The following is a 40,855-nucleotide window of genomic DNA, read 5'->3' as shown; positions in this document are numbered from 1 at the left end:
AACTACGCTCGTAAGGACGACCTTAAGAGCGCAGCCTCGCTACCATGCCATGCTCCCGCAAGGCGGCCTTCGCCGGAGGCGTACGTTCGAAACGCGGTTCGTTGTGGGCCTATTACACCCCATCGCAATTCAGACTCACCAGCCCGCCGGAGAATGTTTCGTTCTACCTGTGGGGATCGAAAACCATAAAACACGGTTTTTGCGCCACCTGCGGCTGTGGCACCTTCACCGAGACGCCGGACTGGTCGACAGGCGAGCCGAATTTCGACAATCCGAAGATCAGCGTGAACTCGCGGCTGTTCGACGATTTCGATCTCGACACGGTCGAAGTGGTGGTCATCGACGGCAAGAATCTCTGGTAGCCGGTCGAATTGCGGTGGTCGCGCGAGCCACCGCAGGCGTGTGGAATTGAGCCGGGGAAAGCCGCGGCAACGGCTTTTGCTGGTCCGCTTTTCGCCGCATTTCATGTTACAAGTCGCTGGAAGGGCTGATGCGGTGCGCCGTTGCGCGGCCGTGGAATGGAGAGGGACCACCATATGAAAAAGATTGTGCTCGCCGTCGTGGCGACGGCTGTGCTCGTGAGCGCATGCACCACCGATCCCTACACCGGGGAACAGAAGGTTTCCAACACCGCTGCCGGCGCCGGTCTCGGTGCTTTGGCGGGTGCCGGGCTCGGCATGCTAGCCGGCGGTAACGACCGCCGCAACGCGCTGATCGGCGCGGGCATCGGCGCGCTTGCCGGCGGTGCCATCGGTGCCACCATGGACCAGAACGAGGCCGAACTGCGCCGACAGCTTCAGGGCACCGGCGTCAGCGTCACCCGCACCGGCGACCAGATCATCCTCAATATGCCGTCCGACATTACCTTCAACGTCGACCAGGACGCGGTGAAGGCCGGTTTCTATCCGGTGCTGAATTCAGTGGCCCTTGTGCTGAAAAAGTTCCGCCAGACCACGGTCGACGTGTTCGGCCACACCGACTCGACCGGTAGCGACGAGCACAATTTCGACCTGTCGCAGCGCCGTGCTTTGGCGGTCGCCAACTATCTGTCCGGACAGGGCGTCGATTCCCGCCGCTTCGCCGTCACCGGCTTCGGCAAGACGCGTCCGATCGCCTCCAACGCGACCGCTGCCGGCCGGGCTCAGAACCGCCGCGTCGAGATCCAGCTGTCGCCGCTTACCTGAGGCAAGCGCACGAACCGGCAGCGGCCCCGCACGGGGCCGCTCTAATCGCTAGGCCGGCCCTATGGCCGCCGGCACCCTTCGTTCGTGATGTCAGGACCGGGCCGGTTGATCGACAATCGCGGCAACGATCCGGCGCACGATCGGAAGCACAATCAGCAGACTGGGAAACGCGACAAGCCATGAAGCGCCCCATGCATAGCTCCAGGCCGCTATGAACCCCTTCGTCCAGCCTGCGCCGATTGCCGTCGAAACCGCCGAGACAATCGACGACATCAGAATCGAAAGAACCAACGGCATCACCACCGCGCCGTAGGAGGGCGGCAGCTTTCTCAACTTGAAGGCTTGGTCCGGTGATGCTTGCATCGAAGTCTCCTAATCAGAAAATATGCGTAGGCGTTATTGTGAGGACGATCAGGCGGCATATACGTCTGCAGCGCCAATTCCCGAATGAAGCTTCGCAGCGAACGCGGCTCGCGGCCAAGCACGGCACGCAACGTCAGGCTGTTCCCGCCGAGGCCGTATTTGGCGTAGTGGCTGTGTACTTTGGCCAGCATCTGCAACTGCCGGTCGGTATAGGGAAGGCGGGCCTTCGCCGCCCAGTCCTGAAATGTCGGCTCGCCCGCCGAAACCGGCCGGCCAAGCGCTTCGCTCATCATGGCGACGACCTCTTCGCGGCTGTGCATACCGTCGGCGCACAGCTCGAGGGTCGCATAGGACAAACGCGATTCGGTCAGTGCGATCGCTGCCACTTCAGCGATATCGCGGTAGTCGACGCGGGCGAGCTTCGCCGTCTTTGGAAACGGCTCGGCGAAAACGCCATGCTCGACGACAGAGGGCCAGGCCGCCGCGATATTTTGCATGAAATTGGCCGGGTGCAGAATGGTGTATTCCATGTTCGTCGAATAGAGGGCAGCTTCGACAGGTACCTTGCTTGCATGGTTTTCCAGCCTCGTATTGGTCGGCTGGATCACCGACGAAAAAACGAACTTTCGAACGCCTGCTCGCGCCGCCGCCTCAACCATGGCAACCCCCATGGCGGCTTCGTCGGCAGCAAAGGCCGGTCCGATGTGAAAGACACCGTCGATACCTTTCACGGCCTGCTCAAGGCTCTGATGGTTGCGCAGATCTCCGATCGCGATCTCGGATGCACCGGCTTTCCGGGCTTTTTCGGCACTCGCGGCGTCACGAACAAGCGCCCGAATCCTGGCATTGCGGCCGACGAGTTCAGGCACCACCAAACCGGCAACGCGGCCTGCGGCGCCTACGACCAGGACGGTTGGACTGGGTGTTCGCATGACGATCTCCTTCCCTCGAGTCTGCCTTTCGGCCTGTGCAGGGAAGATAAAATCCGGCGAACTGCGTTACAATTCATCGATTTTGCGATAGTTTATCCCGATTTTCGGGAGAAATAGGCGATGAGCCGGATAGACGATTTCGAAGCCTTCATTGCCATTGTCGAGCATGGCAGCCTGACGGCTGCCGCACGCCGGCTGAACCGCTCGCTGCAGTCGGTCAGTCGGTCCCTGGCCACATTGGAGGAATCAATCGGGGTCGAGCTTCTGCACAGGACGACACGCCGCTCGACGCCGAGCGAAGCCGGAGCGGCCTTTTTCCAGCGCATCAAACCCGCCGTCGAGCAAATCAACGAAGCCAGGCTTCAGGCGGCCAATCGACGGTCGGAGCCATCGGGCATCCTGCGTGTGGGTGCCCCTGTTCTGTTCGGCCCGGACTTCCTCGTGCCGGTTATCGCCGACTATATGCGGACATATCCTCGGGTCGAGGTTGACCTCAAGCTTTCCGATGAATTTGTCGATCTTGATGCCGAGGGTCTCGATCTGGCGGTAAGAATCGGCAATTTGCCGGATTCCAATTTACGTGCGAAGCGCCTGGGCGCGCTGCGACGCGTGGTGTTCGGCGCACCTGCCTACTTCCAGCAACACGGCCGACCGGCCCATCCGCTCGAATTGCGTGAGCATGAATGCATCGTACGAACCGTCGACGGCCGCCCAGGCGAATGGATGTTTCAGATTGAAGGCAAGCCCCGGCCGGTGAAGGTCGCGGGCACCTTCCGGTCAAATTTGATGATATCGATCTATGCAGCCGCGGTTCACGGATTGGGTTTGGGCTACTCGCCGCTTTGGCAGGTAAAACACCTGGTGGACGACGGCCGCCTGGAACTGGCTTTGACCGAATTCGAGCCAGTGCCGGTGCCGATACACGCCGTGTGGCCGGAAGGCAGATCATCCTCGGCCAAAGTCCGCGCTTTTCTGGACCTGTTGGCATCCCGCCTGGAACTCAAGAACCTTTAGGGCGCAGACCAAACTCAACGCCGATCTTACCTCATCGACATCAAGTTCGTGATTAGAACAGCCGTGGCGGCATCGAGCGCGGGTTGATGAACCTCCGAATGACCGATGTCCTTCAGCTGTTCGGCCGTCAGATCTGCCAGTGCTCTGCGTCTCGCGACGGTCCGCCGCCATCCCGAGAAGGCAGCGATCATCATTGCTGCGCCTTTCAGGCTGGACCCAAGCAAGCGTTTGGACATGCTGCGGGCGGCGCGAGTTTCCGAGTGAGCCATTGTTTTGGTCTCCCATTTCGAGTTTGCGGATGGGAGCGTGCCACGCAGACGTTTTCGGCCTGTTCGGCTGGGCGTGAACAACTGGGAGAAGTCCGACGAGCCGCCGTTAAATCGGTGTTAAATCGATCCACCGAGATGCTATTCTGTCGCCGCGGTCAAAGTCTGGAGACGATTTGTGCGCATCCGGTTGCTTGGTGGCCTGGAGGTTACTTCCCCGGGACGATCACTAGTAGATCGGCCATCGACGATGCCTTGCGCCTCTTCATGAAAGCGATCGACCGTGACCCGGAGTTTGCCGCAGCCTATGCGCGGGCGGCGCGGTGCTACGCCACCCGAAAAAGCAACGGCTGGATGACAGACCGCGCGAAAGAGAATGCCGAGGCTACTCGACTGGCCAGGAGAGCGGTCGAACTCGGAAGGGACGATGCGATTGCGCTTTCCTTCGGTGGATACGTCCTCGGCTACGTAGGTGGCGACCTTGACGACAGTGCGGCTTGCATCGATCGCGCGCTCGTTCTCAACCCGAATCTAGCGGCCGCCTGGGGCCTAAGCAGCTGGGTCAAGGCTTGCTTTGGCGAGCCAGGCAAGGCCGTCGAACACGCTGCGGGCGCCATGCGTCTGAGCCCGCTGGATCCACGTCTGTTCGCTTGGCAGTTCTGCACCGGGCTCGCTCATTTTTGCGCTGGCCGCTACGACGATGCTGTCGAATGGGCAGAAGGCTCGTTGCGGTCCCAGCCGAACTACGCGAGCGCTATGCGTGTTGCTGCCGCAGGTCATGCTCTTGCGGGACGGCTTTCGGAAGCGCAGCAAATGATGGCCCGGCTCTGCGCGTTCGATCCCTCGCTGCGGCTTTCGAATCTGGCCGAAGTGCTGCCGCCGTTTTATCGACCGGACGATCGCAGCAGATATATCGAAGGTCTTCGCAAGGCTGGCCTGCCGGACTGACGCCGTGGAAATGCCTGGCGCGGCCGTGGGACGTGCGATTGTCTAGTATCAGACCTTGGCGACGATCCGCATGAAGGCCGGCATGTCATCGCCGAAGCCGACGGTCGCGTCGTTGTCTTCCTGGCGCTGGCGGGCAGGGCGCTCGCGCTGCGGCCTTGTGTCGCCGCGTTCGGGCGCGCGCCGTTCGTTGCGATCGGGCGAAGCCTTCCGTTCAGGTGAAGCCTGGCGCTCGCTGTTTTCCGAGCGGATCGCCTCCTTGCGGGTACGCCGCTCGCCGATGTCGGCGACTGCGGCTTCGGCCACGACCGGCTGTTCCTCGCTAACCGCTCCCGGCTCTGCTTCTTCGCTGCGCTTGGCGTGGCGTTCACGCGGCTTGCGCTCGCCCCTGTCCTTGGCGTCGTCCTTACGCCCGGCGCGGCGTGGAGCACCACGGCCACGGCGCGGGGCCTCGTCCTCGCCGCCCTCGCTGGCGACGACTGTCGACAGGTCGCCGTCATGCCACTCGATCTTGGTGCCGATCAGCCGTTCGATGGCGTCGATGTATTTGGTGTCCGATTTGGTCGCGATGGTGAAGGATTTGCCGGAGCGACCGGCGCGGCCGGTGCGGCCGATGCGGTGGACATAATCCTCGGCGTGGATCGGCACGTCGTAGTTGAAGACATGGCTGACGTCGGGAATGTCGAGGCCGCGCGCCGCGACGTCCGAAGCGACGAGGTAGCGCAGCTTGCCGTCACGGAAATTGGCCAGCATCTGCATGCGCGCGCGCTGGTCCATGTCGCCGTGCAGAGCGCCGGCGTCGAAATCATATTTCAGCAGCGAACGGAACAGCTCCGACACCTCGACCTTGCGGTTGCAGAAGATGATGGCGTTCTTCAGCTCGGCATCCTCGGCCTTCATCAGATTGCGCAGCGTCTCGCGCTTGTCCCAGGGTTTCGGGCCGGATTTCACCAGCCGCTGGGTGATGTTGGTGGCGGCCGATGCTGCCTTCGACACTTCGACGCGCACCGGCGCGTGCAGGAATTTCTCGGTGAGCTTGGTGATTTCCGGCGGCATCGTCGCCGAGAAGAACAGCGTCTGCCTGGTGAACGGAATCATTTCGCAGATGCGCTCGATATCGGGGATGAAGCCCATGTCGAGCATGCGGTCGGCCTCGTCGATGACGAGGATCTCGACGCCGTTGAGCAGGAGCTTGCCGCGTTCGCGATGGTCGAGCAGGCGGCCTGGCGTCGCGATCAGCACGTCGGCGCCGCGCTCGAGCTTCTTGTCCTGCTCGTCGAAGGACACGCCGCCGATCAGCAGCGCGATGTTGAGCTTGTGGTTCTTGCCGTATTTGACGAAGTTTTCCTCGACCTGCGCGGCGAGCTCGCGCGTCGGCTCGAGGATCAGCGTGCGCGGCATGCGGGCGCGGGCGCGGCCCTTTTCCAGCCGGGTGAGCATCGGCAGGACAAAGGACGCCGTCTTGCCGGTGCCGGTCTGGGCAATGCCCAGCACGTCCTTGCCGAGCAAGGCGTGCGGGATAGCACCAGCCTGGATCGGCGTCGGCTCGGTGTAGCCGGCATCGGTAACTGCGGAAAGGACCTTCGGCGACAGGCCGAGGTCTGCGAAGGTCAACGCTTCTTGAGCGATCTGGGTGTCTGAGGACAAGTTTGGCGGTCTTTGGCTGGTTCGGGGGCGCAACGTAAGCAGTCGCGGCAAGCGCCGCGCGCCTGCAAGATTGGTATTGCAGGTAGGCGCAAGCCCACGATTTGTCAACACAAACGGGCGGCATTGGCACGATTGTGAAGTCGTAACCTTAATCGCGATGGTTACCGCATCGCCGATGCCGACTTTCCAGGAAGGCAACAGTTTTTTCCGCACCAGCGCAAGTGTTGCGGATCAGCAACGCCTTGCTGCATTCATCCCGATTGCACGGCAAAATTGCATTTAGGATTTGAGTTGGAGCAGAAACCTTGACACGAATGATTCATCCATTTTTCTTAGTCGAGGGGCCACATCATGAAAAAAATTCTTCTCTCTGCCGCATTTGTGGCACTTGCCTTGATGCCGGCGATGGCGGCCGACGTCGTGGAGTTGCCGGTTGCGTCAACATACAACTGGACGGGCTTTTATTTAGGCGCGCATGTCGGCGGCGGCAAAAGCAAGGTGGACTGGGAATATAGCCTTAACGGGGCGACGGCTGATCACGATGGCAGCGGTGCTCTAGGCGGCGTTCAGGCCGGCTACAATTTCCAGAGCGGAAATATAGTCTATGGTATCGAGGCGGATATCGCGGCCGCCAAGATCGATGGGGACACATCTTGCCCAAACCCAGCCTACACTTGCGAGTCCGATGTAAAGATGCTCGGTTCGTTGCGGGGTCGAATTGGCTACACGATGGACAGGCTGCTGATTTACGGTACCGGTGGTCTCGGCTATGGAACCATAGAGATTGGCACCAGTGGTCCCGTCGGGACGAACGATACCACGAAGACCAAAGCAGGCTGGACGCTGGGTGCGGGCCTGGAATATGCCTTTAATGATCACTGGTCGCTCAAGGGCGAATACAAGTATTTCGATCTAGGCAAGGGCGATTATACGGTCGACGGCGGCGAGAATGTCGAGGCAAAGGTCCGGATACACACCGGAGTTGTCGGCCTGAACTACAAGTTCTAATCGTAAGGATCGGTTGCGGCGAGACTTTGTGTTGCACTGGACCCGGCCTCGTGCCGGGTTTTACTTTTGTCGTTTAATACCTGAACTGTTCGGCGAGAATGCGCTCGTTCCACGAATGGTTGGGATCAAACAGCAGCGTCGCCGTTGCCGTCGGCGATTCCCTTACCGTGACCGTCGTCACCGCCTTGACCTCGGTGTGGTCGGCGGCGGCGTTCACCGGCCGCTTTTCCGGCTCCAGAATGTCGAAACGCACGCTCGCCTTGTTGGAGAGCAGCGCGCCGCGCCAGCGGCGCGGGCGAAACGGGCTGACCGGGGTCAGCGCCAGCAGCGGAGCGTCGAGCGGCAGGATCGGCCCGTGCGCGGACAGATTGTACGCGGTCGAGCCGGCCGGCGTCGCAATCATCACGCCGTCGCAGTGCAATTCCTCCAGCCGCTCTTGCCCATCCACGGTGATGCGGATCTTGGCGGTCTGGTAGGACTGGCGCCAAAGCGCGACCTCGTTGATCGCCAGCGCCGAAATCGTCTCGCCCTCCGCCGTAACTGCCTGCATCTCCAGCGGGCGGATCGTTTCGGCAACGGCCGCCGCGATGCGCCCGGTCAAGCCGCTGGCGCGGTATTCGTTCATCAGGAAACCGATGGTGCCACGGTTCATGCCGTAGACCTTCTTTCCCGTGCTCATCGTCTCACGCAGGGTCTGCAGCAGAAAGCCGTCGCCGCCGAGCGCCACGACGATCCCGGCTTCTTCGACGGATGCCTGGCCGTAACGCGCAGAAAGGCTTTCCAGCGCCGCATTGGCGTCGGCTGTACCGGATGAGACGAAGGCGAAACGGTTGGCGGTTTTGCTCATGGCTCTCAACGACAACCGATTGGCGACGACCGTTTGGCGACCGATTGGCGGCGACCGGTTGCTGGGCCGCGCCAGCGCCGGGTTAGCATGGGTGGGCATTTCTGCAAAGGGCGGGAGGTGTCTTGATATGGCGGCCGAACAGGGCGCACTCGCGCATCGTGTCGGAGGACAAAATGATGTGATGGTTAAGGCCCGCCTTAAGCCCTCGTAAAGCCGGATCGATCATGTTAGCCGGCAGTGAATGGGCGGCGTGGGGGCTAACCAGTCGAGGCCGATCTATTGCCGCTGGCACGCTTGATTATCGTCTTCCTGATGCTGGCAAGTTTTGCCCTGGCTTTCGCGGAACTGGTGCGCCAGTCGGAGGAAAAGAGTTTCAGACCCGAGCCCACGGCCTCACGCTGCGGCGACGCGGCGGGGACACCCTGTCCGCAAAGGGCGCTTTGACGTTACTACGCTGGTCCTTAACGGGCGAGCAGATGACAGCCGGCCTGGCGCTTTTGCGCGAGATACTCGTCGACAAGCTGGCGATAGCGGACTCTCCCGAAGCTCGGGAAATGGCCGCCATGCACGACCGAGACATCGAGATCGCGCAGGCGCAGCAGCGTTTCGACATAATCGTCGATATCGGAGTGATAGACGTCGTCGATCAGCGGGCCGTCATAGATGATGTCGCCGGAAAACAGGATGCCCGTCCTGTTTTCGTAGAGCGCAATGCCGCCGGGTGAATGGCCGGGCGTGTGGATGACCTCGAAGGCACGGTCGCCGAGATCGAGGATATCGCCTTGCTCGAGCAACCGGCCGGCTGGTGCGGGCAGGATCCGGTAGCGCTTCGTGTCCCAGCCGTGCGGCATGCCGTCGAACATCTCGTCGGTGGCATAGCGGTCGGCAACCGTCCATTCGTTGCGCGGGTCGGCGAGGATCCCGGCCTCGGCCGGGTGCACGCAGCGGTCGGGGAATTCGTGATGGCAGCCGATATGGTCGAAATGCGTGTGGCTGGCCACGCAGGTGAGCTTGCGCTCCGTCAGCAGCGGCACGTGGCGGCGCAGGCTGAAATGGCCAAGGCCGGTGTCGAACAGAAGATCGCGGTCGCGGCCGCGCACATGCCAGATGTTGCAGCGGAAGAACGGCTTGATCCACGGCTCGTGGATCAGCGTCACGCCATCGCCCATGCGGATGGTTTCGTACCAGTGGCCGGCGTCGATGGTTGGAGGCGTGCTCATGTTCAGTCCGCAAGCAGGATGATGTCGCCAGCATCGCACGATACCGCGACCACGTCGCCCGGCTGGACTGCCGATACGGCGGGGACCTTGGCGATGAAGTGCAGCGCCGGGTCGGCCGCGGAGGTTCCCAGAACACGCTTGAAGCTGCCCTGAAAGACGACATCGCTCACCTTGACCGTGCCAAGCGCCACGCCGCCACTGGTTGCGCCGAGGACAAGATGCTCAGGCCGGATGGCCAGCGCAACGGTCGAGCCGGCCGGCAATGTGCCAGGCAGCGAGAGCGCCCCAAGCTTCGTTGCGACGGTGATCTTGCCACTCTTCGCCTCCGTCACCGTTCCCGATATCAGCGTGCTTTCGCCCATGAAGGTCGCGGAAAAGCGCGTCGCCGGCCGTGCATAGACACGCTCGGGCGATCCTTCGTCCTCGATGCGCCCGTCATTCATCACCACGCAATGATCGGCCAGCGCCATCGCCTCTTCCTGGTCGTGGGTGACGTGGATGAAGGCGGTGCCGACGCGTTTCTGGATCGCCTTCAATTCATCCTGCATTTGCCGGCGCAATTTCAGGTCGAGCGCGCCGAGCGGCTCGTCGAGCAGGAGCACCGCCGGCTCGACCACCAGGGCGCGCGCCAGCGCCACGCGCTGCCGCTGGCCGCCGGAAAGCTGATGCGGCTTCTTGTCGAAGGCGGTGGCGAGGCCAACCAGCGCCAGCGCCTCGCGTGCCCTTGCTGCCCGGGTTGCGCCATCGACACCCTGCATGCGCAGACCGAAGCCGACGTTGCTGCCGACGCTCATGTGCGGGAACAGCGCATAATCCTGGAACACGGTCGTCGTCGGCCGCTTCGCCGGTGGCACTGCGGTGCAGTCCTCGCCGCGGATCAGCACCTTGCCCTCGCTCGGCGTGACGAAGCCGCCGAGGATGGACAGAAGCGTCGTCTTGCCGGAGCCGGAAGGCCCGAGCAGGATCGTGTAGCTGCCAGGCTCGATCGTCAGCGAGACGTTCTTCAGCACCGTGTGCTGGCCGAAGCGATGCGAGACGGAGCTTATGTCGACCAGTGGCGCACTCATGCCGGCTTCCTCCGCAACAGCATCAGCTCGAACAATATCACCAGTACGATGGAGACGGCGAAGACCAGCGAGCCGACGGCGTTGGTCTTCGGATTGAGGCCGGAGCGCAGCAGGTTCCAGATCTCGACCGGCAGCGTCGTGTCGAAGCGCGTCAACAGGAACGAGATGACGAATTCGTCCCAGGAGAAGGTCATCGACAGGAAGAAGCCGGCGAAGATCGCCGGCGCCATAACGGGTACGGTAATCAAAAGCAGCACCTTCCATTCGGGTGCGCCGAGATCGCGCGCGGCGCGCTCGATGTTGATCTGGTGATCGCCCATCTGGCTGTAGATGATGGCAAAGCAGAGCGGCAGGTTGATCACCACATGGCCGATGCCGGCGGCAAGTAGAGACTTCGGCACGCCGGCCCAGTCGAACAGCACCAGCAGCCCCATGCCGATGATGAGATAGCTGACGGTCAAGGGCAAGGTGATCAGCCCGCGCATCAGGCCCGAGCCCGGCAAGGCGAAGCGCGCAAAACCCCAGGCGGAGAGAAAGCCGAGCGTGACGGCGACAGCCGAGGAGACGACCGCCACCAGCAGCGAATTGACCAGCGCCGAAGTCAGCCGCGTGTCGGCGAGCACGGCCTCGTACCAGCGCAGCGACGGCCCGGTGAAGGGCGGGATCGGAAACGAGGTTGCCTGCAGCGAAAACAGCACAAGAACGACGACCGGCAGAAAGATGAAGCCGTAGATTGCGATGGCGTAAAGGCCGGAGACGAGGCGGATGAAAGCGCGCATGGTCAGGCCCGCTCGATCTTCAGCCAGCGGGCGCAGGCGAGGTAGGCGATGGTGACCACCGCCATCAGGATGATCGACAGCGCCGAGGCGAGCGGAAAGTCGCCGCGCCGGCCGATCTGCATCATGACGAGCTGTGGCATCAAAAGCTCGTTGTTGCCGCCGAGGATCTGCGGCGTGATGTAGTCGCCGATGCACAGCACAAAGGTGAGGAAGGCGCCGACCATGATGCCAGGCAAGGTCAGCGGCAGAACGACATGCAGGAAAGTCCGCAGCGGCCCGGCACCGAGATCGGCGGCGGCCTTCCGGTAGCTGGGGCTGAGCTGCTTCAGATTGGCGAAGATCGTCAGCGTCAACAGCATGACGAAGAAATGCACGAAGCCGGTGATGGTGGCCAAACGCGTATTGGCGAGTTGCAGCGGTTCGCCGAACAGGCCGGAGCCGGTCAACGCGCGGTTGACGACGCCGTTCTGTGCCAGCACCAGCAGCCACGAATAGGAGCGCACGACATAGGAGGTCCAGAAGGGCAGCACCGCCAGCATCAGCGCCAGCCGCTGCCAGCGCTCCGGCACCTGTTCGGCCAGAATCCAGGCAAAGGGATAGGCAAGCAGCACCGAGATAATGGTGACGATCGCTGTGACCTGTAGCGAGTTCACCATCGCCTGCCAGTAGGACTGATTGGCAAAGAATTGGCTGTAGTTGGACAGCGTGAAGCCGCCGCCTTCGTGCGCCGTCAGGCTGGATACCGCCATGGCGACGAAGGGCAGCACGAAAAACAGCAACGTCCAGCCGAGCGCCGGCGTGACCAGCGCCCAGGGCAGGGCACGCCCGCTGTTGACGGCGTTCACGACTGGCAGCCGGTCATTGCGCCTGCAGCATTTCGGTCCAGACGTCCTGCATCTTCTTGTCGAGATCGGCATTCGGCGCCGGATAGGCCTGGGCGCGGGCGAGGAATTCCGGCTGCTCGTCGAAGCGCAGGATCTTCTTCTGCTCGTCGCTCAGGGCCGCCTTGCTGTTGGCCGGCATGCCCCAATAGCAGGATGAGGTGGCGAGCCGCGCCTGCCCTTCGGGGCTCATAATGTACTGGATGAATTTAAGCGCCAGCTCCTTGTTCTTGGAATCCTTGAACATTGCCAGCGACTGCGACCACAGCACCGCGCCTTCTTTGGGAATAGAGAAGTCGAGGGCAGGGTTTTCCTTGGCCAGCCCAGCCGTCACCCATTCACCGCCGCCGACCAGTATGTCGACTTCGCCGGTCGCCAGTGCCGTCTGGCTGGCGGTCACTTCGCCGACCAGCTTGGCGTTGGCCTTCATTTTGAGCAGCTCTTCCTTGATGGCGGGAAGGTCGGCTTCCGTCAGTTCCGCCGTCTTCTTGCCGATCGCCAGTGCGGCCATGCCGATGACCGGCAAGTAATAATCGTAGATGGCGATCTTGCCCTTGTATTTGTCGCCGGTCAGCGCGGCAAGCGACTGCATGTCGGCCGGGTCGACCTTGGTCTTGTTGTAGCCGATCGTGTTGTAGCCGAACTTTTCGGTGATGCCGTAGCGCTTGCCGTCGACGACGGTCGAACTATCCATCTTCACTTGCGGGAACAGGTCGGCCAGCGGCAGCTTGTCTTCCGGCAACGGTTCGAACAGGCCCTTTTCGACACCGCGCGGCACGTCGATGCTGTCTATCACCATCACGTCCCAGTCGCCGGGCTGCGACTGTTCGACGATGGCCAGGCCGGCGCCGGTGCCTTCGAACTCCTTGACATTGACCTTGACGCCGTTCGCCTCCTCGAACGGCTGCAACAGCGCCGGATCGGCGTGATCGCACCAGATCAGCGCGTTGAGATCCTGCGCCTGAGCGAGGCTGCCAGCCGCCAGCAACAGTGCTGCGGCGGCGCACGCGCCTTGGAGATGGCCCTTCAGAACGGAAAGCGGGTTCCTGGTAATTGGATTGGGGGTCTTCTTCAGCTTGATGGACATCGAGTGTTCTCCCTTGCCTTTTTGGCTTGTGGCAAAAAATTGAACCAATTCTAAAATTGAGTCAATTCTGTTTTTGTGGCAAACAGCGGCTATGAGCGGATTGCGGGCAAGGCAGAAGGCGGATCGGCACCGCCGCATCATCGAGGCGGCGGCGGCGCTTTTCCGCGATGCCGGCTATGAAGGCGCCAAGATCGAAACGATCGCCGCGCAGGCCGAAGTCTCGGTCGGCACCATCTACAACTACTACCAGAACAAGGGCGACATCCTCGGCGCTATCGTCTCGATGGAGGTCAACGAGGTGCTCAATGCCGGGCGCGGCGTCGTCGCCAACCCGCCGGCCAATGTCGGCGATGCTCTCGATACGCTGCTCGGCATCTATATCGAGCATTCGCTGCATTATCTCAGCAAGGAGATGTGGCGGCAGGCGATGGCGATCTCGACGCAGCTGCCCGACAGCCCGTTCGGCCAGGCCTATACGACGCTCGACCGGGCACTGACCGAGCAGATCCGCGCGCTGATCGCCCGCCTGCAGGCGCTCGGCCTGGTGCGCCGCGACATCGACGGTCCGGCGCTCGGCGAACTCATCTTCAACAACATGAACATGATGTTCATCGAGTTCGTGAAGCGCGAGGAGGCGAGGATTGCAGAGTTGCGCACGGCGATACGCAGGCAGAACCGGATATTGGTGGCGGCGATCGGAGTGTAAGAAGATCAAGGGCGAGAAGGGCCAGCAACACAAATCGCCGTTGCCGGAGCACCGCCTAACGGTTGATCAGCCATAGAATGGCCGAGAGCACGATGCTGACCAGTATCCCCGTGGTGATAGGGACATAAAGCCTGAAGTTCTCACGCTCGATTACGATATCGCCGGGTAGCCTGCCAAGGCCGGACCGGGCCAACCAAGGCCACAGCAGGCCTATGGCGACTATGCTGAGACCAACGACGATCAGAGTTCGCGACATGACATCCTGCCGGAAATAGCATCGTGCCAGAAATATAGTGTTGACGGATCTTGCAGGCAGCGCTTCCTCTCGATGTTGCCTCTTGAGTTGAGATTGAAATCTGCTACAACCTGAACGGGCATCAAAGGAGGGATTGGATGCGGATTTCCATCTGGCATTGGGCTATACTGCTGCTGCTGATCGGCGTGCCTGTTTTCTTTGCCGTTCGGTCAGCCGCAAAGCCATTACAGGATCCTTCGGCTCTCGTAGGTTTTGGAGGCTGGCTTATGCTGCTGGCGATCCTTCAGGCTTTCTCCCCGCTACGCACGCTCGTCTCATTGGGCTCATCGAGTGAAGGCTACCGACAGCTCATGACGCTCCCGAATGGCACTTTGGCGGTCTACGGAGAGATTGCCCTCTTGCTGGCGTTTGTGGTGATCCAGGTGGTTGTGCTCTTTGCGATGCTGCTGCGGAGTTACCGCTTCAAGCAGCTGTTCATGTATCAGTGGTTTGCAATACCAATCGTGTTTTTTCTGGACGCGGTATGGATCTCAGCGGTTATGAGCGCTCCTGTGAGCTTGGTGCTTGCAGGGGATGCGTTGGTAATGCCCGCAGTTTCTTTTGTCCTGACCGGCGTCTGGGTCGCCTACGTTTACAAGTCGGTCAGGGTGAGAAACACGTTCGACAGGGCCGCGATATCCGGTCAGGTCACGAGTGCTTCATAGAGCTTGCCGCGAGCCCTATGTATGGCAGCCGACAAAAAATGCCGGGCGCGCTGCATCGACCCAGATCACCCGGCCTGTAGGCCTGCTCGAGCGAGGATTTCAGGAGCCGGCGTGACACGCCCGTGCGGCTTGCAGTAGCCGGGGTCGATCGCGCGATAGCCAAACAGATGGCCGAGTGGCGCCAGGATCCCCAGCGCCACTCGCTGAATCGCAGGTGGCGGGTACGTGAAGACGATTACATCGGCAAATTCTCTGGCGATAACTGCCGCCTGAAGCGGCGAAGGCCTGCCTTTTTTGTCCACCTTGCCGGCATTGGCCAGGCCGAAGAGCATGCCAATCAGCAGCTCGAAACGGTTCGGGTCGATATCGTTCGCGCCTGGCGCCCGGTCGACTTCGACCAGCACATGCGCTTCTTCGGTTTTGCTGCTGTTCCACCAATCATGTGCGACGCCTGCTTCGACCGTGGCGGATTGGCCTGGCCCCAGGGACAAAGTCTTCCCGGCGATGCGAGCGTCGAGCCGGCCGCCGAGGACGGCAAACCGCTCCGTCAGGTTCGGGTGGTAGTGCTCGCCCACCACTGCGGCTCCCGGTCGGGCGGTCAGATGAGCGATGCCAGGTCCCTGGCCGCGGTCTTCGGTGCCACGCAGGATGACCGCATATTCGCCGGTCACCTTGTTCTCGTAGACATCTCCACAGCGTGACATGGATCAGCTCGGGTTTCAGAGCACCGCTGCCGGCAAGCTTACGGTTAAAGGGTTGGCGGTTCAACGGCCGCTCGAACGAGCGGTTGTGAAACTCCTGCGCCGGCTCCGTTGACACGGGCGCGACCGGTGCTCTCTACCGGACATGCTTAGGCGGGCGCGCTCGTGGAAACGGCACGACCGTCAGTGGCGCCTTGCGGAATTCCGCGATGGCTATTTCTTCAATCAGCGCGTCGAGGGCCTCGTTGACGCGTTGGCTCGTTTCATCCACGCCGCAGAGGCGGTTTTGTGCGCACTCCAAAAGCTCGCGCGCCGCGGCGAAATCACTACGCATGACAACACCTTTGGTTTTTGGCCCGCCGCACGGGCATTGTCGGCGCGCTTAATTGAGCGAGTGCTAATATACATTGGAGCAATTTAATCGAATGCTGTTAAGTGGCCGTCGGGAGGCGGGACGAACCTATGGCCCAGCAAAAAGCAAGACAGGAAAGAGCTCGGCGTCTCCTGGTAGGAGATGCTTGAGCCCGATCTGGTTCAGGCTAAGCCGGCAATTTCACGGGAACTTTCTGGCGATCCCGACGCTCCCGGTCCGTACCGTCCTAATCTTTCGTATAGTCAGGCCCAAAACGGGTCGGCAGGTTGTCGGCGAGTTTCAGCCAAGGGAGCTTCTCCTCAAAAGCGACATGCAGCGTAGGTGCAAATTTTTTTGGCTCCTCCATCGCCGCCGCAAAAAAATGCATGACATCAGACATGTTCTTTGAGCGGAAGGACAGCGGCGTACCACAGTGATCGCAAAATGTTCTTTCCACACCGGGAGAAGAGTTGAATACCTTCGGTAGCTTGCCCAACCATCGCCATTGGCCGTTCAAGACGCCAATATAGGTGGTCATCGGCGCAGAACATTGCCGCCGACAACTTTCACAATGACAGACCACGCAGGCCTGTGCCGGGCCATCGACTTCAAAGGCAATAGCGCCGCATAAGCAATGACCACGCATGCAAATACTCCTCGAGTCAACAAGGACAGCTTCATGCCTGGGCGTGAGGGAGGCGCCATGAAATGCGCCGAGCTGGCGCCCAATTCCGACATTCGGCGCTGGCGATTGTCCTCGCCCGCGCGAGGCGTTGCCTCCAAGCTGCCTTCACTATCGCCTTTGCGGCATATTGAAATGTTCGTAGAGTTTCTCCGCCAGGCCGCTGGCGCCAAAGCCCGTCAATACCGATGAAAGTGCCAGCGGCGCCTTCTTGTCGAGCATGGCCTTGGCGATCATCAGATCGTCGCTTCGCTTATGAGTCCTCAGCCTAATACGATCTTGGGCGGCTTAAGAATTCTCTGGCGGCGGCAATCTGGCGTCGATGCTCGCGAAGGAATGCCGCGCCGAAGCAAATGGCGAATGCCAGTACCGAAAGGCTTGTCGTTGCTCTTGATGCAGGATCGGGATCGGGACTTACCAGGAAACGAAAGCCGAACGCGAAGGCGAAGACAACAACGCCACCAAACATGCCGCTGATGAAGGGGGCGGTCGTGCGTTTCTGCTCCAACGAAGACTCCTAGGTTTTCCGCTAGGGAACTATGGTTTCCGCAAGGGAATATATGCGTTGAAGCTGATGTGCTACCGATCCTGACGGCCCCGGCCTGTGGATATCGGGGATGAGCAGATATCAAGCGCGTTTGAGACGGACCTTGTGGAGGGTCGCTGGCTCTGGATGACCGAAACGGTTCAAAGCCACGGCTGCTTCGCTAATCGGTCCACATCCGGTGGGTTGGCACTGTCCATCCCTCGCTCTCGTCCCCCTTAAGAACGCCTCCTGTAGTTCTCCACAGGAAAAGTGAGGAGCGATGCCAAACAGCGGCAGCCGTATTTTTTGCTAAATTGGCACGAAAAAGGGCATAGAGGCCGGGCGAGCGCATCATTAGAGTTCAAATCGGGCAGCGACTGAACCTCTCGGTACATTGGGAGGTCCCGTTCAGGCAAAATATGCACAAGGCTCTCGGGCGTCTTGGCCTCATGATTAGTTGAATATTAAGGAGAGGCATGCAAAGGGTTTGTTGACGGTTTTCGCGCTGGGCGAGCACCCGGAGACAAAGGAGCACTCCAATGCGCGTCAAGCTGGCAGCCGTTTTGGCTTTTCTTTCGACAGCGTCCCTGATGACCAATTCTGCCTTTGCGGTGACGGCGAACGGCAGCATGACGGTTCGCCTGACGATCACCAATGAGTGCAAGGTGCAGACAGCCAATGACCTGAATTTTGCTTCGCACGGCGTCCTCGATGCAAACGTCGACCAGACCAGCACCATCGGCGTGCAGTGCACCTCCGGCCAGACTTACAATGTCGGCCTAGGCGCGGGCTCTGGCTCCGGCGCAACTGTTGCGGTTCGCAAAATGACCTCGCCTGCCGCTGGCACGGTAAACTACACGATTTATCGCGACAGCGGGCACAGCCTCGTTTGGGGCAACACTGTTGGGACGGACACTGCCACCGGAACCGGTAACGGCAACGTTCAAAACCTGACCGTCTATGGGCGGGTGCCCGCTCAGCTGACGCCGGCAGCAGGCGACTACACTGACACGGTTGCGATCACCATAGAGTATTGATCTCTCCCAAGCGCGAGGGAATTGTATGCGACGTCTGCTGACACGTATCAGTGCCGCCGCGATCTTCATGCTGAGCGCAGGTCTCGTTGAGGCTGCTTCACTGAGGGTCGCTCCAACTAGCCTGGAGTTGATCGCGCCCGACAGCGCGGCGGTATTGAACCTGCACAATGACGCCAAGCGCCCGATAAACGTACAGATTCGCGTGTTCAGGTGGCGGCAGGCCGGCGGCGTGGAGCAACTGGAGCCGACTTCGGATGTCGTCGCCAGCCCGCCATCGACTAAGATCGGGCCTAATGCAGACTACGTCGTTCGCGTCGTCCGCGTCAGCAAGGCCCCTGTGGCTACGGAAGAAAGCTATCGCCTGTTGGTAGACGAGTTGCCCGACCCATCGCGGAAAAAGGCCGGAACGGTCGCTCTGGTACTTCGCTATTCCGTACCTGTCTTCTTTCGCAATCCCGATGCGAAACCCTCTGACGTCTCGTTCAGCCTATCGCGGGCCGGAGGCAGGCTCGTCCTGACCGCGCGCAACAACGGTGAAAGCCGCCTGAGACTGTCGAATCTCAATTTGGTCCAAGGCAGAAAGAAACTCGGAGCCCGCAGTGGGCTGGTCGGCTATGTTTTGGGCGGCGCTACAATGCAATGGCCGCTCGGCAACGCCAAGTCGCTGGCCGCAAGCCCTGTTGCGCTCAAAGGGCAAAGCGACCTTGGACCGTTCGATGCCCCAGTTGCGATCAAATGACCGTAAGGTTGTCATCGTCATTGTAGGCACCGTCCTCTCGTCTCTGTCGGTGAATGCGCAGGATTTACAATCCGAACCGCAGATTATGGATTCCGCTTCCCCTCAGACGGAACGCCGCGATCTGTACCTTGAAGTGTTCATCAACGACGTTTCGACGGACCTGATCGGGACTTTCACGGAATTTGCGGACGGCAGCCTGGCTACAACGCCGGACGAACTCACCCAACTTGGCCTGAAACCTGTGGATAGCGCGATCGATGCCGACGGTCTGGTCAGGCTGGATCGGCTGCCGGACGTTGCCTTTCGCGTCGACGAAGCAACCCAGCGCCTTTACGCAACGACAACCAACGATGGTCGATCCGCGCACGTCGTGGACATTCGCGGCAGCGATAAGGAAGATCGCCTGAAACCGCAGTCCGGCTACGGTGGTGTGCTGAACTATTCGCTTTTTGCAAGCTCTAATAGCTGGTTCGAAGATGATCTGGACTTGTTCCAAGGCATTTCCGGTGGCTTCGACGCGCGCGTTTTCAGCCCCTTCGGCACGCTCGGGCAGTCATTCACCGCCGGCTATTCGGACGGCGAGTTCGGCGGGCTTGTGCGGCTCAACACGACCTGGAGCTATTCGGACCCAGAACGCCTGGTGACCTATCGGGCAGGTGATTTCATTTCCGGCGGTCTGTCGTGGACGCGGCCCGTCTACCTCGGCGGCGTCCAGGCGCAACGCAATTTCCGGCTTCGATCCGATCTAGTTACGCTGCCGCTGCCGTCGTTCGGAGGAACCGCAGCCGTCCCTTCCACGCTTGAAGTCTATACCCAGAACGTCCGTACCTTCAGCGGCAACGTTCCCGCTGGGCCGTTCCAGATAACCAATCTGCCCGTGTTTGCGGGCGCCGGCGAAGCGCAGGTTGTCCTGCGAGACAGTCTTGGTCGCGAGACTAGCGCCACGCTGCCGTTCTACACGTCCTCCTCCATGCTGGGACAGGGTCTACTCGATTTCTCGGCGGAAGTCGGATTTCCACGGCGCAATTTCGGCATCGACTCTGCCGACTATGACCAGCGCCTGTTTGGCGTCGCCAGCGCCCGCTACGGTCTCACCAACTGGCTGACACTCGAGGGGCATGCCGAGGGCGGCGAGAATTTGGTCAACGGCGGCGTGGGCGCGGCCTTTCCGCTCGGACACTACGGCGCTGCCTCGGTGGCGGTCGCCGGCAGCCAACATGAGGGGCGCACGGGGGCGATTGTGAACGCATCGCTGGAGACGACCTATAAGGGATGGTCAATCTATGGTCGCATCCAGCGTGCGTTCGGCGATTACCAGGATGTCGCCTCGGTGACTGCAGAACCTTCGTTTCCTAAGCCTGGCGATTTGCCGATCTTTAGCGGCAACGTCCCGCGATCGATTGATCAGGTAACTTTAAGTGTTCCGGCACCGCTTGAGTTTTCAAGCCTCAATCTCTCCTACACCCATCTCGAAAGCGCCGAAGGCGAGAAGAGCCAGATTGTCGGCCTTTCTTATAGTCAGCAAATATTCAAACGAAGCAGCTTCTACGCCACGGCCTTTGCCGACCTCGAAGACCGCGACAGCTTCGGGGTGTTTGCCGGGATTTCCATCCCGTTCGGGGACGACATCACGGCCTCGACTGGCGTAGAGAGCGGTCCAGACGGGCTCAATGTGGCTGCCGACGTAGCCAAAACCGAGCGTCTGGAGGACGGCAGCATCGGTTGGCGGGCGCGGACAGCGGAAGGAGAAACGACTAGCCGTTCGGCTGGCGTCAGCTACAGGGCTCCCTTCGCTCGCTTCGAGGCCGATGTTCAACAATACGATAAGGAGTTCAGAGCGACTGCGCAGATGGATGGCGCGATTGCCGTCGCCGGAGGCGGCATCTTCGTGACCAATCGTATCGACGATGCTTTCGCGGTCGTTGAGGTCGGTGCGCCTGATGTCGACGTGCAATTCCAGAATCGGCCGGTTGGCAAGACCGACAGTCAGGGGCGCATTCTGATCACAGGCCTCAATTCCTACGAGCCGAACACCGTTTCGATCAATCCCAAGAACCTGCCAGTCGATGCGAACATTCCGGCCACCAAGGAAGTCGTGGTGCCGGCCGACCGCAGCGGCGTCGTGGTGAATTTCGGGGTTTCGGAAGCGCCGAAGGCGGCGCTCGTCACCTTGGTCGACAGTAGCGGCGTACCGCTTGAGGCTGGCCTGAACGGCCGTATTGATGGTGGCTCGGAAGACTTTGTCATCGGCTACGATGGCCAAGCCTACATCCAAGGCCTGGATGCCAAAAACGCGCTGGTGGTGGATCGTTCGGATGGGAGTTCCTGCAGAGCCGAATTTGCCTACCAGCCCACGCCCGGCCAGCAAGTGGTGATCAAGGACGTGACGTGCCGCTGAGACTGGGAAACAAGATGCTCCGTTTTGCCATACTGTTGGGCGCTACTCTATTCTCGTCGCACGCTTTCGCGCTAAGCTGCAGCTTTGGCGTCTCCAACATGAACTTTGGCTCGGTGGATACGCTGTCGAGCAGCCAAACCAACTCGACCGCAACGCTAAGCCTGAATTGCACCGGCGGCCTGGTTGGCCAGCAAATCCTGCTTTGTGCGCATCTTGCAGCCGGCAGTGGCGGCGCATCAACGGAAACTGCGCGGCAGATGCTGAGCGGAGCCAACAGCCTCAACTATCAGCTCTATTCGGACTCGGCGCGCAGCATCATCTGGGGGTCCTATGCGTGGGCCTATGCGTCGCGCCCGCCGGCTCTACGGCTGACGCTCGGGGTCTTGGGTACGGCCACCGGCACCGCCACCATCTATGGCTCGGTCTTTGGTGGCCAGGGCACTGTTCCACCCGGGACTTATCTCTCGACCTTTTCCGGCGCGTACGTCGAATATCGTTACCGCGTCACCAACGCCAATAACTGCAGTACAGCTAACAGCACCACCCTCGCGCCGGCTTCGACCTTCACGATAAATGCAACGGTCGCTGCGAATTGCCTCGTATCGACCGGCAACATCGATTTCGGGTCGTCGGGAGTTCTCGCGGCGAATCTTGATGCCACCGGCCAGGTCTCGATTACCTGCACCCCTGCGACGGCTTACACACTCTCCTTGAACGGCGGGACCACAGGTTCACCCCCAGCAGCCCGCAAAATGTCAAAGGGGGCGGAAACCGTGACTTACGGGCTCTACAAGGACAACGCCCGAACTCAGCCTTGGGGTGATGCATCGACGACCGGCAGCATGGTGACGGGAACCGGCACGGGGGCGCTGCAGTCCTTAACTGTTTATGGCCGGGTGCCGCCACAGGCCATGCCGTCGGCCGGCGTCTACACCGACACGGTGATCGTCACAGTCACCTACTGAGTGGGACACGACGCGGCCACCGCTTGATCACGTATTGACTGTCGCTTCTAAGGAAGATTGGGTTATCGCTCTTGATCACATGCCGCTGATGAAGGGGGCGGTCGTGCGTTTCTGCTCCAACGGAGACTCCTGGGTTTTCCGCTAAGGAACTATGGTTTCCGCCAGGGAATATATGCGTTGAAGCTGATGTGCTACCGATCCTGACGGCCCCGGCCTGTGGATATCGGGGATGAGCAGATATCACGCGCCCCGGAGGTCTCAAGAAGCCCGTGCTGGTGCCCCCGGACGGCGCTAAGGGCCAAATCCAACTGGAGCACTCCACCCGAATTTACCCCGGAAAATCAAGGGAATACGAGAGTATCTTCCCCCGAAGAGGTTAAGCTCAGTGTACCTCTTTGTGCCCGAGCGGTGTACCTTCTGTCAACCCTTGTTAGGCGAGGACGTTGACTATTACCCGCTGCCGTTCGTAGTCGCATAGTGCGCAGTGCAGCTCAGGAACACCTTCCCACCGTCCAACCCTCTGGGATCAAAACCCAATCACTCAGAACGACCGAGTTCGACCCCATTGCGGACGCTCGTCGAAGTGTAGATGCTGCAGATGTCAGGAGGGTATCGCTTGATGTGGACCTTTGCGAAAAAGCTACTCGCGAAATCAAAAACAATGAATGCATTGCTCGGAGATGTCGTCTTCAAGACACCCCCGGTCGTCGGAAGTGCTAGCGATTCTTTCCTCGAATGGCGCGTTAAGAGGTCAATAGACCAGCGAGACGTCTACATAGGTCTTTCGATGAGGCCCGATGGTTACGCTGGTGCGGAAGGTTCCCCTACAAATTACATGAACTTTAGCCTTGAAGCGGCTACTCGGCTTCGGGACAATCTTAACGAGTGTATTGCTGTCGCTCGGCATCAAATGGATGATGATACCTCACCAGATACAAAACGAATGGCGTAAGTGTATGAACGACCTTGGGCACCTTCCTTCGGTAGACCTTCCGATTGCCGCGCGGTTGGACATGCTCCAGTGTCATTTTCATCCTTGGTGGACCCTCGGTGTACCTTTTGGTGTACCTCGGGGGACGTTGAAACCCTTGAGTTCCTTGATTTCTGGGGTTTGTCGGGTGGAAACTGGTGCCCCCGGACGGGATCGAACCGCCGACCTTCGGTTTACAAAACCGCTGCTCTACCAGCTGAGCTACAAGGGCACGGCGCTCCGGTTAGCATATTTGCTGCGCCAGTAAAGACAAAACTCCGTTTTTCGGTTCCCGGCGGACGCGCCGGTTCTGCCGCCAGGGCGTCCTGAAAACGGCCAATTCGCTTCCTATATTGATCGAAGGTGCAATCGCATCAGCGAGGCAGTCGCATGATCAGGCTTGTCATCATTCTCCCGCTCGTCTTCGTGGCCTGGGTTCTCTTGGTGAAGCTCGTCAAGGATCTGAAGCGCGCCAATATCGACTGGACCGGCGTCACCACCATCATCGGCTTCATCGCGCTCGCGTTCTGGCTTCGCCATATCACCGGCATGGGCTGAGGCCTGCCGATTGTTCCGGTGGATTGTCGACCAGCGCGACCGTTTGTGGTCGCGGCTGACAGTATCAGACTGGCACCCCACTGCCCCCTTTTTCTGCGTGTCTGAGTGGCAGGGCAGAGGGGTTGTTCCTGCGACCTCTTAGGACCTGGGTTCCTCGCCCGCCGCGAAGCAGGGGAGAGGTGGCCGCGCAGCGGCCGGAAAGGGGCCTTCGTAGGGCGCGGTCCCCTCTTCGTCGCGGCTTCGCCGCGCCACCTCTCCCCACTTCCGTGGGCGAGGAACCCAAGCTGGAATAAAGTCGCGCTCCGTCAGCCTCTCTGTCCTGTCGAACATCGCTTAAGGCGAGATCGGATGCCGCTTCAGCATTCGCCAACACTCTTGCCGATGTACAGGGATTTCCCGACAGCCTAATCTACTGCCGAGCCGAAATAGGGAGAGAGGGCGCTTGGGCGAGCACGATCCGAACGAAGAGCCGATCGAGACGGTTTTCCGCAACGGCACAATCACCACCGTCGGCATCCTGCTGGCGTTCTCGCTGGGCTTCATCACGCATTGGGCCGCCAACCCGATACCATGGGAAATCTATCACCTGGCCGCCGTCGTGCCGATTTTGATCGGCATTGCCCTGCAGATACGAGCGCTGCGGTTGCTGCTCGACATAACGTCTCTACAACGGCGCGTTTATGAACGCGCCAATCGGATCTTCATTGCCGGCCTCATCTTCACCGCCTGCGGAGTTGGGCTGGCGATGCTGCTTGATTTCTACGACCTGTCGACCAAGAGCGCGGTGCCCGGGGGCTAGCTCTGGCCATCCTGGCAGATGTCGCACCATTCGGCGCTGGTCAGCGCTGCCACGCGCTCGGTTCGCTACCAAGGCCGGGAGGGGTCGGCAGGCCGCCGATCATCCTCGTCACCTGCGCTGCTGCATCGCGCACCAGCGGGCCGATTTCGGCCAGCCGCTCCGGTGTGACCCGTACCGTCGGCCCGGAGACCGAGACGCCGCCGATCGGTTCGCCGAATTCGTTGAAGATGGCGGCGGCGACACAGCGCATACCTGGATGCCGCTCCTCGTCATCGACCGACCAGCCGCGCAGCTTGATCGTCACCAGATCGCGGGCGAGCGCCGAGATGTCGGACAACGTGTTTTCGGTGAAGCGCTCCAGCCCGGCCCGGCGCAGTATGGTGGCGACGCGCTCCGGCTCGAGATGCGCCAGCACCGCCTTGCCGATGCCCGAGGCATGGAAGGAACTGCGCGTGCCCGGCCGGAAGAAGGCGCGAATCGCCTGGTGCGTCTCGACCTGGCTGACGAAGACCACGCAATCGTCCTCGGCGACGCCGAGATTGGCGGTCTCGCCGGTCTTCTCCATCAATTCCTGCATGACGATACGGGCGCGGTCGACCAGCTTGCGGCGGCGCAGGAACGCTGCGCCCATGCGATAGGTCTCGACGCCGATCAACCACAGCTGGTCGGTGCCTTCGAACTCGACCATGCCATGGTTCTCCAGCGTCGTCAGCATGCGGTAGGCGGTGGATGCCGGCAGGCCGGAACTGGCGGCGATCTCGCTCAACGACAGGCCGCTGCCATCGGCGACGATTGCCAGGATGCGCAGCGCCCGGTCCAGCGACTGCACCGAGGCGGCCTCGGATGGCCCGTTGAAAGCGCGCGGCCGGCCGCGCTGGCGTTTTTCGGTGGTTTCCATGGATCCATCCTCCCCTGTTTTGCTCAAGCAAGCAATGAAAAAGTTTTTCACAACCCTGCGAAGCGAATTTATGGAAAACAGAAAGGCCAATCAATTCAAGCAGCAAGAGCCGTTCCCTAGAAATGAAAAAATATTCTGAAAAAATTGAAAAATAATCGACGCACTGGCATCATCAGGCGTCAACAATTCCGTGGAGGCTGACATGGCCAAGATGCGCGCGGTCGACGCAGCGGTTCTCGTTCTAGAAAGGGAAGGCATCTCGTGTGCCTTCGGCGTGCCGGGTGCTGCGATCAACCCGCTCTATTCGGCGCTGAAGGCGAGGGGCAGCATCCGCCACATCCTTGCGCGGCACGTCGAGGCGGCCTCGCATATGGCCGAAGGGTTTACCCGCGCCAGATCGGGCAATATCGGTCTGTGCATCGGCACTTCGGGTCCGGCCGGCACCGACATGATCACCGGCCTCTATTCCGCCGCCGCCGATTCTATCCCCATCCTCTGCATCACCGGGCAGGCGCCGCGGGCGCGTCTCAACAAGGAGGATTTTCAGGCCGTCGACATCGCCGCGATCGCCGCACCCGTCGCCAAATGGGCGGTCACCGTCATGGAACCCTATCTGGTGCCGATGGCGCTGCAGAAGGCGTTCCATCTGATGCGCTCGTCGCGGCCGGGGCCGGTGCTGGTCGACCTGCCGGTCGATGTGCAACTGGCGGAGATCGAGTTCGACATCGATGCCTACGAGCCGCTGGTGCCGTTCAAGCCGGCAATGTCGCGCGCTCAGGCGGAGAAGGCGCTGACGATGCTCGACGCGGCGGAAAAGCCTGTGATCGTCGCCGGCGGCGGGATCATCAACGCCGATGCGTCGGACCTGTTGATAGAATTCGCCGAAGTTACCGGCGTGCCTGTCATTCCGACGCTGATGGGCTGGGGCGCGATCCCCGACGACCACCGCCTGATGGCCGGCATGTGCGGACTGCAGACCTCGCATCGCTACGGCAATGCGACGATGCTCGAGGCCGATTTCGTTTTCGGCATCGGCAACCGCTGGGCCAACCGCCACACCGGTTCGGTCGACGTCTACACCAAGGGCAAGAAGTTCGTCCACGTCGATATCGAGCCGACGCAGATCGGCCGCGTCTTCGCACCGGACCTTGGCGTCGTCTCGGATGCCGGTGCGGCGCTTAAGATGCTGCTCGACGTCGCCACCGAATGGAGGACCGCCGGGAAATTGCGCGACTGGTCGGGCTGGGCCGGCGAATGCCGGCAGCGCAAGAAGACGATGAAGCGCAAGACCCATTTCGACCAGGTGCCGCTGAAGCCGCAGCGCGTCTACGAGGAGATGAACAAGGCGTTCGGCCGCGAGACCACCTATGTCACCACGATCGGCCTGTCGCAGATCGCCGGGGCGCAATTCCTGCATGTCTACAAACCACGCAACTGGATCAATTGCGGCCAGGCTGGACCGCTCGGCTGGACATTGCCGGCAGCACTTGGCGTTCGCGCCGCCGATCCGGACCGCACAATTGTGGCATTGTCCGGCGACTATGATTTCCAGTTCATGATCGAGGAACTGGCGGCCGGCGCACAGCACAAATTGCCCTACATCCATGTCGTGGTGAACAACGCCTATCTCGGGCTGATCCGCCAGGCGCAGCGCGGGTTTTCGATGGATTTCGAAGTCAGCCTGGCTTTCGAGAACGTCAATCGACAGGGCGATGCCGAAGCTGGCTATGGCGTCGATCACGTCGCCGTTGCCGAGGCGATGGGCTGCAAGGCGGTCCGGGTGCGCCGGCCGGAGGAATTCGCCGGTGCCTTCGAAGAGGCAAAGCGCCTGATGGACGAGCACCAGGTTCCGGTGGTGCTCGAATTCATCCTCGAGCGCGTCACCAACGTTTCGATGGGTACCGAAATCGACAAGATCACCGAATTCGAGGAGCTTGCCGAGCGCCATGAAGATGCCCCCACGGCGATCGTCATGCTCGATTAAGCCGCATATGAGGAACTACTGCCATGCCACGGTTTTCAGCCAATCTTTCGATGCTCTTTGGCGAGCATGACTTTCTCGACCGCTTCGATGCCGCTGCCCGCGCGGGCTTCAAGGGCGTCGAGTACATCGGTCCCTATGACCATGCGCCGGATGTCGTCGCGGCCAGGTTGAAGAAGAACGGGTTGACGCAGGTCCTGTTCAACCTACCTGCCGGCGACTGGGCCAAGGGCGAGCGCGGCATTGCGCTCCTGCCGGACCGCATCCCGGAGTTCCGGCAAGGCATTGCCAAGGTCGTCACCTATGCGCACGCGCTCGGCTGCGAGCAGGTCAATTGCCTCGCCGGCATCGCGCCGCAGGGCGTCGATCACTCAGTGCTGGAAGACGTCTTCGCCGAAAATCTGGCTTTCGCGGCGGAAAAGCTGGAGCAGGCCGGCATCAGGCTGCTGATCGAGCCGATCAACACCCGCGACATTCCGGGCTTCTTCCTTAATTACTCAGATCAGGCCCTGGCGCTGATCGACCGCGTCGGCTCGAAGAACCTGTTCCTGCAATACGACATCTATCACATGCAGATCATGGAGGGGGATCTCGCCCGTACCATCGAGGCAAACCTCGACCGCATCGCGCATATCCAGCTTGCGGATAATCCCGGCCGTCATGAGCCGGGGACGGGCGAGATCAATTTTCCCTTCCTGTACAACCACATCGACCGCATCGGCTATTCCGGCTGGGTTGGCGCCGAATACAAGCCGAAGGGTGGGACGGAAGCCGGACTGGGCTGGTTTCGGGATCTGGCCGGGCAGGGGAGTGCGGCGGCGTAGACGCTACGCATCGCCGCCTTACAAGAAACGGAGAAAGACATGGAAACCATCGGCTTTATCGGCCTCGGCATCATGGGTGCGCCGATGGCGGGGCATCTGCTCGACGCCGGCTACACCGTCGTCGTCAGCGATCATCGCTCGAAGCCGCCGGCCAATCTCGTCGCCAAGGGTCTGAAGATCGTCGCTGGCCACAGCGCCGTCGCGAAAATGGCCGACATCATTATCACCATGGTGCCGGATACGCCGCAGGTCGCCGATGTGCTGTTCGGCGAAAACGGCGTCGCGTCCGGGCTGACAAGAGGCAAGCTGGTCATCGACATGAGCTCGATCTCGCCGATCGAGACCAACGCCTTTGCAAAAAAGATCAACGACCTCGGCTGCGACTACCTCGACGCGCCGGTGTCGGGCGGCGAGGTCGGCGCCAAGGCGGCATCGCTGACCATCATGGTCGGCGGCGAGGAAAAAGCCTTCGAACGCGCCAGGCCTATCTTCGAGAAGTTGGGGAAGAACATCACGTTGGTCGGACCGAACGGCGTCGGCCAGACGACCAAGGTCGCCAATCAGATCGTCGTCGCGCTGACCATCGAGGCCGTCGCCGAAGCGCTTGTCTTTGCTTCAAAAGCTGGTGCCGATCCAGCCAAGGTGCGGCAGGCGCTGATGGGCGGATTGGCCGCCTCGCGCATCCTCGAAGTGCATGGCGAGCGCATGATCAAGCGCAGCTTCGCGCCCGGTTTCCGCATCGAACTCCACCAGAAGGACCTGAATCTCGCTCTCGAAGGCGCCAAGGCGCTCGGCGTCGCCCTGCCCAACACCTCGACGACGCAGCAACTGTTCAACTCCTGCGTGGCCAATGGCGGCGCCAAGGAGGATCACTCGGCGCTGGTCAGGGCGCTGGAGCGTATGGCGGGATGTGAAGTGGGTGAATAGTGAGCAGTGAGGAGTGAATAGTAGATGGCAGTGAGTAGTTGGTAATGAGTTGATCACGACCTACGTGCAGTCTCACCATTCACTCTTTCAAAAATTTCCTTGCCGCATAAAGGCTCACCGCCGCGGCATTCGACACGTTGAGCGAGCGGATGGCGCCGGGCATGTCGAGCCGGGCGAGCGTGGTCACCGTCTCGCGCGTTTTCTGGCGCAGGCCTTTGCCCTCGGCACCAAGCACCAATGCGATCTTTGCTCCGGCAAAGCTGGTTTCGAGTTCCGCCGGACCGTCCGAATCCAGCCCGATCGTCTGGAAACCGGCCTCGTGCAGCTGCTCCAGCGCATCGGCCAGGTTCTTCACCTCGATCTGGTCGATGTGTTCCAGCGCGCCGGAAGCCGACTTCGCCAGCACGCCGGATTCCTGTGGGCTGTGGCGCGCCGTGGTGATCAGCGCGCCGGCGCCGAAAGCCACCGCCGAGCGCAGGATCGCGCCGACATTGTGCGGATCGGTGATCTGATCGAGCACCAGCACCAGCCTGGTGTCGCCAAGCGCATCGAGGCGCTTGGGTTTTAGCGGCTCGGCCTCGATCAGCACGCCCTGATGCACGGCATCCGAGCCGGTGACCTTGTCGATGTCCCTGGGTTCGACCAGTTCCGCCTTGAAGGGCAAAGCGCCGAGATCGGCGATTGCCAGTCGCTCGGCAGCGTTGCGCGTCACCAGCATTTTTTTGATCTTGCGGCGCGGATTGTCGAGCGCCGCCCGCACCGTGTGCAGCCCGTAGAGCCGCACCAGCCCATCCGCGGCGGTCTCCCCGGGCGGCACCGGCTGGCGTGGCCTGAACGCCGGCGCGCCGCCGCCCTTCTCGTCGCGATGCGCACGGCGCAGCTTGGCGTAGTGGGTGTCTTTAGGGGTTTTGGGCTTGTTGTCGTTGCTCATGGCCGGTTCTATAGCCGTGTCGTCCGGTCATGGATACAGCCGCACAAGCTGCTTGTCGGGCGAGGTGTGAAATTCAGCGTTTTTTGCCGGGCTGTTGCGGTTGACAGTTTTGGACGCTCCCGCCATAAGGCGCTGCGCGGAAAGGCTGCTTTGGCGGCCGCGACGCGTCGATGCCTCGTTGCATGGCTCCGGCGGCAGACTGGAGAGGTGCCCGAGTGGTTAAAGGGGACGGACTGTAAATCCGTTGGCTATGCCTACGTTGGTTCAAATCCAACCCTCTCCACCACTGCCGGCCCGGAAGCCCTGAAACGCAGCGCGAGCGTCGGAGCGGATCCGATGCTTGACTGAAAGGCGCGGGTATAGCTCAGTGGTAGAGCAGCAGCCTTCCAAGCTGAATATGCGGGTTCGATTCCCGCTACCCGCTCCAGCCATCTACTTGAAATCATTGATGAAATCGCCTTCAAAAAAATGCGCCGTGTCACGCGTGTCACTGGCGTGTCACTGTCTTAGCTTGGCCCGCGCCTCGGCAACCTTGCGGTTGTTGTCGAGGTCGCCGTTGCGGACGTAGCCTTGCGTCGTCTTGGTGGTCGTATGGCCGGCCATCTTGCGCGCCGATTCGAGATCGGTGGCGATCTCGGCTTCCGAAATCGCGCCGGCGCGGGTGTCCATCGACCAGACGCTTGCCGGCACCTTCGCCGCGGTGGCCACCTCGCGAAAGTCGGTGGCATAATAATTTTCCCGATAGGGCAGGCCGGTCACTTCCGAGACGATCAGCGGCCCGAAGGCGGGCAGCTTGATGCGCTTCAGCACCATCTGCACCAAAGGGCATTTGCTGAGATCGTGCTCGGTCGCCGCTTTGTTCTTGGATGTGATGGGCACCGTCAGGACATTGTTGGCGGAGATGTCGGCCACCGTCAGGCCCCGCCATTTGGTGTTGCCGCGCACGATGCCGCCGGCATCGCCTGCCTCGACGGGAAGCCATTCGCCGATGATATGGATGCGGCGCAGCGCCGTATCCCATTGCAAAGCCTGCGTCAGCGCGATCGACGGCCGCTCAAGCCTGATCGCCTTGGCGCAGATGGCGAGCGCATGCCTGTATTCCATCTTGATGCGGCGCGGGTCCGGCGGGGCGAACTCCATCAGCGACAGGATCTCGCGCGCTTGCGCGCAGCCGTCCAGGCGTTCGGTGGTGCCGAACGACAGGACCGATCGCAGCTTGCGGATGGCACCATGGGCGCGGCGGCGCCGGCCCTTCGATCCCCATTGCTCGAACCAGCGGCGGAAATCCGAGCCGACCAGGTTGCGCACCAGGCGCTTGCCGACGGTGTCGACAATCAGCTTCAGCGACGGATCATAGTCGCGGATGCGGGTCGAATGCTTCAGCGCCTGATAGGGCGATTGCGGATGTGTCTTGTAGATCAGGACCGCCGACGTGACCGAACCGTCATATTCCGGGCTCTTGCCGTGGCCTTCCAGATCGGCGAGCAATTCATCGGTCCAGGTCTGGCAGATTTTCGAGATGGCCTGGTCGTCGGTTGTGACGTCCGGATGTTCAAGCATGGCTTGGGCGATCGCTTCATCGGTGATCGGCCGCGGGTCGAGCGCCTTCGGCGCCTTCCTGCAAGCCCGCTGCGGCACCCAGTAATGGGCGCGGCTGCCATCCGCCCTCGGCCGGTACTTGTAGCCCGGCCGGTCCTTTCGCTGTTCAGTCATTAAAATTTTCCTCTCCGTCCACGGCGGCGGGAATGCCGCCGGCACGGGAAGGAGAGTCCAAACCGGCGCGCCGGTCAAAGAAAACTTCGACGGAACGGCGATCGGTCTTGTTCACAAGCTTGTCGCGGGGCGGAAAATGGCGCGTGGCGCGCAGCCGGTCGAGTGCGCGCTCGGACAGGCCGAACCAGGCGCGCAGCTCCTGGTCGGTCATAAAGCGAGGCACGAATCGCTCGTCCAGCTTCATGGCTTCGCCTTCCGGATAGCGTTGCCGCTGGTGATCATCGCAGCGCCGTCGGCGAACTCGACGCGGACCGAGTTGAAGCGGGCAGGCTTTGGCCGGCCGAAGCCCGGCAAGGCGAACGAGGCGGTACCGGCGCGGCTGCGCGCGGTCACGCGGCAGGGCTGGTCTTTGCGGCCGTGACGATCCCAGCGAAAGAGGTAGGGAAGGGCGGTCAAGCCGGCCTCCAATCCCAGAAGCCTTGCGCGCCCTTGGCGGGCTGGATCGGTTCCAGCGGCTCGATCGCGGTCAGCGGCCACGCCCAGTTGCTATGCTCCTGACGGTCACTGTCGTTCAGCCTGGCGCCGAATTCGGAGACTATCTCGAAGGCGCGCCGCGGCTGGCCGAGCACGGCCGTGCCGACGATCGAGGCGAGCGGCAGGGCGAACGGATTGGAATGCCAGCGCTCGAGCATGGCCAGCGCTTCCGGCTTCAACGCCGTCGACCAGGCCTCGGCCGAGCGGAGGCGAATGATCAGATCGGCGATCTCTGACTTCTTCACCGGCCGAGCGCCGGCATGGATGGCAATCCGCTGCCCGCGAATTGCCACAGGCGCGGGCCAGCCGCGAAACTCGTAGGGTTTGACACCGGCGATGATCAGCGTCGCCCAGGGCTGCCAGATGGTCAGCGCTTTCATTCCGCCACCTCGTAGCCGATTGGAAAGGTCTCCATGCGATAGCCATGCCCCATGGCATTCTCCCAGAACTGATCGCAGAAATAGCTGCTCGTCTTGCTGGTGAGGCCTTGGAACAGAAATGCACGCAGGAAGGCTCGCTTGAGACCATCCTTGACGCGAATGGTCTGCGCCTCCTTAAGACTGAAGCCGCCATAGCCCTGACGCGCGAAATCAGAATGTGTGGCGACGACGTGCCCGTCAGGTGCCGTCACAACCCCGCAAACGCCTTGATGCTTGATGGTCATGCGCTGGCCTCCGGCATTGAATTATGTTCGACGCCGTCGAGCAGCCGGCCAGCGCGGCGCTTTCCGAAGCGACGTGTCGCCTGCTCAGCCGTCGCTGTTCCTCGGGCAACCGCGGTTTGTGCTTCTCCGCTCCACGGAAGTCCGGTCGGTCTAAGGTCAAGGTTGAACGCTGGGCCGAACTCTCCCCATTGCTTGAAGAAGAACGGCACGCTGGCGGCAGCACACTGGTCGCGGATCGAGCGCGCCCATGCGGGATTCATCGGGCGTGCGTTGTGGCCGCTCTCGCCGCCGACGATGATCCAGTCAAGTTTTCCGCCCTCGTGACGAAGCCCGACATCGATGTCGCCCAGCCGCTTGCCGGAAGGGTCACGCGCTTCGGCCCCCATCTCTCCGACAAGCGCGTTCAACCAGGTCGCATCTTGCGCATTTGTTGGCCAGTGCGGGTCAGGATGGCCGCCGCAGTCTTGGAAGGTGTCGGTCCACTCGCCGATGCGATCGAACCGAATCGGCCCCAGCAGCGGCTCGGCCGAGGCGAAGCGGATTGCCGCCGGCGTTGCCAGCAGCTCGGGGACGCGGTCGTCGGCTTCCTTCTGCCGCTCGGCCGAGACGCCAAGCCAGACGTTAGGGATGGGCCAAACCGTTGCGCGAGCCTGGGGGATGACACCCTCCATTACCATGTTCATGCCGGCGACCTCGACTGCGTCCTTGCGCCAGCGCTGACGACTGTCCCGCTGTGTCAGATATTCCCGCATCCGCTTCGAGCGCTTGGTCAGCACCTGGAATGTGTGCCGCGGCGCCAGCGCCATGACGGCGAAGACCCTGTCGATCCATTCGTCCGGCACGTTTTCGGCAAACAGGTCGCCATGGGCGCAGACGAAGATCTTGCGCGGCTTCTTCCATGCGATTGGCTGGTGAAGCCATTGCCGGTTGAGCCGCACCTCGCCGCTCCAGACCGGGCCGATGACAGTGTCACGCGTCAGGCCCTTGCGGCTGTCGATGTGCTTCAGCCGGGTGCCGGCGAGCTTCATGGCGTAGCAGTTGGTGCAGCCGGGCGAGACGATCGAGCAGCCGGTGATCGGGTTCCAGGTCGCGTCCGTCCACTCGATCGAGGAATGGTCAGCCATTCTGGCCTCCCTGGTCGACCAGGCCCCAGCCATACTCGCCGTCGACCAGGCGCGGCTCGATCCTGCCCTGCTCATAGAGTTGCAAAGTCGCTTCGAAGAGTTCCGCCGGCATCTCTGCGCGCGCGGCTGCAATGGCGCGTTCGGCAAACGAGCCGAAGTCCGTGGCGGCGCGATCAGCCATCGAGCGCCTCCAGCATCCTGCCATCGGCCGAGACGCGGAACTTCACGCCTTGCGACCAATAGCCCATGTCGACGGTGATCCGCACGCCGTCGGCGGCGACCGGGGCGGACATGTCGGCGAGCGCCTTGGCGAATTCGTCCATCGTGTCCATGCAGGTTTCGTAGTCTTCGTCCCAGGCGAACCAGTTGGACGCGGCGATGCGGGCGGATGGCGGCAGGTCGGCGGGCTCGGCAGGCAGCGCCTCGGGCTGGAACATGTCGACCGTCCTGTCGTCGCGGGGATCGTCCAGCGACCAGGTGCCGTCGGGCATCAGCGTGATCTCGACGGAGCCGCGCGGTTCGTGCCAGACGAATTCAACGACCTCGCTCGGCTCCAATGTGGCGACGACACCGCCTTCCGGATCGTCTTCATTGCGGATGATGGTGACGCCGGACACGGTCGGCGAAAGCCAGTCCTCGGCGCGAACGCGGCCGGGCGGCATCGATTCATCAAACATGGCGGCAGGCCACCATTTGCGCGACGAGCGGAAGGTCGGGAGATCAAGCATCGGCCTTCTCCTCCAACAACGCCGTTCGGCCGGCGTCGGTGAGGACATAGACACCGTCTGTCGGCTCACCCCACGCGTTGGTGCTGCCCTCGACGGCTATGAGGCCGCCCCTCTGAAGCAGATGCATCATGTGCGCGCGCGGATACGCCAAGTCGTATGGACTTGCCCTACCTCCTCGCGAGCGAAGCTTCTGGAGGACGTGCTTGCGAGGTTCTGTCAGCTTCATCATCAAACCCTCATTGGCATCAGGACGAAGAGCGGTTTCAGGCCGGTCTCGTCGGCGGTTTCCGGCTGGATCAGCGTCGGCGAGCCTGGGTCGCCGAGGCTGAACACCAGGCGTTTGCTTGTCGCAGCGTTGAGCAGGTCGAGGCAGTAGCGGCCGTTGAAGCCGATCTCGACGCTTGATCCTTCGCCATGCTCGATCGTGACTTCGTCATTGGCGCTGCCGGCGTCGGGATTGTTGGTGGTCAGCACCAGGTTGCCGCCGGCCTCGAAGGCGAACTTCACCGCGCTGCCGCGTTCGATCGACACTGTGGTGACCCGGTCGACGGCGCCGGCAAGTGTTTCCCGCTCGACCGTGAAATGGTTCTGGTTGCCGGTCGGGATGACCCTGACATAGTCGGGAAAGCTGCCGTCGATCAGCTTCGACAGCAGAGCGGCCTTGCCGGTCTCGACGCGGATCTTCGTGTCCGACAGGCTGACCTTGACGGCGCCCTTGTCGCCGAGCAGCTGGCGGATCAGCCCGACCGTCCGGCGCGGGATGATGATGCCCGGCATGCCGGCGGCGCCCTCGGGCACGGGCATGCTGAACTTGGCCAGGCGGTGGCCGTCGGTGGCGACGGCGTTCAGATAGTGTTCGCCGGCATGCCAATAGATGCCGTTGAGATAGTAGCGCGTCTCCTCGCTCGATATGGCGAAGGAGACGGTGTCGAGCATCCGCTCGAACAGGCCGGAATCCAGCTCGAAATTCTGGCTGAAGGTGCCCTCGCTCATCGTCGGGAAATCGGTCGACGGCAGCACCTGGATCTTGAACCGCGACCGGCCGGCGGTCAGCGTGGCGAAATCCTTCTCGGCCAGCAGCGCGATCTCCGCGCCCTCCGGCATCTTGCGCACGGCGTCGTGCAGGATCGACGCCGGCAGGGTGAAAGTCTCGTCCTTGCCGGCCTGGCAGGCGAGCGACGCGCGCAACTCGCAGTCCATGTCGCTGCCGGTGATGGTCAGCGTGCCCGCCTTGGCGTCGATCGCGAGCAGGACGTTGGCCAGCACCGGAATGGTGGTCCGCCGTTCGACCGCCTTGTTGACGAGGCCGAGCGCGGGAAGCAATGCCTCCCGCGCCGCGATGATGGTGTTGGGCTTGCTCACGCCGACATCTCCGGCGTGCCTTCATAGGTCGGCAGACCCGTCTTTTCCCGCGCCTCGCCGAGCACGTCGCGGACATGCTGGGTGATGAACTGGTCTGGCCGGTATATCTGATAGAACCAGACGACCTTGCCGCCCGCCGGCCGGTAACGCAGGCGCACCGGGATGCGCACCTTCTCGCCCATGAAGAACGGGGCGATGTTGAGCATGAAGATGCCCGGCACCTTCAGCGGCTTGCCGTCGGCTCCGTTATGCGTCTCCTCCCAGGCGATCTGGCCTTCGCCGCTCTGCAGTGTCGTCGAGGCCTTGACCTTGCTCTCGACATTGACCTGCAGGCCGCGCGACAACTCGACCAGCTGCGCCGGCGTGGCGATCGTGGTGGCGAAGTCGCGCTCGTACTGGAGCTTCTCGTCTTCGGTTGGCGACGATAGTTCGGCGACGCGATCCTCGAGGAACCAGGCGAAGTCGGCCTGGTCCATCTTGGCGCCATCCCCGGCCACCCATTTCTGCCATTCTTCCGACAGCGGGAAGGCATAGTGCACCCGGTGCTTGCCGAAATTGGCATGGCCTTCGGCAAGCTCGTGATAGTCGATGATCGTCGTCAGGGTCGGCTTGCGCCAATCCATGTTGGCGAAGATGGCGCTGTGCTCGGTCTGGTGGCGGACCGTCAAGTTGCAGAAGGCCTCGAAGGTCTGCGCTACCGCCTGGCCGGTCTTGCGGGCAGGATGCTGCCGGTAGGGCTCGAACAGCCGGTCGAGAGCTTCGATGCCCGGCACCGTCCCGCGCTTGAGCAGCACCGGAATGGCTTCGGGCAGGCCTGGAACCTTGGCGCTGTTGGCAAGGGTTGCGATCTCGACGCCTTCCGCCTTGGCGCCGAGCCAGGCAGCGGTGTTGAGGTCGAAGGCTGATAGTTGTTTGGGGTCGGCGGCAATGGCGTTCTTGTCGGTCATGTCGGTTCCTCTCGGGTTTGGGCCTTGGGTCAGGACTGCTGGCGATCTGCGGCCGCGCGCGGGCCGCCGAACATGTCGGTCTGCTGCGGATGCTCGGTCGACAGCGAGCCGTCATCCAGCACCCAGTAGAAGGAGGAGCCGCGCGCCGGCTTCGGCCGCTTCGAATCGATCTCGCATGAAATGGTCGCCGTGCCGGCCTCGACCTCGAGATTGAGCTTGAGGGTGACGTTGCCCTTGATCTTGGTTTTTGGCCGGTCGCCGGAAAGCTCCTTCAGCTTGGCCAGCGTCTCGGTGATCTCGGTCGACATGGCGGCGGCGACTTCGCCGCCTTCCAGCATGCCGATGATGGTCTGTGCATCGCGTATTTTTTTCATGGTGTCCTCACGGCCGTGCGCCTGCCGTCGAGTGTGACCGAACCGAAGGTGCCGGCAGGCTGGCCTCCGGACGGGGCGGGCAACGAAGCCCGGCCCGCAGTGGCGGGCTATAAGGGGATGTCGTCGTCGAGCTGCCGGCGTGCGATCACTTGCGCGTCAGCCTCTGTCAGCAGGCCGCTCAAGACCCTGATGGTCTCATGCGCACGGACGTTGCGATTGAGGGCGGCCGTCAGCTCCTGGTAATATTGCGAGAGGCGCGTTTCGAGACGTTCGACCTCCGACTGCAACTGCAGGATCCGCTTTTGGTAGGCAGCATTGCCTTTGCCGCTGACGGCGAGCTTGCGCGCGCTGTCCATCGCTTTCGCCTTGGCGACTGTAACAATAAGCGTTCTGCCATTGACCTTACGCTTGACGTGCGTCTGCATCGTCCTCTCCTCAAAACGGGATTTCGTCGTCGAGCGTCTCGCGCAGGCCGGGCGACTGCTGGTCTGGAGACCGCTCCTGGCGGCTCGATGCACCGCGCTGGGTGCCGTAATCGTCAGGGCTGCGCGCCGGATGATCGGCCTTGTCGAGCATCTGCAGTTCGCCGCGGAACTTCTGCAGCACGACTTCAGTGCTGTAGCGAGGCTGGCCGGACTGGTCTTCCCATTTGCGGGTCGAGAGCTGGCCCTCGACATAGACCTTCATGCCCTTCTTCAAATACTGCTCGGCGACCTTGCAGATGTTCTCGTTGAAGCAGACCACGGTGTGCCACTCGGTCTTTTCCTTGCGCTCACCCGTCGTCTTGTCGCGCCAGCTTTCCGACGTGGCGACGCGGAAATTGACCACGCTGTCGCCGCTGTTGAGGCGGCGGATTTCCGGGTCGGCGCCGAGATGGCCGATGAGGATGACCTTGTTGACGCTGCTGGCCATCAGCGACCTCCTGCAGCCTGGAGGCGGAGCAGCTTCGCCGTCTTCTTAAGCGTCGACGCGCTGCCGGCGGCGAAGTTGCGGCGCGAACCGTATTGCTCGGCCATACTGCCGCGCCAGATGACCGGCGTACGCTTCGGCGCGAGCTTGCGCTTCTTTCGGCTGGCGGGCTGGCTGAGGGTTTGGACCCGCGCGGGGATAATCGCCTGCTGAACGGGTTGGAAAGCCGAGGCCGACGCGAGCAGAGCTGCCGCCATCGCTGTCGATTTGCCAAGTGACATGATTGCCATCAGGCGGTCCTTTCGTCGGGTAGGGTGATGAGCGCACGGCCGGCTGGCGCGTTCGGGTCTGGCAGCGTCAGCGCGGCGATCTGGGCCTCGAGGTCGGCAATCAGGTCGTTGCGCAGGCTGGCGGCGAAGGAGGCGGCCAGCACGATCTCGCCGGAATTGTAGAGCCGCTCGCCGATCAGCAGGCGCAGCGGCTCATTGGCGCGCAGGCGCTCGACGGTGTCGTGCCAATGGCGGATGGCGGACTCGCTCACGCCGCCCTCACCACAATGCCGAGATAGCGCTCCAGCCGGTCGAGGAAGGCGATCTCGGCCTTCATCGCGCCCCATGGCTCGATCGTCCCGGTCAGCCTCGGCGGCTTCAGCCCTTTCGGGATGCATCGCGGGTCGGCGTTCGGTCCGAACAGGGCGAGCGCTTCGGCGACCAGCATCCGGTCGTCCATGTCCTTAACCTGGCGGACATAGAGCGGCATGCGCGTGATGTCGGGCAGTTGCGCCGCCTCGTAGATCGCCAGATCGATGCAGCGTTTGACTTCGCCGATGGCGCGATGGACGAGTTTCGCGATGAACTCCGGCCGGTCGAGCTTGGCCGCAGTGGCCAGCTTCTCGACCCAATACTGGATCAGGTCAACAGCCGGCCGGGTCACGTCGCCGAACGGATATTCGTGTCCGTCATGCAGCACGAAATATCCGGCAAGCACGCTGTCGCCGGTCTCGCGGAAGATCGCGTCGGCGCCCATGACGGAATGCTGCGCCACCGAATAGGCGGCGCCACGATAGATGCCGTTGAAGCGGGCAATCTTCGACAGCGCGTTGGCCATATCGGCGAAGTCGATGTCAGCGGCGGTCGGGTTGATCAGATCGAACGCCGTGCCGTCCGAGCGGAACGCCGGAACGACGGCCGATCGCTTATCAGCGTTCCGCTTTGAGATGTGCCGCACCTCCTGGTTCATTGCGCCACCTGCGGCAGCGTCTGCTCGACCGCCTTGATCACCGCCTCGCGGTTAGCCGGGAAGATCGGCAGGCGGTTGAGGTAGAGAGACAGAAGTCCAAGGCAGCGCTCGCGCTGGCCGGGCCACGGATCGAGCACGAGGGCCGCGCGCGCCGTGCAGTAGCGTCCCCAGTCGACAAGGCGGGCCTGTGTCTCCTTGGTGTCGCGCGGCAGGGGCGGCCGGTTAGGCAGCGGTGCCCGCGCCTTCTCGATGATGTCGGCCATCAGATCGGGCCTGGCGTTGACCTGCCGCACGCTGGCGGTGCTTGCCAGTTTTGCTGCCGCATCCCTGAATTCGGCAATCTCGGCCCAGGTGAAGCCGGCGCCGACCAGGTCCTTGCCGCGCACTCCGCCGCCGACCGCAAACAGATCGCGCATCGCCTCGGCCATTTCACGGCAGCGCGGATGCGCGTCGTCGGCATCCTCGGGAAACACCGGCCGCGTCTGCGGCGAGCGGAAGTCAGCTTGATTAAGCATAACAGTTGGCCTCCTGGACCCGTTCAATTGCGGAAAGAAGTTCTGCCTGCCGGGCAGGCGCCGCCTGGTCTTCGAACCGGCTTTCCATGTTGGTGATGGTCGTCCGGAGTTGATCGTCGGACAGGCGGTCGCGCCAGTCGGCCCAATCGCGTTGAACGCCCGGCATGGTGTCGTAGCCGAGGCATTCGAGCGTCTCGATCAGATCGCGCCTTTCGGCCGACATGCCCGCAGGATGCTCGCCGACGTTCATCAGGCGGCTCCGAAGATCACGGCGGCGCAAAACAAGATGGCCGTGACCGCCGCCAGCGAGGCGAGGTTCTTGGCCAGCGAGTAATCCTCGTGATAGCCTCGCGAGTGCTGCAGGCGCTCACCTTCGATGACGCCGAGATTGCGCGGGGGAGCTTCATGCGACAATTGATATTGGCGGCGGCGCTGGTGACGGCTTGGGCCGGGCAGGGGCTGGCAGATGACCCGGCCGTGCTCGGCCGCGCCGGCATGGAACAGGTTTACGTGTGGCGGGACTACGATTCGTGGAGCGAGGGGCTGGCGCTC

The 40,855-nt window shown here is 61.9% G+C and carries 55 protein-coding genes and 3 tRNA genes (1 of these 58 running past the window's edge); 20 read left to right on the top strand and 38 right to left on the bottom strand.

Annotated elements, in window-relative coordinates:
* Positions 1-44: 44 nt before the first annotated feature.
* Entirely contained in the window at positions 45-362 is a 318-nt protein-coding gene (locus tag NKJ35_RS24710; protein ID WP_352649930.1) for a GFA family protein, read from the top strand.
* Positions 363-536: 174 nt separating this feature from the next.
* A complete protein-coding gene (locus tag NKJ35_RS24705) occupies positions 537-1,184 on the top strand; it encodes a YiaD family glycine zipper/OmpA-like lipoprotein (RefSeq protein WP_254817106.1) in 648 nt (215 codons plus the stop codon).
* A 90-nt stretch (positions 1,185-1,274) separates the two neighbouring features.
* Here the strand turns inward: NKJ35_RS24705 and NKJ35_RS24700 are convergent, their stop codons facing one another.
* Together NKJ35_RS24700 and NKJ35_RS24695 are read right to left on the bottom strand one after the other, a co-directional pair.
* Complete coding sequence (locus NKJ35_RS24700; RefSeq protein WP_352649929.1) at positions 1,275-1,547, bottom strand: DUF2798 domain-containing protein; 273 nt, start codon at positions 1,545-1,547, stop codon at positions 1,275-1,277.
* Positions 1,514-2,479, bottom strand: a complete 966-nt coding sequence (locus tag NKJ35_RS24695; protein ID WP_352649928.1) for an NmrA/HSCARG family protein — start codon at positions 2,477-2,479, stop codon at positions 1,514-1,516. Before NKJ35_RS24695 ends, NKJ35_RS24700 begins: the two co-directional genes overlap by 34 nt.
* 120 nt (positions 2,480-2,599) lie before the next feature.
* On the opposite strand from NKJ35_RS24695, the gene NKJ35_RS24690 reads away from it, so the two are divergent.
* A complete protein-coding gene (locus NKJ35_RS24690) occupies positions 2,600-3,493 on the top strand; it encodes a LysR family transcriptional regulator (RefSeq protein ID WP_352649927.1) in 894 nt (297 codons plus the stop codon).
* A gap of 26 nt (positions 3,494-3,519) precedes the next feature.
* On the opposite strand, the gene NKJ35_RS24685 is transcribed toward NKJ35_RS24690, so the two are convergent.
* Complete coding sequence (locus NKJ35_RS24685; RefSeq protein WP_352649926.1) at positions 3,520-3,762, bottom strand: YjiS-like domain-containing protein; 243 nt, start codon at positions 3,760-3,762, stop codon at positions 3,520-3,522.
* A 264-nt stretch (positions 3,763-4,026) separates the two neighbouring features.
* Here NKJ35_RS24685 and NKJ35_RS24680 point away from each other — a divergent pair, with 264 nt between their 5' ends.
* Entirely contained in the window at positions 4,027-4,707 is a 681-nt protein-coding gene (locus NKJ35_RS24680) for a tetratricopeptide repeat protein (protein WP_352649925.1), read from the top strand.
* Positions 4,708-4,755: 48 nt separating this feature from the next.
* On the opposite strand, the gene NKJ35_RS24675 is transcribed toward NKJ35_RS24680, so the two are convergent.
* Positions 4,756-6,351 carry a DEAD/DEAH box helicase gene (locus tag NKJ35_RS24675; protein WP_352649924.1) on the bottom strand — a complete coding sequence of 532 codons (1,596 nt, stop codon included), beginning with the start codon at positions 6,349-6,351 and terminating at the stop codon, positions 4,756-4,758.
* On the opposite strand from NKJ35_RS24675, the gene NKJ35_RS24670 reads away from it, so the two are divergent.
* Both NKJ35_RS24670 and NKJ35_RS24665 read left to right on the top strand, forming a co-directional pair.
* Complete coding sequence (locus NKJ35_RS24670) at positions 6,338-6,634, top strand: hypothetical protein (RefSeq protein ID WP_352508556.1); 297 nt, start codon at positions 6,338-6,340, stop codon at positions 6,632-6,634. The two genes, NKJ35_RS24675 and NKJ35_RS24670, sit on opposite strands and share 14 nt — an antisense overlap.
* Positions 6,635-6,702: 68 nt before the next feature.
* Positions 6,703-7,359, top strand: a complete 657-nt coding sequence (locus NKJ35_RS24665; protein ID WP_352477471.1) for an outer membrane protein — start codon at positions 6,703-6,705, stop codon at positions 7,357-7,359.
* Between the two features lie 73 nt (positions 7,360-7,432).
* On the opposite strand, the gene NKJ35_RS24660 is transcribed toward NKJ35_RS24665, so the two are convergent.
* The 6 genes from NKJ35_RS24660 to NKJ35_RS24635 form a co-directional block, all read right to left on the bottom strand.
* A complete protein-coding gene (locus NKJ35_RS24660; protein WP_352649923.1) occupies positions 7,433-8,206 on the bottom strand; it encodes an NAD kinase in 774 nt (257 codons plus the stop codon).
* Positions 8,207-8,667: 461 nt separating this feature from the next.
* Positions 8,668-9,426, bottom strand: a complete 759-nt coding sequence (locus tag NKJ35_RS24655; protein WP_352649922.1) for an MBL fold metallo-hydrolase — start codon at positions 9,424-9,426, stop codon at positions 8,668-8,670.
* Between the two features lie 2 nt (positions 9,427-9,428).
* Positions 9,429-10,493, bottom strand: a complete 1,065-nt coding sequence (locus tag NKJ35_RS24650) for an ABC transporter ATP-binding protein (protein WP_352649921.1) — start codon at positions 10,491-10,493, stop codon at positions 9,429-9,431.
* Positions 10,490-11,272 carry an ABC transporter permease gene (locus tag NKJ35_RS24645; protein WP_352649920.1) on the bottom strand — a complete coding sequence of 261 codons (783 nt, stop codon included), beginning with the start codon at positions 11,270-11,272 and terminating at the stop codon, positions 10,490-10,492. Before NKJ35_RS24645 ends, NKJ35_RS24650 begins: the two co-directional genes overlap by 4 nt.
* A gap of 2 nt (positions 11,273-11,274) precedes the next feature.
* Positions 11,275-12,117: an ABC transporter permease gene (locus NKJ35_RS24640; RefSeq protein WP_352649919.1), complete on the bottom strand. Its 843-nt coding sequence runs from the start codon at positions 12,115-12,117 to the stop codon at positions 11,275-11,277.
* 13 nt (positions 12,118-12,130) lie between these two features.
* Complete coding sequence (locus tag NKJ35_RS24635) at positions 12,131-13,240, bottom strand: polyamine ABC transporter substrate-binding protein (protein ID WP_352649918.1); 1,110 nt, start codon at positions 13,238-13,240, stop codon at positions 12,131-12,133.
* 91 nt (positions 13,241-13,331) lie between these two features.
* On the opposite strand from NKJ35_RS24635, the gene NKJ35_RS24630 reads away from it, so the two are divergent.
* Positions 13,332-13,946 (top strand): TetR/AcrR family transcriptional regulator, encoded by a 615-nt coding sequence (locus NKJ35_RS24630; protein ID WP_352649917.1) that lies wholly within the window; start codon positions 13,332-13,334, stop codon positions 13,944-13,946.
* 55 nt (positions 13,947-14,001) lie between these two features.
* Here the strand turns inward: NKJ35_RS24630 and NKJ35_RS24625 are convergent, their stop codons facing one another.
* Complete coding sequence (locus tag NKJ35_RS24625; protein ID WP_352649916.1) at positions 14,002-14,202, bottom strand: DUF2905 domain-containing protein; 201 nt, start codon at positions 14,200-14,202, stop codon at positions 14,002-14,004.
* Positions 14,203-14,339: 137 nt separating this feature from the next.
* Here NKJ35_RS24625 and NKJ35_RS24620 point away from each other — a divergent pair, with 137 nt between their 5' ends.
* Positions 14,340-14,906, top strand: coding sequence for a DUF2569 family protein (locus tag NKJ35_RS24620; RefSeq protein ID WP_352649915.1), 567 nt, complete (start codon positions 14,340-14,342; stop codon positions 14,904-14,906).
* 65 nt (positions 14,907-14,971) lie between these two features.
* On the opposite strand, the gene NKJ35_RS24615 is transcribed toward NKJ35_RS24620, so the two are convergent.
* The 5 genes from NKJ35_RS24615 to NKJ35_RS24595 all read right to left on the bottom strand — a co-directional run bounded on the left by NKJ35_RS24615 (position 14,972) and on the right by NKJ35_RS24595 (position 17,149).
* Positions 14,972-15,610: a cupin domain-containing protein gene (locus tag NKJ35_RS24615; RefSeq protein ID WP_352649914.1), complete on the bottom strand. Its 639-nt coding sequence runs from the start codon at positions 15,608-15,610 to the stop codon at positions 14,972-14,974.
* A gap of 133 nt (positions 15,611-15,743) precedes the next feature.
* Positions 15,744-15,941 carry a hypothetical protein gene (locus tag NKJ35_RS24610; RefSeq protein WP_352649913.1) on the bottom strand — a complete coding sequence of 66 codons (198 nt, stop codon included), beginning with the start codon at positions 15,939-15,941 and terminating at the stop codon, positions 15,744-15,746.
* 265 nt (positions 15,942-16,206) lie between these two features.
* Positions 16,207-16,605: a GFA family protein gene (locus NKJ35_RS24605; RefSeq protein ID WP_352649912.1), complete on the bottom strand. Its 399-nt coding sequence runs from the start codon at positions 16,603-16,605 to the stop codon at positions 16,207-16,209.
* A 147-nt stretch (positions 16,606-16,752) separates the two neighbouring features.
* The gene (locus NKJ35_RS24600; protein ID WP_302894114.1) at positions 16,753-16,878 is read right to left on the bottom strand and encodes a hypothetical protein; all 126 of its coding nucleotides are present in this window, start codon (positions 16,876-16,878) and stop codon (positions 16,753-16,755) included.
* Positions 16,879-16,909: 31 nt separating this feature from the next.
* Positions 16,910-17,149, bottom strand: a complete 240-nt coding sequence (locus tag NKJ35_RS24595) for a hypothetical protein (protein ID WP_352649911.1) — start codon at positions 17,147-17,149, stop codon at positions 16,910-16,912.
* A gap of 608 nt (positions 17,150-17,757) precedes the next feature.
* Here NKJ35_RS24595 and NKJ35_RS24590 point away from each other — a divergent pair.
* Genes NKJ35_RS24590 through NKJ35_RS24575 form a run of 4 tightly spaced genes read left to right on the top strand, consistent with a single transcriptional unit; the run spans position 17,758 to position 22,306 of the window.
* Complete coding sequence (locus NKJ35_RS24590; protein ID WP_352649932.1) at positions 17,758-18,204, top strand: Csu type fimbrial protein; 447 nt, start codon at positions 17,758-17,760, stop codon at positions 18,202-18,204.
* A 25-nt stretch (positions 18,205-18,229) separates the two neighbouring features.
* Complete coding sequence (locus NKJ35_RS24585; protein ID WP_352649910.1) at positions 18,230-18,943, top strand: fimbrial biogenesis chaperone; 714 nt, start codon at positions 18,230-18,232, stop codon at positions 18,941-18,943.
* Positions 18,921-21,341, top strand: coding sequence for a fimbria/pilus outer membrane usher protein (locus NKJ35_RS24580; RefSeq protein ID WP_352649909.1), 2,421 nt, complete (start codon positions 18,921-18,923; stop codon positions 21,339-21,341). Before NKJ35_RS24585 ends, NKJ35_RS24580 begins: the two co-directional genes overlap by 23 nt.
* 14 nt (positions 21,342-21,355) lie before the next feature.
* Positions 21,356-22,306 carry a Csu type fimbrial protein gene (locus NKJ35_RS24575; RefSeq protein ID WP_352649908.1) on the top strand — a complete coding sequence of 317 codons (951 nt, stop codon included), beginning with the start codon at positions 21,356-21,358 and terminating at the stop codon, positions 22,304-22,306.
* Positions 22,307-23,432: 1,126 nt separating this feature from the next.
* Here NKJ35_RS24575 and NKJ35_RS24570 read toward each other — a convergent pair.
* Positions 23,433-23,508, bottom strand: a tRNA-Thr gene (locus tag NKJ35_RS24570).
* Positions 23,509-23,666: 158 nt separating this feature from the next.
* On the opposite strand from NKJ35_RS24570, the gene NKJ35_RS24565 reads away from it, so the two are divergent.
* Both NKJ35_RS24565 and NKJ35_RS24560 read left to right on the top strand, forming a co-directional pair.
* Positions 23,667-23,834 (top strand): hypothetical protein, encoded by a 168-nt coding sequence (locus NKJ35_RS24565; protein WP_352649907.1) that lies wholly within the window; start codon positions 23,667-23,669, stop codon positions 23,832-23,834.
* Positions 23,835-24,276: 442 nt separating this feature from the next.
* On the top strand, positions 24,277-24,633 hold the full coding sequence (locus NKJ35_RS24560; protein WP_352477490.1) for a hypothetical protein: 357 nt from the start codon (positions 24,277-24,279) through the stop codon (positions 24,631-24,633).
* Positions 24,634-24,673: 40 nt separating this feature from the next.
* On the opposite strand, the gene bhcR is transcribed toward NKJ35_RS24560, so the two are convergent.
* A complete protein-coding gene (gene bhcR / locus NKJ35_RS24555; RefSeq protein ID WP_352649906.1) occupies positions 24,674-25,531 on the bottom strand; it encodes an HTH-type transcriptional regulator BhcR in 858 nt (285 codons plus the stop codon).
* A gap of 202 nt (positions 25,532-25,733) precedes the next feature.
* On the opposite strand from bhcR, the gene gcl reads away from it, so the two are divergent.
* From gcl to NKJ35_RS24540, 3 genes are read left to right on the top strand one after another with little or no spacing between them, the layout of a single operon-like run.
* Entirely contained in the window at positions 25,734-27,515 is a 1,782-nt protein-coding gene (gene gcl / locus NKJ35_RS24550) for a glyoxylate carboligase (RefSeq protein ID WP_352649905.1), read from the top strand.
* 23 nt (positions 27,516-27,538) lie between these two features.
* Complete coding sequence (gene hyi / locus NKJ35_RS24545) at positions 27,539-28,336, top strand: hydroxypyruvate isomerase (protein ID WP_352477493.1); 798 nt, start codon at positions 27,539-27,541, stop codon at positions 28,334-28,336.
* Between the two features lie 39 nt (positions 28,337-28,375).
* Entirely contained in the window at positions 28,376-29,263 is an 888-nt protein-coding gene (locus tag NKJ35_RS24540; protein ID WP_352649904.1) for a 2-hydroxy-3-oxopropionate reductase, read from the top strand.
* A gap of 79 nt (positions 29,264-29,342) precedes the next feature.
* Here NKJ35_RS24540 and NKJ35_RS24535 read toward each other — a convergent pair whose 3' ends face one another.
* On the bottom strand, positions 29,343-30,194 hold the full coding sequence (locus NKJ35_RS24535; protein ID WP_352649903.1) for a TrmH family RNA methyltransferase: 852 nt from the start codon (positions 30,192-30,194) through the stop codon (positions 29,343-29,345).
* A 201-nt stretch (positions 30,195-30,395) separates the two neighbouring features.
* On the opposite strand from NKJ35_RS24535, the gene NKJ35_RS24530 reads away from it, so the two are divergent.
* Positions 30,396-30,480: transfer RNA gene (locus NKJ35_RS24530), tRNA-Tyr, on the top strand.
* A gap of 67 nt (positions 30,481-30,547) precedes the next feature.
* Positions 30,548-30,621, top strand: a tRNA-Gly gene (locus NKJ35_RS24525).
* A 71-nt stretch (positions 30,622-30,692) separates the two neighbouring features.
* Here the strand turns inward: NKJ35_RS24525 and NKJ35_RS24520 are convergent.
* The 19 genes from NKJ35_RS24520 to NKJ35_RS24430 all read right to left on the bottom strand — a co-directional run bounded on the left by NKJ35_RS24520 (position 30,693) and on the right by NKJ35_RS24430 (position 40,553).
* The gene (locus NKJ35_RS24520; protein ID WP_352649902.1) at positions 30,693-31,907 is read right to left on the bottom strand and encodes a hypothetical protein; all 1,215 of its coding nucleotides are present in this window, start codon (positions 31,905-31,907) and stop codon (positions 30,693-30,695) included.
* Positions 31,900-32,151: a hypothetical protein gene (locus NKJ35_RS24515; RefSeq protein ID WP_352649901.1), complete on the bottom strand. Its 252-nt coding sequence runs from the start codon at positions 32,149-32,151 to the stop codon at positions 31,900-31,902. Before NKJ35_RS24515 ends, NKJ35_RS24520 begins: the two co-directional genes overlap by 8 nt.
* Positions 32,148-32,363, bottom strand: a complete 216-nt coding sequence (locus NKJ35_RS24510) for a hypothetical protein (RefSeq protein WP_352649900.1) — start codon at positions 32,361-32,363, stop codon at positions 32,148-32,150. Before NKJ35_RS24510 ends, NKJ35_RS24515 begins: the two co-directional genes overlap by 4 nt.
* Complete coding sequence (locus NKJ35_RS24505; protein ID WP_352649899.1) at positions 32,360-32,821, bottom strand: ASCH domain-containing protein; 462 nt, start codon at positions 32,819-32,821, stop codon at positions 32,360-32,362. The genes NKJ35_RS24510 and NKJ35_RS24505 overlap by 4 nt, the downstream gene beginning before the upstream one ends.
* Positions 32,818-33,105 (bottom strand): hypothetical protein, encoded by a 288-nt coding sequence (locus tag NKJ35_RS24500; RefSeq protein ID WP_352649898.1) that lies wholly within the window; start codon positions 33,103-33,105, stop codon positions 32,818-32,820. The genes NKJ35_RS24505 and NKJ35_RS24500 overlap by 4 nt, the downstream gene beginning before the upstream one ends.
* Positions 33,102-34,229 (bottom strand): DUF5131 family protein, encoded by a 1,128-nt coding sequence (locus tag NKJ35_RS24495; RefSeq protein ID WP_352649897.1) that lies wholly within the window; start codon positions 34,227-34,229, stop codon positions 33,102-33,104. The genes NKJ35_RS24500 and NKJ35_RS24495 overlap by 4 nt, the downstream gene beginning before the upstream one ends.
* The gene (locus NKJ35_RS24490; protein WP_352649896.1) at positions 34,222-34,410 is read right to left on the bottom strand and encodes a hypothetical protein; all 189 of its coding nucleotides are present in this window, start codon (positions 34,408-34,410) and stop codon (positions 34,222-34,224) included. Before NKJ35_RS24490 ends, NKJ35_RS24495 begins: the two co-directional genes overlap by 8 nt.
* Complete coding sequence (locus NKJ35_RS24485; RefSeq protein WP_352649895.1) at positions 34,403-34,957, bottom strand: hypothetical protein; 555 nt, start codon at positions 34,955-34,957, stop codon at positions 34,403-34,405. Before NKJ35_RS24485 ends, NKJ35_RS24490 begins: the two co-directional genes overlap by 8 nt.
* Complete coding sequence (locus tag NKJ35_RS24480; RefSeq protein WP_352649894.1) at positions 34,950-35,186, bottom strand: hypothetical protein; 237 nt, start codon at positions 35,184-35,186, stop codon at positions 34,950-34,952. The genes NKJ35_RS24485 and NKJ35_RS24480 overlap by 8 nt, the downstream gene beginning before the upstream one ends.
* Positions 35,186-36,319, bottom strand: a complete 1,134-nt coding sequence (dnaN, locus tag NKJ35_RS24475; RefSeq protein ID WP_352649893.1) for a DNA polymerase III subunit beta — start codon at positions 36,317-36,319, stop codon at positions 35,186-35,188. Before dnaN ends, NKJ35_RS24480 begins: the two co-directional genes overlap by 1 nt.
* Positions 36,316-37,266 carry a DUF2303 family protein gene (locus NKJ35_RS24470; RefSeq protein ID WP_352649892.1) on the bottom strand — a complete coding sequence of 317 codons (951 nt, stop codon included), beginning with the start codon at positions 37,264-37,266 and terminating at the stop codon, positions 36,316-36,318. Before NKJ35_RS24470 ends, dnaN begins: the two co-directional genes overlap by 4 nt.
* A 29-nt stretch (positions 37,267-37,295) precedes the next feature.
* A complete protein-coding gene (locus NKJ35_RS24465; protein WP_352649891.1) occupies positions 37,296-37,640 on the bottom strand; it encodes a YfdP family phage-associated protein in 345 nt (114 codons plus the stop codon).
* A gap of 107 nt (positions 37,641-37,747) precedes the next feature.
* The gene (locus tag NKJ35_RS24460; RefSeq protein WP_352649890.1) at positions 37,748-38,065 is read right to left on the bottom strand and encodes a hypothetical protein; all 318 of its coding nucleotides are present in this window, start codon (positions 38,063-38,065) and stop codon (positions 37,748-37,750) included.
* Positions 38,066-38,075: 10 nt separating this feature from the next.
* Complete coding sequence (gene ssb / locus NKJ35_RS24455) at positions 38,076-38,552, bottom strand: single-stranded DNA-binding protein (RefSeq protein WP_352649889.1); 477 nt, start codon at positions 38,550-38,552, stop codon at positions 38,076-38,078.
* Positions 38,552-38,839, bottom strand: coding sequence for a hypothetical protein (locus tag NKJ35_RS24450; protein WP_352649888.1), 288 nt, complete (start codon positions 38,837-38,839; stop codon positions 38,552-38,554). The genes ssb and NKJ35_RS24450 overlap by 1 nt, the downstream gene beginning before the upstream one ends.
* Entirely contained in the window at positions 38,839-39,090 is a 252-nt protein-coding gene (locus tag NKJ35_RS24445) for a hypothetical protein (protein ID WP_352649887.1), read from the bottom strand. The genes NKJ35_RS24450 and NKJ35_RS24445 overlap by 1 nt, the downstream gene beginning before the upstream one ends.
* Complete coding sequence (locus tag NKJ35_RS24440) at positions 39,087-39,788, bottom strand: hypothetical protein (RefSeq protein WP_352649885.1); 702 nt, start codon at positions 39,786-39,788, stop codon at positions 39,087-39,089. The genes NKJ35_RS24445 and NKJ35_RS24440 overlap by 4 nt, the downstream gene beginning before the upstream one ends.
* Positions 39,785-40,303: a hypothetical protein gene (locus NKJ35_RS24435; protein WP_352649884.1), complete on the bottom strand. Its 519-nt coding sequence runs from the start codon at positions 40,301-40,303 to the stop codon at positions 39,785-39,787. Before NKJ35_RS24435 ends, NKJ35_RS24440 begins: the two co-directional genes overlap by 4 nt.
* A complete protein-coding gene (locus tag NKJ35_RS24430; RefSeq protein WP_352649883.1) occupies positions 40,296-40,553 on the bottom strand; it encodes a hypothetical protein in 258 nt (85 codons plus the stop codon). The genes NKJ35_RS24435 and NKJ35_RS24430 overlap by 8 nt, the downstream gene beginning before the upstream one ends.
* A gap of 104 nt (positions 40,554-40,657) precedes the next feature.
* Here NKJ35_RS24430 and NKJ35_RS24425 point away from each other — a divergent pair, with 104 nt between their 5' ends.
* Positions 40,658-40,855, top strand: partial view of a hypothetical protein gene (locus NKJ35_RS24425; RefSeq protein WP_352649882.1) — the 5' portion only. 189 nt of this gene lie beyond the right edge of the window; the window shows 198 of its 387 coding nt (coding positions 1-198); its start codon is at positions 40,658-40,660; the stop codon falls past the right edge of the window.

This window comes from Mesorhizobium sp. M0136 (assembly GCF_040322515.1).
GTDB lineage: Bacteria > Pseudomonadota > Alphaproteobacteria > Rhizobiales > Rhizobiaceae > Mesorhizobium.
The sequence above is the reverse complement of the archived record's forward strand: the minus strand, read 5'-3'. Positions and strand labels throughout refer to the sequence as shown.

Bases quoted from the DNA above. Each gene is read 5' to 3' on its own strand.
- NKJ35_RS24540 (WP_352649904.1), top strand. From the start codon at position 28,376: ATGGAAACCATCGGCTTTATCGGCCTCGGCATCATGGGTGCGCCGATG.
- bhcR (WP_352649906.1), bottom strand. From the start codon at position 25,531: ATGGAAACCACCGAAAAACGCCAGCGCGGCCGGCCGCGCGCTTTCAAC.
- NKJ35_RS24500 (WP_352649898.1), bottom strand. From the start codon at position 33,105: ATGACCATCAAGCATCAAGGCGTTTGCGGGGTTGTGACGGCACCTGAC.
- NKJ35_RS24700 (WP_352649929.1), bottom strand. From the start codon at position 1,547: ATGCAAGCATCACCGGACCAAGCCTTCAAGTTGAGAAAGCTGCCGCCC.
- NKJ35_RS24610 (WP_352649913.1), bottom strand. From the start codon at position 15,941: ATGCGTAGTGATTTCGCCGCGGCGCGCGAGCTTTTGGAGTGCGCACAA.
- NKJ35_RS24450 (WP_352649888.1), bottom strand. From the start codon at position 38,839: ATGGCAATCATGTCACTTGGCAAATCGACAGCGATGGCGGCAGCTCTG.
- NKJ35_RS24440 (WP_352649885.1), bottom strand. From the start codon at position 39,788: ATGAACCAGGAGGTGCGGCACATCTCAAAGCGGAACGCTGATAAGCGA.
- hyi (WP_352477493.1), top strand. From the start codon at position 27,539: ATGCCACGGTTTTCAGCCAATCTTTCGATGCTCTTTGGCGAGCATGAC.
- NKJ35_RS24460 (WP_352649890.1), bottom strand. From the start codon at position 38,065: ATGCAGACGCACGTCAAGCGTAAGGTCAATGGCAGAACGCTTATTGTT.
- NKJ35_RS24495 (WP_352649897.1), bottom strand. From the start codon at position 34,229: ATGGCTGACCATTCCTCGATCGAGTGGACGGACGCGACCTGGAACCCG.
- NKJ35_RS24685 (WP_352649926.1), bottom strand. From the start codon at position 3,762: ATGGCTCACTCGGAAACTCGCGCCGCCCGCAGCATGTCCAAACGCTTG.
- NKJ35_RS24465 (WP_352649891.1), bottom strand. From the start codon at position 37,640: ATGAAAAAAATACGCGATGCACAGACCATCATCGGCATGCTGGAAGGC.
- NKJ35_RS24520 (WP_352649902.1), bottom strand. From the start codon at position 31,907: ATGACTGAACAGCGAAAGGACCGGCCGGGCTACAAGTACCGGCCGAGG.
- NKJ35_RS24690 (WP_352649927.1), top strand. From the start codon at position 2,600: ATGAGCCGGATAGACGATTTCGAAGCCTTCATTGCCATTGTCGAGCAT.
- NKJ35_RS24655 (WP_352649922.1), bottom strand. From the start codon at position 9,426: ATGAGCACGCCTCCAACCATCGACGCCGGCCACTGGTACGAAACCATC.
- NKJ35_RS24650 (WP_352649921.1), bottom strand. From the start codon at position 10,493: ATGAGTGCGCCACTGGTCGACATAAGCTCCGTCTCGCATCGCTTCGGC.
- NKJ35_RS24660 (WP_352649923.1), bottom strand. From the start codon at position 8,206: ATGAGCAAAACCGCCAACCGTTTCGCCTTCGTCTCATCCGGTACAGCC.
- NKJ35_RS24485 (WP_352649895.1), bottom strand. From the start codon at position 34,957: ATGCTTGATCTCCCGACCTTCCGCTCGTCGCGCAAATGGTGGCCTGCC.
- NKJ35_RS24590 (WP_352649932.1), top strand. From the start codon at position 17,758: ATGACCAATTCTGCCTTTGCGGTGACGGCGAACGGCAGCATGACGGTT.
- NKJ35_RS24505 (WP_352649899.1), bottom strand. From the start codon at position 32,821: ATGAAAGCGCTGACCATCTGGCAGCCCTGGGCGACGCTGATCATCGCC.
- NKJ35_RS24645 (WP_352649920.1), bottom strand. From the start codon at position 11,272: ATGCGCGCTTTCATCCGCCTCGTCTCCGGCCTTTACGCCATCGCAATC.
- NKJ35_RS24625 (WP_352649916.1), bottom strand. From the start codon at position 14,202: ATGTCGCGAACTCTGATCGTCGTTGGTCTCAGCATAGTCGCCATAGGC.
- NKJ35_RS24600 (WP_302894114.1), bottom strand. From the start codon at position 16,878: ATGATCGCCAAGGCCATGCTCGACAAGAAGGCGCCGCTGGCACTTTCA.
- NKJ35_RS24630 (WP_352649917.1), top strand. From the start codon at position 13,332: ATGAGCGGATTGCGGGCAAGGCAGAAGGCGGATCGGCACCGCCGCATC.
- NKJ35_RS24490 (WP_352649896.1), bottom strand. From the start codon at position 34,410: ATGGCTGATCGCGCCGCCACGGACTTCGGCTCGTTTGCCGAACGCGCC.
- NKJ35_RS24565 (WP_352649907.1), top strand. From the start codon at position 23,667: ATGATCAGGCTTGTCATCATTCTCCCGCTCGTCTTCGTGGCCTGGGTT.
- NKJ35_RS24680 (WP_352649925.1), top strand. From the start codon at position 4,027: ATGAAAGCGATCGACCGTGACCCGGAGTTTGCCGCAGCCTATGCGCGG.
- NKJ35_RS24580 (WP_352649909.1), top strand. From the start codon at position 18,921: ATGCCCCAGTTGCGATCAAATGACCGTAAGGTTGTCATCGTCATTGTA.
- NKJ35_RS24435 (WP_352649884.1), bottom strand. From the start codon at position 40,303: ATGCTTAATCAAGCTGACTTCCGCTCGCCGCAGACGCGGCCGGTGTTT.
- NKJ35_RS24605 (WP_352649912.1), bottom strand. From the start codon at position 16,605: ATGCGTGGTCATTGCTTATGCGGCGCTATTGCCTTTGAAGTCGATGGC.
- NKJ35_RS24480 (WP_352649894.1), bottom strand. From the start codon at position 35,186: ATGATGAAGCTGACAGAACCTCGCAAGCACGTCCTCCAGAAGCTTCGC.
- NKJ35_RS24575 (WP_352649908.1), top strand. From the start codon at position 21,356: ATGCTCCGTTTTGCCATACTGTTGGGCGCTACTCTATTCTCGTCGCAC.
- NKJ35_RS24615 (WP_352649914.1), bottom strand. From the start codon at position 15,610: ATGTCACGCTGTGGAGATGTCTACGAGAACAAGGTGACCGGCGAATAT.
- NKJ35_RS24695 (WP_352649928.1), bottom strand. From the start codon at position 2,479: ATGCGAACACCCAGTCCAACCGTCCTGGTCGTAGGCGCCGCAGGCCGC.
- NKJ35_RS24665 (WP_352477471.1), top strand. From the start codon at position 6,703: ATGAAAAAAATTCTTCTCTCTGCCGCATTTGTGGCACTTGCCTTGATG.
- NKJ35_RS24705 (WP_254817106.1), top strand. From the start codon at position 537: ATGAAAAAGATTGTGCTCGCCGTCGTGGCGACGGCTGTGCTCGTGAGC.
- NKJ35_RS24620 (WP_352649915.1), top strand. From the start codon at position 14,340: ATGCGGATTTCCATCTGGCATTGGGCTATACTGCTGCTGCTGATCGGC.
- gcl (WP_352649905.1), top strand. From the start codon at position 25,734: ATGGCCAAGATGCGCGCGGTCGACGCAGCGGTTCTCGTTCTAGAAAGG.
- NKJ35_RS24430 (WP_352649883.1), bottom strand. From the start codon at position 40,553: ATGAACGTCGGCGAGCATCCTGCGGGCATGTCGGCCGAAAGGCGCGAT.
- NKJ35_RS24635 (WP_352649918.1), bottom strand. From the start codon at position 13,240: ATGTCCATCAAGCTGAAGAAGACCCCCAATCCAATTACCAGGAACCCG.
- ssb (WP_352649889.1), bottom strand. From the start codon at position 38,552: ATGGCCAGCAGCGTCAACAAGGTCATCCTCATCGGCCATCTCGGCGCC.
- NKJ35_RS24710 (WP_352649930.1), top strand. From the start codon at position 45: ATGCCATGCTCCCGCAAGGCGGCCTTCGCCGGAGGCGTACGTTCGAAA.
- NKJ35_RS24470 (WP_352649892.1), bottom strand. From the start codon at position 37,266: ATGACCGACAAGAACGCCATTGCCGCCGACCCCAAACAACTATCAGCC.
- NKJ35_RS24535 (WP_352649903.1), bottom strand. From the start codon at position 30,194: ATGAGCAACGACAACAAGCCCAAAACCCCTAAAGACACCCACTACGCC.
- NKJ35_RS24515 (WP_352649901.1), bottom strand. From the start codon at position 32,151: ATGAAGCTGGACGAGCGATTCGTGCCTCGCTTTATGACCGACCAGGAG.
- NKJ35_RS24585 (WP_352649910.1), top strand. From the start codon at position 18,230: ATGCGACGTCTGCTGACACGTATCAGTGCCGCCGCGATCTTCATGCTG.